This is a genomic window from uncultured Bacteroides sp. (genome assembly GCF_902472605.1).
Classification (GTDB): Bacteria; Bacteroidota; Bacteroidia; order Bacteroidales; family Bacteroidaceae; genus Phocaeicola.
The window spans coordinates 1-57,671 of sequence record NZ_CABROP010000012.1 but is presented as its reverse complement, the minus strand read 5'-3'; the positions used below and the strand labels follow the sequence as shown (position 1 = coordinate 57,671).

Here is a 57,671-nt window from a genome sequence, read left to right as displayed (position 1 = left end):
GATAAGACCCAGTTTCCGGCGGATGAACCGTTGTATCAGCGGTTTTTCAATGTCGTACCGGCTGTGGATAGCCTTGAAGAAGGCTTCCAGAAATTCTTCAAATTGTCCTTTGTCGAAGGCTTTCACGGCCGCCACGTACTGGATATCAGCCTGTGCCTGTTTCATGGCCCGTTCAAAGGTCCGGTTGTCGTTGAAACGCTGGGCAAAGCTGACAATCTCCGGACGGACAAACACATCGGCAAGTGAGATGCGTCGCTTCAGCTGGATACCTTCGAGTGAGGTGCAGCGGCTCAGGGCTACGTAGGCCTGTCCTCCTGCAAAGACTCCTCCTGTAAAGTCGATGATGACCCGGTTAAAGGTGAGACCTTGGCTCTTGTGTACGGTGATGGCCCACGCCAACCGGATGGGATACTGCGTGAAAGTGCCCAGTTCTTCTTCCTCTATCTTTTTCTCTGTTTCATTGTAACGGTAGCGGATGTTGCTCCAGCTTTCCTTGTGTACGTCGAACTCACTGCCGTCTTCCGTCACCACGTAGATGGTGCCGTCGGCTGAGAGTCCCGAGACAGTGCCGATGGTACCGTTCACCCAGCGTTTTTCCTGGTCGTTCTTGATGAAAATCACCTGTGCGCCCGGTTTGATGACCAGTTCCATGAGGGTGGGGAGGCTGCTTTCAGGAAATTCCCCGTGTATTTCTCCCTGAAGTGTAACCGGTTCACCCGGCAGTTCCTCCAGTTTCTTTTCGTTGATGTAGTCTACGTTATCCCGTCGCGTGGCCAGGGTGATGTAGAGGTCGTTCTCTTCCGGACAGGGAGGTGTCGGGAGGTAACGGGTGTTCAGCAGTTGCAGGTCGGCCGCTCCGGCAGTATTGGTCCGGATATGGTCGAGCACACTCACAAATACCTTGTCGGTCTGCCGGTACACCTTGGTCAGTTCGATGGACACCAGTTCCATTTCCTGAAACACTTTGGCCGAGAAGAAATACGGGTTCGGATAGAAACGGTTCAGAATCTCCCGTTCGTCACTTTTCACTACCGGCTCCAGCTGGAACACGTCACCCACGAGCAGCAGCTGTTTTCCTCCAAACGGCTCACGCAGGTTGTGCGAGTAGGTACGCAGCACCTTGTCGATGAAGTCGATGATGTCGGCCCGTACCATGGAAATCTCGTCGATGATGATGAGTTCGATGTTTTGAATCAGTTTCCGGTGGTCGGCAGAATATTTCAGGAAATCTTTCAGCTTTCGTCCCTGAAACTTTGGGTCGTCCGGCAAAAGCGGATGAAACGGAAGTTTGAAGAAGCTGTGCAGGGTGCTTCCGCCCGCATTGATCGCCGCAATACCCGTAGGAGCCAGTACCACATATTTCTTTTTGGTATGCTGGCAGACGTATTTCAGGAAAGTAGACTTACCCGTACCCGCTTTTCCGGTCAGGAAGACTGACTGGCGGGTGTATTGGATAAGTTTCAGGGCATTCTGAAATTCGGGGTTGTCGGTATCTATCAGGGTCGGAGTCATGTGACGTTGTTTTTAAAAGCAAAGATACAGACAAAAGGGCAATAAAAAAAGCGGTTGGAAACCCAACCGCTTTTTCGTCAGAATATTTACGAGAAGCCTTTCGGCATTTATCAGATTCATTCTTTAAATGCTGAACTTGTCAGCGTCGCTTGTTTATTTGCGTCTTTCGTCATTCAGCATTACATACCCCCAGATCATTGGATCTGCATTGGCAATTTTGTGGAAAATGTTTTTTACCTTTTTCATAATTGTTACCCTTTCTTTTTTAGTTAGTTTAATTAAATCTTCTGGCGGACTTCCCAGCCGGCCTTGTTGTACTTGTTACCTAATTTATAATTACCTATGAAAACTTTTTTCTGGGCTTCTTTCTTATTGCCCTTATCTTTTTACACCACAAAGATACGGCTTTCTTTCTTATGAAATATGTTTTATAGCATATTTTTTAAGTAAAGGCCCGATTTGTTGATGTAAATCAAATCCGAGGGTGGAAGGATTGCTTTTCGGTTACATTCTTCTCCTTCTCTCCCGAAAAACTTGTAACTTTGCTTCCGTTTTTGGAAGATTTATGACAGTAAGAATCAACAATCAATACGAAGAACGCCTGGGGACGGAACGGATGCTTCCCCTTATTTTCAAAATGGCGTTGCCGGCAGTGGCCGCACAGTTTGTCAATCTCCTATATAATATAGTAGACCGTATTTACATTGGACACATCCCTGAAATCGGAACGAATGCGCTGGCGGGAGTGGGAGTGACCACCTCTCTTGTCATCCTGATTTCCTCTTTCTCGGCCATTGTGGGGGCCGGAGGAGCCCCGCTGGCTGCCATGGCGTTGGGACAGGGCGACCGGGTGCGTGCGGGAAAGATTTTAGGCAACGGTTTCATGTTGCTGATTCTGTTTACCGTCCTCACTTCGCTGGTGTCTTATCTGTGTATGGAACCCATCCTGAAGTTTGCAGGGGCTTCTGCTGTCACATTGCCTTACGCGGAAGATTATCTTTCGGTGTATTTGCTGGGTACGCTGTTTGTGGAAGTCTCCACCGGACTCAATACCTTCATCAATTCACAGGGACGCCCCAGCATCGCCATGTATTCCGTGCTGATTGGCGCCTTGCTGAACATCGTGCTCGACCCGATTTTTATCTTTTGGTTCGATATGGGCGTGAAGGGAGCGGCACTGGCCACCATTCTCTCACAGGCCTGCAGTGCCTGCTGGGTGCTAGGTTTCCTGTGTTCCGACCGGGCTTCCTTACGTTTGGAAAAGCGCTATTTGAAATTCGACCGCCGTATTGTGGGCGGTATGCTGGCTTTGGGCGTGTCTCCTTTTATCATGGCCAGTACGGAAAGTCTAGTAGGCTTTGTACTGAACGGCAGTCTGGAGAAATTTGGCGATATCTATGTGGGGGCTTTGGCCATCCTGCAAAGTGCCATGCAACTGGTCAGTGTACCGCTCACCGGTTTTGCCCAAGGTTTTGTGCCGGTGGCCAGTTATAACTATGGACATGGCGACCGGCAACGGGTGAAAGACTGTTTCCGGATTGTGCTGACAGTGATGTTCTCCTTCAATTTCGTCCTGATGCTGCTGATGATTTGTTTCCCGTCCGTAGTGGCTTCCGCCTTTACGAGCGACCGGGAACTGATTGCCACCGTGGAACATGTGTTGCCGATTTTCCTCGCCGGAATGACCATCTTCGGTCTGCAACGTGCCTGTCAGAACATGTTTGTCGCCCTCGGTCAGGCCCGGATTTCCATTTTTATCGCCTTGCTCCGTAAGGTCATTTTGCTGGTACCTCTTGCCTTGGTGTTGCCCCGGTTCTTCGGTGTGGAAGGCGTGTTTCTGGCTGAGGCCGTTTCGGACGCTACAGCCGCCATCTGCTGCACGTTGCTCTTCTTCTGGCAGTTCCCGAAGATACTTCGCAAGGCTCCGATTCCCTTGAAAAAATAAATGTGGTGGAATAAACGGGTAAATTCCTTGGAACACAAGTGAATAAAGGATAAAATGTATAAGAAAATTCTCTGTACCACAGTGTGGAATACAAAAACTACAGTGTGGGATACATATTTCACACTGTGAAATACAAATCCCGCAGTGTGAAACAGAGAATATACAGGAGTATTTACAATTATTCTTGCGGGTGTTTGAGATTAACGACGGTTGCTGCACAATTTTTGGGCAGAAATTACCCTTCATACCATAAATCTCCGTAATTTTAACCTCCGGGAATCTGATAGGGATTTTTTTGTATTGTATTCGTATGTGGGGATAAGATTGATTGATGAAAAATATTATTGAGAGTATCAGAAAGCAATGTCCTGTATCCGACTCTACTATCAAGGAGCTGGAGTCTTATTTGACACCTTGTACTTTTCCTAAAAAGTACCAGTTGATTAAAGAAGGAATTTATTGCAAATATGCCTATTTCATAGAAAAGGGCACCATAAGAGCCTATTGGGTGGTGGATGGGGAGGAATATACCACCTCGTTTGGCACAGAAGGTGGCATTGTGTTCAGTATGGATGAACTTTATTACAACCGGAAAAGTGAAGAATATGTAGAAACCTTGGAAGAAGTGCAAGCCTACAGAATCAGTATAACCGACCTTCAACATCTGTTCGAAACGAATCTGGAACTATGCAACTGGGGGAGAATCATCCATCAGAATGAATACAGAAGGCTCCACCGAAGTCATAAAGAGCGGCTGTCGCTTCCGGCTAAGGAACGTTATGAGGAATTCCAAAAACAGTTTCCCGAAATATGCAGGAAGGTGAACTTGAAATACATAGCCTCTTATCTGGGGATTACCCTTTCCACGCTCAGCAGGCTGCGAAGCAAAAAGCCATAATTTGATGTAGGACAAATTTTAATTGGGGGTGATTCCCTATCTTTGCAGGGTCACATTCAATTTATTCCAATATGAATCATCCAATTTCTTCCTCGGCCTTTGCCGATACGAAACCCCATTATGAACTACTCGACGGACTGAGAGGAGTGGCCGCACTGCTGGTGGTGTTTTATCACATTTTTGAAGGATTTTCCTTTGCCGGAGGGGGCACCCTCATCACGGTTATCAACCACGGCTACTTGGCAGTCGACTTTTTCTTTATACTTTCGGGCTTTGTCATCGGCTATGCTTACGACGACCGCTGGAAGAAGAATCTGACCTTGAAGGGCTTCTTCAAGCGAAGACTGATCCGCCTCCATCCGATGATTGTCATGGGAGCGGTCATCGGTTGCCTCACCTTCTTTATCCAGGGAGGAGTGAAGTGGGACGGCACGCAGGTGGCTACTTCTGCGGTGATGTGGGCTCTCTTGCTGGCGATGTTTTTCATACCGGCCTATCCGGGAGCGGGTTATGACGTACGTGGAAACGGGGAGATGTTTTCGTTGAACGGTCCCAGCTGGTCGCTGTTTTTTGAATACATCGGGAACCTTCTTTATGCCCTTTTCATCCATCGGCTGAGCAACAAGGCCCTGACCGTCTTGGTGGTACTGCTTGGATTAGGACTCTCCTGGTTTGCCTTGTCCGACGTGGTGGGCTACGGCATGATTGGCGTGGGTTGGACGCTCGACGGACTGAACTTCTGGGGAGGGATGTTGCGAATGCTCTTTCCGTTCACGCTGGGAATGTTGATATCGCGGAATTTCCGTCCGTTCAAGGTTCGGGGAGCATTCTGGATTTGCAGCGTCATTCTGTTGGTCCTTTTCTGTGTGCCTTATATTGGGGGCCATTCGCCCGTGTGTCTGAACGGGGTGTTCGAGATGGTCTGCATTGTCGTCATATTCCCTTTACTGGTTTGTTTGGGGGCTTCCGGACAGACCACCGACAAGCGGTCGACCCGTATCTGCAAGTTTTTAGGCGATATATCCTATCCGTTGTATGCCATCCACTATCCTTTGATGTACCTGTTCTATGCGTGGTTGATTGAAAACGAACTGTACACGTTGGGAGAAACTTGGCCGATGGCGGCACTGGTTTATTTCGGAAGCATCGTTTTGGCTTATCTGTGCCTGAAACTCTATGATGAGCCTGTAAGGAAGTGGCTGGGCAGGAAGTTTGTAATCACACTTTGAAGGGTTTGCGGAACTTGCATCCGTTTTTCCATTGCGAGCAGCCGTAGGCCGTCTTTCCCTTAATGATGATACCTGTGCCGCATACGGGGCAGGCTTTGCCCAAAATACTGTCGTCGGCAGGAAGGGTGTCCTCTTTAGGAGTATCCGGCGCAGCAGCTTTCTTGCTGGCCCTTGGCTTGCGGGGAGCAGCTTTCTTCTTGGGCTCACCGTCGTTGCTCTTGGGGGCAGCAGCTTTCTTTAACGGGATTTTCGGACTGTCGTCGGTAGTGACGGTGACACGGCGGTTGCTGTTGTCGCGCAACACACTGTATACAATGTCGGTGACCATCTGTTTCAGTTCGGCCAAGAAGGTACCTGCATCGTAGCTCTTCCGCTCGATTTCCCGCAGTTTCTTTTCCCAGATACCGGTCAGTTCGGCCGATTTCAACAGTTCCTCGTGAATCAGCTGAATCAGTTCCACGCCCGTAGGAGTGGCAATCAAATTTTTGCGTTCCTTCCGGATGTAATGTCGCTTGAACAAAGTCTCAATGATGGCGGCACGGGTAGAGGGGCGGCCGATGCCGTTTTCTTTCAAAGCATCCCGCAGTTCGTCGTTATCCACCAACTTTCCGGCGGTTTCCATGGCACGCAGCAGGGTGGCTTCGGTATAAGGACGGGGCGGCTGTGTCCATTTCTCATTGAGCATCGGACTGTGCGGACCGCTTTCTCCCTTGGTGAAGGCAGGCAACACGCTTTCTTCTTCGTTTTCCTTGTTTTCTTCCGACACGTCCTTGGCAAAGATGACCCGCCAGCCAGGTTCCAGAATCTGCTTTCCGGTTACCTTGAATTCTATCTGGTCAGCTTCGCCGATGACGGTGGTCGTCGAGAATTTGCAGTCGGGGTAGAACACCGCGATGAAGCGGCGGGCTATCAGGTCGAACACCCGTTTCTCCATGTCGCTGAGGCCTTGCGGCTGTACGCCCGTAGGGATGATGGCATGGTGGTCGGTCACCTTACTGTTGTCAAATACCTTTTTCGACTTGATGAGCGGTTTCCCGGCCAGTGCGGCTGTGTAGTTGGTATAATCTTTCAGTCCCTCTAAGATTTTCGGACACTTGGGATAGATGTCATCGCTTAGGAAAGTGGTATCTACACGCGGATAGGTGGCTACTTTCTTTTCATACAACGACTGGATGAGCTGCAAGGTCATGTCGGCCGAGTAGCTGAATTTCTTGTTACATTCCACCTGCAGGGAAGTCAGGTCGAACAGGCGGGGAGGAGCTTCCGTTCCTTTCTTGGAGCTGACTTCGGTCACGGTGAAATTAACGTTCCGGATGCGTTCAAGTAACTCCTTTCCTGTCTGTTCATCGGTAATCTGCGGAATACCCCGGTTGGCATCGGTCTGTGTCTTTTTCTTGGGCGAAGGATTCTCTTTTTCCTTCTCGGCTTCTTCTGCCAATTCCTCGTCACTTTTGCGTACGATGGCCGAGAAGACCGTATCCCGGTAGACCGTCTTCAGTTCCCAGTACTGTTTGGGTACGAAATGTTCGATTTCCTGCTGTCGTTTTACAATCAGGGCCAGGGTAGGTGTCTGTACCCGCCCGATAGAAAGTACCTGTTTGTTCTGTCCATATTTCAGAGTATAGAGTCGGGTGGCATTCATGCCCAAGGTCCAGTCGCCGATGGCCCGGCTCAGTCCGGCTTCGTAGAGCGGCTGGAACTCCGATTGGTCTTTCAAGTGTGCAAAGCCGTCACGGATGGCCTCTTCCGTCAGCGAAGAAATCCAGAGTCGTTTGACCGGACATTTGGCTCCAGCTTTCTGCATCACCCACCGCTGGATGAGTTCTCCCTCCTGGCCGGCATCCCCGCAGTTGATAATCATTTCGGCTTCCTGCATCAGCTTTTCGATGATGTGGAACTGCTTCTCAATCCCGCTGTCGTTGATCAGCTTGATGCCGAAGCGAGGTGGAATCATGGGCAGGGTACTCAGACTCCACGTTTTCCATGAAGGAGTATATTCATGCGGTTCTTTCAGGGTACACAAATGACCGAATGTCCAGGTCACCTGGTATCCGTTTCCTTCAATGTATCCTTCTTTTCGGTTCTTGGCTCCCAGCACATCGGCAATGTCGCGTGCCACGCTGGGCTTTTCGGCGATGCAAACTATCATGGTCTTTCTTTCAATATGGGGCAAAATTACGCAAAGTTGCCTGAATAGAAAAATAAAATCTTTATCTTTGAGCGGAAGCGACTGACAGCCTTTCTTTTGGCAAGGTTTTTGTAAGATAGAATGTATAACGATTAAATGAAGAAATTATGTTTATTTGGATTGTATTTATAGGTATTGCGATTCTCAGTTACATGGTGCAGGCCAGTCTGAAGAGTAAGTTTGAGAAATATTCACAGATTCCGCTGACCAATGGGATGACGGGAAGGGAAGTCGCCGAAAAAATGTTGCGTGATAACGGTATCTACGACGTGACCGTGACCAGTACGTCGGGGATGTTGACCGACCATTATAACCCGATGAACAAGACGGTGAACCTGAGTGAAGGGGTTTATGGTAGTGCGAGTGTGGCTGCGGCGGCAGTAGCTGCCCATGAGTGTGGACATGCCGTACAGCATGCGCGGGGATATGCGCCTTTGCGGATGCGTTCGGCCTTGGTGCCAGTGGTACAGTTTTCTTCTTCCATCGTATCGTGGGTATTGCTGGCGGGCATCCTCATGGTAAACTCTTTTCCGCAGTTGTTGTTGATTGGTATCTGTCTGTTTGCCATGACCACTTTGTTCAGTATTATCACACTTCCGGTAGAGATTGATGCCAGCCGTCGGGCGTTGGCTTGGTTGAGCCGGGCAGGCATCACCAATGCCTTTAACCATCAGCAGGCCACGGATGCCTTGAAGTCGGCTGCTTATACCTATGTAGTAGCGGCACTGGGTTCCTTGGCTACGTTGATTTACTACGTGACAATTTATATGAATCGTCGTGAGTAAGCGTGAAATCCTTTCGTTTTGTGTGCGGAAGGTAGAAATTTTATTCGTAATTTTGCCGCGTTAATTTAAAGATTGATTCATTATGGCAACAAAACCAAGTATACCGAAAGGAACAAGAGACTTTTCGCCGGTGGAAATGGCGAAACGTAACTATATATTCAACACGATTCGCGAAGTGTTCTATCTTTATGGCTTTCAGCAGATAGAGACTCCTTCCATGGAAAACCTGTCTACCTTGATGGGTAAGTACGGGGAGGAAGGCGACAAACTGCTTTTCAAAATCCAGAATTCGGGGGATTATTTCTCTGGGCTGACGGATGAAGAACTGTTGAGCCGGAACGCGGCCAAGTTGGCCAGCAAGTTCTGTGAGAAGGGCTTGCGCTATGACCTGACGGTTCCTTTCGCCCGTTACGTGGTGATGCACCGTGATGAGATTACTTTCCCGTTCAAGCGTTTCCAGATTCAGCCGGTATGGCGTGCCGACCGTCCGCAGAAGGGACGTTACCGTGAGTTCTACCAGTGTGATGCCGACGTGGTGGGCAGCAATTCTCTGCTGAACGAGGTGGAACTGGTACAGATGATTGATACGGTGTTCCAGAAATTCGGTATCCGGGTTTCCATCAAAATTAACAACCGCAAGATTCTGACCGGTATTGCAGAAATCATTGGAGAAGCAGATAAAATTGTCGACATTACGGTAGCCATCGACAAGTTGGACAAAATCGGTTTGGACAATGTGAATGCGGAATTGGCTTCAAAGGGTATTCCGCAGGAAGCGATTGACAAGTTGCAGCCGATTATCCTGTTGAGCGGTTCGAACGAAGAGAAACTGGCTACATTGAAGAATGTGTTGGCCGCCAGTGAAACCGGGATGAAAGGTGTGGAGGAAAGCGAATTTATCTTGAAAACGATTGCCGGATTGGGCATCAAGTCGGAAGTGGAACTGGATTTGACGTTGGCCCGCGGATTGAACTATTATACAGGAGCCATCTTTGAAGTGAAGGCCTTGGATGTACAGATTGGTAGTATCAGTGGAGGTGGCCGTTATGACAACCTGACAGGTGTGTTCGGCATGGACGGTATGTCAGGGGTAGGTATCTCTTTCGGTGCCGACCGTATTTACGACGTACTGAACCAGTTGGATTTGTATCCGAAGGAAGCGGTAAATGGTACCCAGTTGTTGTTCGTCAACTTTGGAGAAGCAGAAGCAGCTGCTGTACTTCCGATTTTGGCCAAGGTGCGTGCGGCAGGTATCCGTGCGGAAATCTATCCGGATACTGCCAAGATGAAAAAGCAGATGAGCTATGCCAATGCGAAGATGGTACCGTTTGTAGCCATTGTAGGTGAAAACGAAATGAAAGAAGGAAAAGTAACACTGAAGAATATGACAAGCGGTGAGCAGTCGCTGGTCACTCCGGATGAACTGGTAGCTGCCATTCACGGATAAGTGTGATGCATTTATAGAATAAGGACACAGGTTTCACGGAAGAAGACGGAAGAGGCAAAGGCTTCGGGCTTCGGTTTCGTGGAACCTGTGTTTTTTATCGGTATACTTTGATAATAATTGCAGAAGATATGGAAATCGTATATTTAGTGATGGGAGTAATCGTGGGAGGTTTGCTGGGGTATTTGTTTGCGGCCCGAAAATTGGTGGCTTTACGGTCGCAGTTGCAATGGAGTGAGGCTCACGCCCAGGATTTGCTTCAAGCAGAGAAGGAACGTACAGCGGCTTTGACCGACCAATATAAGAAAGAAACGGAGAGACTGCGCGGTCAGTTGGATGAACTTTCCGGAAAATGGAGTGAAACCGGTCGGGCATTGGCTGCTTCACAGGCGGAACGCCGGAGCTTGGAAGAGCGACTGGCACATCAGAAGGAAGAAGTGGAGCAGTTGCGGAAGCAGTTGAACATGGAATTTGAGAACATGGCTAACCGGATTTTCCAGCAGAAAACGGAGGCGTTCAACCGGCTCAGTTCGGAAACATTGGGTAATCTGTTGAAACCTTTCGGAGAAAACTTGAAAGAGTTCAAGCATCAGGTGGAAGAAGTGTACGACAAGGAATCCAAGCAGCGCTTCTCATTGGAAGACCGTATCAAGGAACTGATGCAGTTGAACAAGCAGATCAGTGACGATGCCAACAACCTGACCCGGGCTTTGAAAGGAGATTCCAAGGTACAGGGAAACTGGGGCGAAATGATTCTGGAAACCATTTTGGAGAATTCCGGTTTGCGGGAAGGGGAAGAATATTTCCGTCAGGAATTCTTGAAAGATGAGCATGGGGAACCGCTCAAGAATGAGCTGGGACAGCGGATGCAGCCTGATGTGCTGGTGGTGTATCCGGACAACCGGCAAGTGATTATCGACTCGAAGGTATCGCTTACGGCTTATGCCAACTATGTGGGGTGTGAGGATGCCGGACAGCGGGAACAGTACCTGAAAGCGCATCTAGCTTCGGTCAAGGCGCACATTGATGAATTGAGCCGGAAGGATTATTCCAGTTACAATGTGTCTACACTGGACTTCGTGATGATGTTCGTGCCCAACGAACCGGCGTACCTGCTGGCATTGCAGGCCGATCCGGATTTGTGGAACTATGCTTATCAGAAGAAAGTGGTGCTGATGAGTCCTACGAACCTGATTGCGGCGCTGAGGCTGGCGCTGGATTTGTGGAAACGGGAGTATCAGGTGAAAAACATTCAGGACATCATCAAGCGAGGTACGGTGCTGTATGAGAAACTGGTGGGATTTACCGAGACTTTCGAGAAAATCGGTGATACGCTGCAGGCAGCTTCCACAGCCTACAAGAATGCCTTGGGACAGCTTTCACAAGGAAAGGGTAACCTGATTCGCCAGGCGGACATGTTGACGGAACTGGGAATTACGTCGAAAAAGAAATTCTCCCCTCGTCTCCGCCAAGAGGCTGACAAGGATGCGGCACCGGCTGCACCTGCCAAAGACCTGTTTTCGGACGCAGCCGAAAAATAAATCAGAAAAACGCTGATGTGTGAAGATAGACCTCTGTGAAAGGGTTGGTCTGGGAAGAAAAGCATGTGTCGGATGGTAAACGATGTCAGGCAGGCAACGCACTTTGTCAGAAATTTCATGTCAGAATGTCAGCTTTTAGTGTTTGGCATACTTTTCGTAAGAAGTTTGGTGCTTTCATGCGGCAACGCATGGAACTATTACTTAGTATAAACGTAAAAAAATATAGAATTATGAACATTAAACCATTAGCAGACAGAGTCCTGATTCTTCCGGCTCCTGCAGAAGAAAAAACAATCGGTGGTATTATTATTCCTGACACAGCAAAAGAAAAACCGTTGCAGGGTGAAGTGGTAGCCGTAGGCCATGGCACAAAAGACGAAGAAATGGTCTTGAAAGTAGGCGATACAGTCTTGTACGGTAAATATTCTGGTACAGAAATCGAATACGAAGGCGTGAAGTATTTGATGATGCGTCAGAGCGACGTGTTGGCTGTTCTGGGATAATTCATTTATTCATTGTTTAATTAAGAAGATTAGAAAGGAAATTTCAATATGGCAAAAGATATTCTCTTCAACATTGACGCTCGCGATCAGTTGAAAAAAGGTGTAGACGAACTGGCTAACGCCGTGAAAGTGACACTGGGTCCGAAAGGACGTAACGTTATCATCGAAAAGAAATTCGGTGCTCCTCATATTACAAAGGATGGTGTAACAGTGGCTAAGGAAGTAGAACTGAGCGATCCTTTCCAGAACACAGGTGCGCAGCTGGTGAAGTCGGTGGCTTCGAAAACTGGAGACGATGCGGGCGATGGTACAACAACTGCTACCGTATTGGCTCAGGCTATCGTAGGCGTAGGCTTGAAAAACGTTACAGCCGGTGCAAACCCGATGGACTTGAAACGTGGTATCGACAAGGCAGTTGCTAAGGTTGTAGAATCAATCAAGTCACAGGCTGAAACCGTAGGCGACAACTATGATAAGATTGAACAGGTTGCCAGCATTTCTGCAAACAACGATCCTGTTATCGGTAAGCTGATTGCTGATGCTATGCGTAAGGTTTCTAAGGATGGTGTCATCACTATCGAAGAGGCTAAGGGTACAGATACTACTATCGGTGTAGTAGAAGGTATGCAGTTCGACCGTGGTTATTTGTCAGCATACTTCGTAACTGATACAGAAAAGATGGAGTGTGTAATGGAACATCCTTACATCTTGATCTACGATAAGAAGATTTCTAACTTGAAAGATTTCTTGCCTATCTTGGAACCGGCTGTACAGAGCGGACGTCCGTTGCTGGTCATCGCAGAAGACGTAGACAGCGAAGCTTTGACTACTTTGGTTGTAAACCGTCTGCGTAGTCAGTTGAAGATTTGTGCAGTGAAAGCTCCGGGCTTCGGCGACCGTCGTAAAGCCATGCTGGAAGATATCGCCGTATTGACCGGTGGTGTGGTTATCAGCGAAGAAAAGGGCTTGAAACTGGAACAGGCTACTTTGGAAATGTTAGGTACTTGCGACAAGGTAACTGTGACAAAAGAAAATACCACTATCGTAAACGGTGCCGGTCAGAAAGAATTGATTCAGGAACGTGTCAACCAGATCAAGGCTGAAATCAAGAACTCTACTTCTGACTACGACAAAGAAAAACTGCAGGAACGTCTGGCTAAGTTGTCAGGTGGTGTAGCTGTACTTTACGTAGGTGCTGCCAGCGAAGTAGAAATGAAAGAAAAGAAAGACCGTGTAGATGATGCCTTGTGTGCAACTCGTGCCGCTATCGAAGAAGGTATCGTACCGGGTGGTGGTGTCACTTACATCCGTGCCATCGATGCATTGGAAGGTATGAAGGGTGACAATGCCGATGAAACAACTGGTATTGAAATCATCAAACGTGCCATCGAAGAGCCGCTTCGTCAGATTGTAGCAAACGCTGGTAAGGAAGGTGCCGTAGTGGTTCAGAAAGTACGTGAAGGTAAGGGTGACTTCGGTTACAATGCCCGTACAGATGTATACGAACACTTGCACGCAGCAGGTGTAGTTGATCCTGCCAAAGTAACTCGTGTAGCTTTGGAAAATGCCGCTTCAATTGCCGGTATGTTCCTGACTACTGAATGTGTCATCGTAGAAAAGAAAGAGGAAAAAGCTGAAATGCCGATGGGCGCTCCAGGAATGGGCGGCATGGGAGGTATGATGTAATTCTCTCCTTTTAAGACATAAAAGTAAAATCCCGACCGGATGGTTCCGGCTGGGATTTTTTTGTTAGAGAGAGATTAGTATCCTGGGTTCTGTTTCATACCCGGATTGTTGCTGAGTGTTTCCATAGGAATAGGTAAGTAGTAATTGGTTGGATTGTGGAATCCAGTTTGTTCGATTGGAATATCTAGTAAACGATAATAAGGATAGGCTCCTCCTGTTCCCTGTAGCAGCTGAATATATTCCGCCCAGTCTGTGCCACTTAGTGAGAATGCTTCTTTTAGTTGATTCTTGATTTCAGTAGCTTGCATTTCATTCCCAGTGAGAGAATAAGCGATGGCGGCCATGAGGTATACTTCACGCAAAAGGATGGGATGAATATAGCTTCCTCCCGGATTTCCGAAATTATCTTTGTATCCTCCCCAGAGGACTTCTTGATTGTTTAATTGGTTTGTTGCCTCTGGGTCCAGACTGAATACCTTGCTGTCCAGTATATATTGGCACTGTTGAAGGGCTTCTTGGTAATATCCGGAAATAAGGTAAGTTTTCCCAAGCAAGGCTCTGGTTGCCAAGTCTCTTTTCTCTGTTGAGTTGAGTATTAAATCTGCCAGATAGTAGATTAATTTGTCTTGACTTTCTTGGTTGTCGTTGGGCACAATTTTCCCATAATATCCTAATAGTTGGTTTTGAATCATCCCATAGTCAACGGTCATATCCCAGGATGCTTCCCACCCTTCTGCCGTATTTAATGAGGTAACCAAATCCAAGTATTTTTTACAGCTTTCTAAGGTTTGGTAAGCAAGTTCCCAGAAAGAGCTGGAAGTATATTCCACCGTCTTATAGTCGAAATATGTATCGTATAATAGGTTGTATTCCAAGTTTTTGACTTGTGTCAGGTAAATACCGAGTTCTTCGTTCCATTGGGCTTGTATGTCAGCTACGTTTACATTCTCAATTGGAGTCATGTAGCAGACTTCGGTTACATTGTTTTCTGCAAGGTTTCTGTAATTCAGGTAGTATCTATATGGTTCACTGTTTACCTTGTCATCTATGTTAATTACTCCATCTCCATTCAGGTCGGCGAAGACAAGATTGCCATTGGCGTCAGCTCCTTCAATGAGGAATCCGTCAGATAGATTGGAGTAATCTTCTTTGTGGATAATATAGGTTAATGTATCATTTTGATGTGAGATGATTGCTTTTCCGTCTGCATTGGTCGTGAAAGGCCCCAGTACGCTGCCATTTCCCTCTTGGGCTTCAATGGTTACGCCTTCCAGAGGTTCTCCAGTAGGCAACAGCACAAGAATGGTTGTTTCGTGTATGGTAACGATAGGTCCATCAAGCATGGGAATGATTTCTGGTACGACATACACATAACTGTTTCCTGCTGGAATGGCTTCTCCTTCAATCTGAATGCCGTTGATTTGGACTTTATCTTCCTCTCGTGTCACATAAAGTGTTTCATTGCTGATGCTGGTTAGAGTGCTTCCTTCTGTAAGTTCGTTTTTAGTGTAACGTCCTTTTATAATGTGGTTTTTAATAGAGGCTGTATCCAGTCTTTCGGTACGACTGGCGGCATTAGAGTTCTTTACGGCAAAAATAGTCAGTTGATTTTCCTGAAGGTTGGCCACATTTGTTTTTTCCAGTATTTCTACAAACTGACTTACTTGTGGCGCACTTTCTTTCAGTACTTCTACGATTTTTTTTACTTCTTCTTGTCCTTCTGAGGGAGGAGGTTCCGGATTGGGAGTTTCTTCATTACTACATGCATTCAAAATACATAAAGAGAAGATGCCAAATAAATAGAAAACGAAGGTTTTCATCACACTTTTTTTCATGGTAGCAGATAGATTAGGTTAAACATAAAAAGAGTATATCACACTTATTGCAGAGGAATACTGAGATAACCTTTTGACAGGGCCTTGATGACTAAGTCTGTTGCATTTTTTGCGCCGAACTTTACCATCAGATTCTTGCGGTGCCATTCTACAGTATTTTCTGAAATAAAGAGACATTCGGAAATTTCGTGGGTGCTCATTCCTTTGGCGATGGCTTTCAGCACATCTAGTTCCCGAATGGTGGGGGCAGAATCGACCATGTCAGTTGTATTGCTGACTTTTTCTTTTTCTTTGTATAGCTTTTGAAACTGAGGACAATAATAGTTTTTCCCTTTCAATATGGCTTGGATGGCTTTTTTAATATAGTTTCCAGCGGATGATTTGAATACCACGGCATCGATGTCGGGACTCTTCAATTTGTTGACAATCCAGATTTCTTCGTGCATGGTGCTGACAATAATCTTGGCATCCGGCTCTTTTTGCTTTATTTGGTGAATGAGTATGAACCCATCTATGTCAGGCAAATCCAAATCGATGATGTAAAGTTGGAAAGAATGTTGTGCCATTAACTCTTTCAGTTGGTTACCTGTTTGAGCCGTATGAATGCTTTCTATCCCTATGGTATGGGATAGTAGGCTTTTCAATCCTTCCAGAACAAGGGGATGATCATCGATAATGGCTACATTCAGATTCATGTATGGATTGTTTTTATTTATTAACAAAAGTACGCAACCCTCTTGAGATTCCCCCCACGGTAACCCGTAGTTTTCTAGGTGAACAGTGGAATAATGATTGTCATCTTCTGAGAATCTAATGAAATTGTTCCTTTTAAAGCCATCGCACGTTCCTTCATGGTCTGCAACCCGATACCTTTTCCGGAAGTGGAGATGAAGTATCCGTTGTGGGATATGGTAAGTTCCAAATTGGGAAGCTTCCATTGCAATGAGATATGAATCTTGGTTGGAGAGGCATGTTTGATTGCATTGCTGGTCGCTTCTTGGATGATGCGATAGATGTTCAGGCTGTAGTGTTCGGGAAGCACCGACCAGTCGCATTCTTCAGGCTGGGTGGTAAGAATGATTTGGCAATTGGCTGAAGTCATACGTTCCGCATAATTTTGCAGTACTTGTTTGAGCGTGGTTTCTTGGAAGGTGGGAGGAAGCAGCTCATGGGACACCCGTCGGATGTTTTCCCGACTATTGCGTAGTACTTCCTTCCAGGGTTCGTCAAGTGAAGCAGCATTCATCTCTAAAGCATACAGGTCGTTGCACACACCGTCGTGTAGCTCTTTTGCCAGCCGGTTGCGTTCTTCTTCCAGTTCTTTTAGGTACGTACGTGTGGCATTGCGTTCTGTTTCACGTTGTAAGTTCTCAAATTCACTGCGTTGTGTCTCCGCCTCTCTCTTCTGGCGTTCGATGCGTAGCCTCTGTTTTTGTATGAAGTAGAGTGAGATAAAGGCCATGACTGCCAACAGAATGAGTAAGGCGGTGATTTTCAGTTGTAGATTCTGTTTTTCTTTCTGTCGTTTTTCTTGTAGCTGTTGGTATTCCAGCTCTTTCTTCTGGGTCTCATATTTTACAGAGAGCTCCTCCAGCTGACGGCTTTTATCTTGTACGAACAGGGAGTCGCTGAGGGCTTTGGCTAGTCCTAATATGTGATAAGCCTGTCGGTAGTCGGCCAGTTCCTTGTAAACAAGGTGAAGATTGTTGTAGATGTCGTATTCCAGAAACGGATAATTTTCGATACCTGGAAGATGCAGTATTTTTTTGGCGGTCTGTGCGGCCTGCTTCCATTCTTTTTGGGCTTGTTGCACATAAAAGAGTACCTGATAATAATTGACGAGGGCCATTGTCGAGTGGACTTTGGAAGCAAGCCGATTGGTTTGTTGGACGAGTGGCTGAATCTCTTGGGTGGATGCTCCTTCTCGAAACAGGGTCAGCAGGTAGTAGGTGCGTGCACTGAGTTCGGTTTCCGGTTGCTGGAGCTGTTGTGAAAGCTTAATGGCTTTGGACAGATAAGTTTTTGCTGTCTTGTATTCCTTTTGTGTGATAAAAATAGAAGCACATACATTGTATATTTGAGTACGGAAATCAGCGTCCTGACATTGGTCTGCTTGGGTAACTGCTTTATGTGCATATTTCAGAGCTTGTTCGGGATTTTTCATATCTAAGTGAATAGTGGCCAGATTGTTGTAGAGTGTGACAAGAGCCTGTCGGTTTTCTTCCGAATTTTCAGGCAGGCAGACAGCAAGTTGCAGGGCTTTGTCATAGGCTGCTATCGCTTCTGGAATTTTTCCGGAAGAACGCAAATATACTCCTTGTGAGGTGTAGCAGGAAACTATGCTGCAGGTATCCTTGTTGGTCAGAGCCTGCTGAATGGCTTGGCCAATAGCCCATAAGGCAGAATCAGGCTTCCCTGCTTGGTAAAATGCATCAGCTGTTTCTGTGAGTTTTTCTATCTTTGAGGGGGAGGCTGAAAGTAGGAAGCAGGATAAACCAAATAGGAAGGTAAAAATACAGGTTCTCATAGGCTATGACGATTAAGGGGAATATTGCAATGTAACAAAAAAATTTGGATTATTCTAAGTTTTTCTCTATTTTCCGCAGATAGAAACTTGGACTTAAAACTAAATCGTATGACAAAAGAAGAATTGATGCGAAAAGCAATAGAGCTGTCTGTAAAGAATGTGGCAGAAGGAGGAGGTCCTTTCGGGGCTGTGATTGCCCGGAATGGGGAGATTGTGGCCACGGGAGTCAATCGGGTAACTCCGGATTGTGACCCGACAGCTCATGCGGAGGTGAGTGCCATTCGGGCAGCAGCCAAGAAGTTAGGTTCGTTCGATTTGAGCGGATGTGAAATCTATACTTCGTGCGAACCTTGTCCCATGTGCCTGGGAGCCATCTATTGGGCACATCTGGACCGGATGTATTATGGAAATAACAAGCATGATGCGGCAGCCATTGGTTTCGATGATGCCTTTATTTATGAGGAACTGGAGCTGAAACCGGCAGAAAGACGCTTGCCCTCAGAGGTATTGCTGCCCGAAGAAGCTATTAAGGCCTTTCAGGACTGGGCTGCCAAAACGGATAAGGTGGAATATTGAGATGATTCGACAATGAGGCGGTAGCGTCTTGTCGTTTTTTAGGTTTCCCTTGGCGGAAACGTACGTTTTCCTTCGCAGAAACATACGTTTCCGCCGGGGAAAACGTATGTTTTACGGTAGGGAAACTTAGTCGGGACAAGCGTGTCTTTCCAAAAAGCAAGCAGCGTTTTCAGATTCGTTTTACTGACCGTTATTCCGGCTGGAGTACGGTTGTGAATTCCCGTTCAAAGTTAGGGGTAAACACGCCTTTCCCTAAGTTCTGGCGGATTTCTTCGAGGGACCAGAAACGTCCGCCGGCCAGTTCTTCGCTGGGAGAGATAGGACCGTCGTACACGGTCTTGTGAGAAAATACCAGCTCTTTTTCTCGGGCGGATTCGAATACGTAGTGAGCCAGCAGTTGGGGCGTGAAGTCGGTAATGCCGAGTTCTTCGCGGACTTCCCGCTTCAAGGCCATCTCTACACTTTCTCCTAAGTCGATATGTCCTCCCACGGAAGTATCCCATTTGCCGGGCTGGATGTCTTTCCAGTCCGGTCGTTTCTGCAGATAGAGCTCCCCTTTGCTGTTGAATACATGCAGGTGGACCACCGGGTGCAGGAGCTTGCTGCCGTTGTGACATTCTCCTCGGGTGGCTGCCCCTATAAGGTTGCCTTCCTCGTCTACGAGAGGAAACATTTCTTCGCTATTATCTTTCATCGGTTGAAGCTTTTAAAATCAGGGTATCAGTAAGGACGAGTCACCGTAGCTCAGGAAGCGGAAATCGTGAGCCAAGGCATAATCATAAATCGGTCGCCAGTTGCCTTTCACAAAGGCTGAAACCAACAACAGCAGGGTGCTTTGCGGCTGGTGGAAATTGGTCACCATTTTCTTGACAATGTGGTATTCGTAACCCGGAGCGATGATAATCTGGGTACTGGTGTGCAGGGCTTCCAGTCCGTGACGGTCCATGTAGTCGAGGAGGTGTTGCAGGGCCTCCATCGTGCTCAGTGTCGGATGAGTGTCGTAGGGTTGCCATTGCTGTACGTGCAGCTCTTCCTGGCTGGCATCCGGATGCTGTGATACCGTTACGCCGATGTAGTAAAGACTTTCGAGGGTACGGACAGAAGTGGTGCCTACCGCTACCGCCTCGCCTCCGTGTGCCAGCAGTTTCTCGATGGTACTCCGGTTGACTGAGATGTATTCCGTATGCATTTCGTGTCCTTCAATCTCTTCACTCTTTACCGGCTTGAACGTACCGGCTCCCACGTGCAAGGTGACTTCTTCCAGGTCGACTCCTTTTTCTTTCAGGGCGTTCAATACGCGCTCGGTGAAGTGCAGGCCGGCGGTCGGGGCCGCTACGGAACCTTTTATCTTGGAATAAACCGTCTGATAGGTTACCTTGTCACTTTCCTGCGTCTCTCTGTTCAAGTAGGGAGGAATGGGCAGTTCGCCGAAGAATTCCAAGATGTCGGCAAAAGTCACTTCGGGGTTGTCCCAGGTGAAATCAATCCAGTGGCTGGTGCCGTGGCAGGCGCCACGGGTGGCCGTCAGGGTCAGGGTCTTGCCTTTGACTGTCATTTCCTTGTGCAGCGGGCCTTCCTTCCATTTCTTCAGGTTGCCAATCATGCAGAGCCAGGCCGCATGCTGGGTTTGCTGGAAGTTGAGGGCATAATCGTTGGGCTCGATGGGCTCCAGACAGAATATTTCAATCAGGGCACCGGTTTCCTTGCGGAAATGCAGACGGGCCTGAATCACTTTCGTATTGTTGAAAATCATGAGGGTACCGGGTTCCAGGTAATCCGGAAGGGAAGTGAAATGGGTTTCACTGATTTGTCCGTGCTGATATACCAGCAGCTTGGACTGGTCGCGGACCGGCAGCGGAAATTTCGCGATGCGGTCATCCGGTAGCGGATAGTTGTAATCGCTGATTTTTATATGCTTGGTATCTTCCATGTCTTTTTATTTTTTTGCAAAAGTACAATAATTAGCAGAATCCTCCTAACAGAATAATTTTTTCGTGGACTTCGTTTCATGGCTCTTTGAATAATTTCCATATTCCGATGAAAGTCGTTACATTTGTCAGAGTTATAAAATTGGAGAAAGTTATGAAAATAGGAGATAAAGTACGTTTCCTGAGCGAAGTGGGCGGAGGAATTGTCCGTGGCTTTCAGGGAAAAGATGTGGCATTGGTAGAAGGAGAAGATGGGTTTGAAATTCCCATGCTGATTAAGGAATGTGTGGTGATTCAGACAGATGACTATAATATTCCGTTGAAGTCGACCAAGAAGCCTTCGGCTCCGGAGGTGGAAGAGGAAGAAGAAGTGGAAGAAGAAAAACCGATTACGTATCGGGCTCCTGAGATTCGTGGGAACGATGTGCTGAACGTGTTCCTGGCCTACGTGCCGCAGGATGTGAAGGCTATTTCTTCTACAGCCTTTGATGCTTACCTGGTGAACGACAGCAATTATTTCGTGGATTACCTGTACCTTTCGGCAGAAGGCAACAGCTGGACGTTGCGCAGCCGGGGAACGGTGAAACCGAACATGAAGTTGCATCTGGAAGAGTTTGAAAAAAGTGACCTGAACGAAATGGAGCGTGTGGCGGTACAGTTGATGGTGTATAAAGACGACCGTACCTTCCTGTTCAAGCCGGCGGTGAGTCAGGAATTGCGCATCGATACGGTGAAGTTCTACAAGCTACATACGTTCCAGCCTTCCGATTTCTTTGAAGAACCGGCCTTGATTTATGAGGTTGTGAAAGACGATGAGGCCGTGAAGCAGGTCTTCGTATCGGCCGATGACATCAAGAATGCGTTGTTGCAGAAGGACGTGCAGGACGTACCGGCCAAGGTGCAGAAAAAGCAGCATGTGGTGAAAAATGAGATTGTGGAGGTGGACTTGCACATCCATGAATTATTGGACGATACCACCGGTATGGGTAATGCGGAAATGTTGAACTATCAGTTGGATGTGTTCCGCAAGACGCTGGAAGAGTATAAGCAGAAGAAAGGCCAGCGGATTGTGTTTATCCATGGCAAGGGAGACGGCGTGCTGCGCCGGGCCATCCTGGATGAACTGAAGCGGAAGTACAAGACTTACCAATGGCAGGATGCTTCTTTCCGGGAATACGGATTTGGGGCTACGATGGTGACAATACGTTAAGAGATATGGGAACTTTGAAAGAATTGCTGTCGGCCGACCGTTTTGCGGCGGAGGCAGGAGTGGAATTGTTGGAAATCAGTCCGGGATATGCCAAGGCGCGGATGAAAGTGACCGAGAAGCATTTGAATGCCGGAGGGGTTTGCCAGGGAGGTGCGTTGTTCACACTGGCTGACCTGGCTTTCGCCGCGGTGGCAAACAGCCGGGGGCGGCTGACTTTGTCGCTGAATGCGAACATCACGTTCTTACGTGCGGTGAGCCAAGGTTATGTGTATGCGGAGGCTACTGAGACGTACAATCATGCCCGGGTGCCTTTTATTGAGGTACACTTGGTGGATGAACAGCAGCAGCTGATTGCCGTACTGACCAGTTCGGGTTACCGGAAAAGTGAGGAGTTGGAGGTAGACGAGCTGGAATAAAGTGAAAAGAAATTGTCGGGAGTATTCCCGCTCCTGAATGATGAAAAATCCCCCTTGCTTTCAGGAATTTGAAGCACCCCTAAAAAGTGGAATACAAAACTTTTGGGATTACTTCAATTCAGAAGCAAGGGGGATTTTTTACTCGTTTGTCAGATTTGTGCAAAAGCTTGCGTCAAGTCGGCAATCAAATCATCGATATGTTCGGTACCTATTGATAAACGGATGGTAGCTTGTGAGATGCCTTGTGCGGCCAACTCCTCGTCATTGAGCTGGGAGTGAGTGGTGCTGGCCGGGTGGATGACCAGTGATTTCACATCGGCTACATTGGCCAGCAAGGAGAAAATCTTCAGGTGGTCGATGAAGCGGTGCGCTTCGGCGCGTCCTCCTTTGATTTCAAAGGTAAAGATAGAGCCAGCTCCTTTCGGGAAATACTTCTGGTAGAGTGCCGGAGAGGTGTGTGAGGGCAACGATGGATGGTTGACTTTTGTCACTTTGGGGTGATGCTGCAGGAAGTCTACTACCTTCAAGGCATTTTCTACATGACGTTCCACTCTCAGTGAAAGCGTTTCCAGCCCCTGCAGGAGAAGGAAGGCATTGAACGGACTGAGGGCGGCTCCGGTATCGCGGAGCAGGATGGCCCGGATGCGGGTCACGTAGGCAGCAGCTCCGGCTACCTCGGCAAAGCAGAGGCCGTGGTAACATGGGTCGGGATCGGTCAGTTGAGGGAACTTTCCGGAAGCCTTCCAGTCGAATTTTCCGGAGTCCACAATGATACCTCCCAGAGAAGTGCCGTGCCCGCCGATGAATTTGGTAGCCGAGTGAATTACGATGTCGGCTCCGTGCTCAATGGGGCGCAACAGGTAGGGGGTGGCAAAGGTGTTGTCTATCAAGAGGGGAATCTGATGCCGGTGGGCGATTTCCGCAATACGTTCAATGTCCACCAGTGTACTGTTGGGATTTCCTAAACTTTCAATGAATAACGCTTTGGTGTTCGGCTGGATAGCCCGTTCGAAGTTCTCCGGGTCTTCCGGGTCTACGAAGGTGGTATGTACACCCCGGGTGGGGAAGGTATGTGCCAGCAGGTTGTAGGTGCCTCCATAAATGGTGCAGGCGGATACGATATGGTCACCTTGTTGGGTGATATTTTCAAACGCGTAACTGATGGCGGCGGCTCCTGAGGCAACGGCCAAGGCTGCGACTCCGCCTTCCAGTGCGGCCACCCGCTGTTCCAGTACACCTTGTGTGGGATTGGTCAGGCGTCCGTAAATGTTTCCACCCTCTTCCAGACTGAAACGGGCGGCTGCATGAGCCGAATCTTGGAATACATACGAAGTGGTCTGATAAATAGGTACAGCCCGTGCATCGGTAGCCGGATCTGGCGTTTCTTGTCCTACGTGTAGTTGGAGTGTTTCGAAGTGTAGCTTAGTCTTTTCCATTGCTGTGAGTTTTTAGAGGTTTTAAATACAATGCAAAAGTAGTTCTGATGGACATATCCTCCAATATATACGGGAAATATGGAAAATTCATCTATCAAGTGCTGTTGTAAAAGAAAAAACAATTAGTTTTGTATGTATAAAATGAACTTTGATAGAATAAAATTCTTATGACCGAAAGATTGGATAAAGTAGATTTGCAGATTCTCCGCACATTGCAGGAGAATGCCCGGTTGACTACCAAGGAACTGGCGGCACAAGTCAGTCTGTCGTCCACGCCCGTATTCGAGCGTTTGAAAAGACTGGAGCGGGAAGGATACATCAAGAAATACATTGCTGTGCTCGATGCCGACAAGTTAAATCAGGGGTTTGTGGTGTTCTGCAACGTGAAGTTGCGTCGGATGAACAAGGACATCGCCATGGAGTTTACCCGTATCATCCAGCAGATACCGGAGGTGACGGAGTGTTACAACATTTCAGGAAGCTATGATTACCTGTTGAAAATCCATGCCCCAAACATGAAGTACTATCAGGAGTTTATCATTAATGTATTAGGAACGGTCGACAGTCTGGGTTCGTTGGAAAGCATGTTTGTGATGGATGAAGTGAAGCACGACTACGGACTTCATATTTAAGCTTCTGTATGGTTTACTGCTCTTTTATTCTATAATCGGAGTTCTGAATAGAATATTATTCTATTTTGAGGCGTGTTTTATGGGCTAAACAATCCCTTTTTTCTAAATATTCTTTGAATGTTGGTGGATAAATCAATTGCTTGTATCTTTGTCGCAATCAATTAACAAATGCACGATGAAAGTAATAGATTTAATCAAGAATAGTAAGGAACCGATATTTTCCTTTGAGATTTTGCCACCTTTGAAAGGAAACAGCATACAAAAAGTATATCACGTCATCGACAAGTTGCGTGAGTTTGACCCCAAGTACATCAACATCACGGCTCACCACAGTGAGATTGTGTATCTGCCGCAACCCGATGGTAACCTGAAGAAGACCACGGTCCGGAAACGTCCGGGTACAGTGGCCATCGCAGCAGCCATTCAGAACAAGTACGGCATTCAGGCGGTGCCTCATATTATCTGTAAGGGATTTACCAAGGAAGAAACGGAATATGCTTTGCTCGACTTGAACTTTTTAGGCATTACCAATCTGTTGTTGCTGAGAGGCGACTCCAAACCGTTGGACATTGCAGCGAAGGACTTGTATCTATACAACGAACATGCTACCGACTTGCAGCAGCAGGTGAATCGTTTTAATCAGGGTATTTCGCTGGACGGTTCGAAAATTGAAGGCATTGAGACTCCTTTCTCTTATGGCATGGCCTGCTATCCGGAGAAGCATGAAGAAGCGCCCAACATGGAATCAGACTTGTTTTACTTGAAAGAGAAAGTACGCAACGGGGCCGATTACGTGGTGACACAGATGTTCTTTGACAACGAGAAATACTATGCTTTTGTCGACCGTTGCCGGCAGGAAGGCATTGAGGTACCTATCATTCCGGGTATCAAGCCGGTCGTATTCAAGAACCAGTTGAATGTGTTGCCTAAAGTGTTCCGCACCGATATACCGGAAGCCTTTGCTTCAGAACTCCGCAAATGTGAGAATGACGATGAAGTGAAGGCGGTAGGAGTGGAATGGTGCAAGGCCCAGTGCAAAGACTTGCTGGCACATGGGGTCCCCGGCCTGCATTTCTATACCTTTATGGCTTCCGACAGTGTATATAAAGTAGCCAAAGAGATTTATTGATCTCTTTGACCTTTGTTGAGGGCAATCCTTCTTAACCGGATGCGCAGATTGGATAATTCTGCATCAGTATGCGGGGAAGAAGGATTGTGTGGTTTTAATACAAGGCTATGATCTTTTCCGTTCAAGGCATCTGGAAGCACCACATCCTGACGGTAGACCTTTTGCTCTTCGGCTGGGCGCAACAGGTAGGTTGCCTGAGTTTCGAATCGGTTGTAAGAGCGAAGAATGACCACATTCTTTCCTTTTTCAAGAGGAAGAAGTACTTTTTCAGTACGGAACTTCGTACGGTATGGATTCAAGTGTTTGGCAATCAATTTTCCGTTTACGTAGATTTCCATACCGTTTCCAGCTCCTACTTCTGCCAGCACATATTGTGAACGGGGGGCTTCGATTTCTCGCAGAATATAGTAGCTCGCAAACTGAGGACAATCGAGTGTACCTTCTTCTTTTGTTTGTTTCCAGGCTTTACCGGTAAGGGGAGAGTGCTGCAGGTTGGCAGATAAGGAGTCTTTGGCATGGAAAATTCCGTTTCCAGGTCCGCATACATAGGTTTCTCCCCATGTGGGGCTTGAGAGTGAATTTATTTTTTGTTCTTTACCTTTGTTTAAAGTGACGTGATAAGTCTTTCCGTCAAGGGTCAAATCAATTTCACGTCCTGCTTCCTGGGAGGTATAAACCACTTCCAACTGCTTTAAAAGCAGTTGTTCAAAGTTCCAGCTATAACCGATGACACTCCGGTAGTTGGTGTAATAGTCAAAGCAGGAATAGCTGTATTGTGGAGTCGCATTCTGCGCAGTCAGTATTATGCTTCTGACCGTATTCCCGGGCAACGGTTCAATTTTCTTGTCGAAATCAAGTGTCAGTACATGAATCTGTTTGTCCTTATAGGCTGAGGCCGGTATGGTGAGCACCACTTCATCTCCATATTGCAGGTAAGTAGCCATTTTCCCGTCTCCTTTTTGCAAGACATATCCCGGCATCTGGAAGGTAATTTTTCCTTCTTTCGGATAAGTGCCTGAAAGGAACAGATATAAGTGGTTGTCTTTGCGGGTCACTGCTCCCCAGTCAAATTCTTGCTGGAATGGAGATGCTTCTGTTTGATATACAGCGTAACCATAACGAGAAAGCCAGTTGCCCATTTGTTCCAGTACTTTTTTTTCAAAATCAACCACTTCGCCGTTTCCTTTAGGGCCGATGTTGAGCAAATAGTTTCCTCCTCTGGAAACTACGTTAATCAAACTGAGAATTTTCTCCCGTACTTTGTCTTCCACCTTGCCGCGTTCCTGCCAGGAGCGGTAGCCCCAAGTCTCATTGAACATGGAAGCGGCGCTTTGCCAAGGAGCATGCAGTGTTTTTTCCGGATAGTCATTGTCGGCCATTACACAAAAATCGTACTGGTCGTTTCCCAGTCGTCCGCTGACCATGCAGTCGGGTTGGTACTGGTGAACCATTTCGTAAAGTTCTTTACTTTGTGCAGGAGTGTTGGAACCCATGTCGAACCAAAGCTCTGAGATAGTTCCGTAGCGAGTCAGCAGCTCCTTCAACTGTTGCTTGGTATAATTGTGGTGAGCTTCCGTAATGAAATCCGCATTATGTGGTGACATGGGCGAAGCATACGGATAGTGCCAGTCGATGAGTGAAAAGTATAGTCCGAACCGTAACCCTTGTCGGCGGGCTGCTTCTGCCAATTCTTTGACGAAATCCCGTTTGCAAGGGCTGGCATCGTATGAATTGAACGGAGTGGTGGCGGTTTTGAACAGGCAGAATCCATCGTGGTGCTTGCTGGTAAAGATAATGGAGTGCATACCTGCCTTCTTGGCCAGCAAGGCGATAGAGTCTGCATTGAACGCAGTGGGATTAAACTCACTGGCTAATTTTTCGTATTCCTCTTGAGGTATTTGTGCAAAAGCCCGAATCTGTTCACTGTATCCATCTTGAATTTGTTTATGGTTCCAAACTCCTCCCAGTTGTGAATAAAGTCCAAAATGGATGAACATGGAAAACTTATCTCCGTGCCATTGCTGGAAAGCTTGTGGAGAAACTTGGCCTTTCACTCCCAGACCGATTACACACACTAATAAGGTGATAAATAGCTTTTTCATGGGCTTTGCTGAATTCGTTTAAGCAAAGATAAGGAGTTCTTTGTTTTTATAGTGCTTTTTTATGTAATTTTGCAGCCGATTTAAAAACCATTAAAAACAAGTTAAATTCAAATGAAAAAATTATTTCTTTTCGTTCTTCTCCTGTCTGCCTTTGTGGGAGGAGCCGTGGCGCAGAACATTCAGTTACACTACGACTTGGGACGTGCCTTGTACAAATCACTCGACGAACGTCCTTGGGTAACCACTACGGTCGAAATGTTCAAGGCCGACAATTGGGGAAGCACGTATTTCTTTGTCGATATGGATTACACGGATAAGGGAGTGGCTTCAGCCTATTGGGAAATCAGTCGAGAACTGAAATTCTGGAAAGCTCCTTTTTCTGCACACGTAGAATATAATGGTGGTTTAAATTATATCAATAATGCGTTCTTGGGAGGTGCCACTTATTCTTGGAACAACAGTGACTTCTCAAAGACTTTTGGTATTCAGGTGCTCTATAAATACATCCAGAAGAATGCGAAGCCCCACAATTTCCAGTTGACGGGTACGTGGACGCTGAATTTCTGGCAGGAAAAATTTACGTTTAGCGGATTTGCCGACTTTTGGCGAGAGAAACATACCGATGTAAATGGTCAGAATCACAATTTTGTTTTCATCAGTGAGCCGCAGTTTTGGATTAACCTGAACAAATTCAAGCACGTGAACGACAATCTGAACCTGAGTGTGGGTTCGGAATGGGAGTTGAGTACCAATTTTGCTACTCGAGACGGTTTCTATTTCATTCCGACACTGGCCATGAAATGGAGTTTCTGATAAGGAAATAGACTTAAAGCAATTATACAATGAAAATGCTGGAAAAATTATTTGGTTTTAATCCCCGGGAAACCCGTGTACGCACGGAAATCCTGGCAGGTATTACCACCTTTTTGACCATGGCCTATATTCTGGCGGTCAATCCGAATATCCTGTCGGCTACGGGGATGGACAAAGGAGCCTTGTTTACGACGACGGTCGTGGCTTCTGCTTTTGCCACCTTGTTGATGGCCTTGTATGCGAAACTTCCTTTCGGACTGGCTCCGGGGATGGGATTGAACGCGTTTTTTGCCTATACGGTATGTCTGACGCTGGGATATTCCTGGCAGTTTGCTCTGACGGCTGTGCTGCTGGAAGGTATTATCTTTATTCTCTTGACGATTACCAATCTGCGTGAAAAGATTGTGGATGCACTTCCGCTCACGCTTCGAAATGCCATTGGGGCAGGTATCGGTCTGTTTATCGCTTTCATCGGTTTGCAGAATGCCGGTATTATTGTAAACAACGATGCGACTTTGCTTTCACTGGGAGATATCACTTCAGGCTCTGCCTTACTGGGAATTATCGGCCTGCTGGTCACTTCTATCCTGCTGATTAAAAGAGTACGTGGTGCCTTGCTGATTGGTATCCTGCTGACTACCGTGATTGGCATTCCGATGGGGCAGACTCATCTGGATGGCGTATTCAGTACACCTCCTTCCATAGCTCCGATTTTCTGTCAGTTCCAGTGGGAACATATCTTCACCAAGGAAATGGTCATTGTCGTTTTCACTTTCCTGTTTGTGGATATGTTTGATACCATTGGTACTTTGGTGGGTGTAACCACAAAGGCAGGTATGGTGACAAAAGACGGAAAGATTCCTCATTTGAAGCAGGCTTTCTTGGTAGATGCGGTAGGTACGACAGCTGGAGCCGTATTGGGAACTAGTACCATTACAACTTTCGTGGAGAGTGCTTCCGGAGTGGGAGAAGGCGGACGTAGCGGACTGACTTCGTTTGTGACAGCTGTTTGCTTCCTGTTGTCTTTGTTTTTGGCTCCTTTCTTCCTGGCTGTTCCGGGAGCTGCTACGGCTCCGGTACTGATTTTGGTGGGACTGATGATGATGTCTTCCGTCAAGAAGGTAGATTTTCTGGATTATTCCGAGGCCATTCCGGCTTTCATCTGTATCATCTTCATGCCGTTGGCTTATAGTATCTCCGATGGTATTGTGCTTGGAATGATCAGTTATGTCTTGATTAACTTGTTGTGCGGACATACCAAGAAACTGACGCCGGCCATGTACATCTTGTCGGTCATCTTTGTCTTTAAGTTCTTCTTGTAAGCTTAATCTATCCTGATAGATAACGGAAATACCGATGTAACAAGTATCGGTATTTCCGTTTTTTTATGTACAAAATGTAATTGAATGTTGGTCATAAAAGGGATTTTTCTACCTTTGTTAAATGTAAATGTATTATATAATTAAACTTTTAAAATCTAAGGCATGAATGAATCTTTTTTAGAAGCACGACAAGTCACTAAACGCTATGCCAACCATACGGCATTGGAGGAGGTAAGCATTCAGGTTCCTAAGGGGCAAGTCTTTGGTTTGCTGGGGCCCAATGGGGCAGGGAAAACCACGCTGATTCGTATTATTAACCGTATTACGGCACCCGATGCGGGGGAAGTATGGTTTGATGGGCATCTTTCCCAGCCGCAGGATATTTATTCTATCGGTTATCTTCCGGAAGAACGGGGACTTTACAAGAAAATGAAAGTAGGGGAACAGGCTGTGTATCTGGCCCAACTGAAAGGATTGAGCCGTCAGGAAGCAAAAAAACGTCTGACCGACTGGTTCGATCGGTTTGACATTATGCCTTGGTGGAACAAGAAGCTGGAAGAACTTTCCAAAGGGATGCAGCAGAAGGTACAGTTTGTCATCACGGTACTCCACCGTCCTCCTTTGTTGATTTTCGATGAACCTTTTTCCGGTTTCGACCCGGTAAATGCCGAATTGTTGAAACGCGAAATCCTGAAACTGAAAGAAGAAGGGCATACGATTATTTTTTCTACTCATAATATGGCGTCCGTAGAAGAAATCTGTGACCATATTGCTTTGATTAATCATTCCCAGGTGGTGTTGCAGGGAGCTGTGCAAGACATACGTTCTCAGTATAAGAGCAATCAATATGAACTGACGGTACGGTCGGGCAATCCTTTGCCGGAATCGGATGCTTTTGAGGTGGTTGATAGTCAAGTCGTCGATGCGCAAACGGTCAGCTACAAATTGCGTAAGCTGACTTCCATCTCCAATTCGGAAATGTTGTCACTGATTGGCGCCCAAACCGAAATCATTCAGTTCTCAGAATGTATTCCTTCCATGAACGATATTTTTATCCGTACGGTAGAAGGTAAAATCTAATTAAATCTATTTCGCTATGAACAAGACTTGGATTATTATTCAACGTGAATTTATAAATCGAGTGAGCAAGAAATCATTCATTTTGCTCACCATCCTGATGCCGTTTGTGTTTGCGGCACTTATTTTTGTTCCTTTATGGTTGTCTACCGTTAAGGGTGGTGACCAGAAACAGGTAGCGGTCATTGATGCCACCATGAAATACCTGCCTCAGTTCAAGGACGATGAATCCTGGCATTTTGTCGGTGTGCCTCAAATGGAGGCTTCTTTCCGCACAGATTCCAGTGCGTTTGAGGCTGTGGTGGAAATCAAGGCCGACCTGGCGGCTCATCCGGAAGCCGTGACCATTTATTCACGGAAAGAAGTGCCGAACAGCCTTTCTCGACTGGTAGGAGAGACACTTGATGAACAGGTACGCCAGGATAAACTGCTTCACTATGATATTCCACAGTTACCTTCCATCATGCAGGATATGAACCGTAAGCTGAATATCCGTACGGTGAAATGGAGTGACGACGGTACGGAAAGCGAATCGAATGCGGGAGCAGCCATGGCCGCCGGCATGGTATTGACTTTCCTTATTTATATGTTTGTAATGTCATACGGAGGTATGGTGATGCAAAGTGTGATGGAGGAAAAGACCAACCGCATTGTGGAAGTCATTGTGTCTTCTGTACGTCCTTTCCAGCTGATGATTGGAAAGATTGTGGGTATCGGGCTGGTAGGTGTGGCCCAGCTGGCCATTTGGATTCTGTTGATTGTGGTGTTGTTGGGCATTGCGGGTAGCTTGTCCGGCAGTTCCCCGGAGTTGATGGGAGAGGCTTCCGGGTTACTGGCTACACTTCACGGATTGAATTTAGCCAAAATGGGAGGCTTCTTTGTCTTGAACTTCATCGGGGGGTATCTGGTATATGCGTCTATCTTTGCGGCCATCGGGGCGGCCATCAACGGGCAGGAAGATTCCCAGCAGTTTATGACTCCGATTATTCTGTTGCTGATTTTTGCGCTGTATGCGGGTATCTATAGTTCCGATAATCCTGACGGACCGCTGGCTATCTGGTGCTCTATGATTCCGTTTACTTCTCCTATTGTCATGATGGTGCGTTTGCCTTTCGATGTACCGGTATGGGAAACCGTGCTGTCGGTGGTGATTTTGTATGCCGCTGCTTTCGGTATGATTTGGATAGCGGGAAAGATTTACCGGGTAGGTATTCTGATGTACGGCAAGAAACCTTCTTTCAAGGAAATGATTCGTTGGATTACGTATAAATGACTTTTCAGTACTTCCAGGGCAGTACCGTAGTACTTTCAAGGCAGTACTGCAGTACTTTCAGTGAAGTACTTTAGTACTGTTTAGGAAGTACTGATATTGCCTAAAGGGCTGTAAAGAGTTTCTTTTACATCAAGTTGAAAAAACAATGGAGGAAGTATAAAAAAAGCAGAGGCATCTCAAAATCTGAGACGCCTCTGCTTTTTTATAGAAATCCTTCTTTTATTCCTCTTCTGCTTCCAGCAATAGTTCCATTACCTGACAGGCCGATTTGGCAACGGAAGTACCCGGGCCAAAGATAGCCATTACGCCGGCTTTATACAGGAAGTCATAATCCTGTGCCGGGATGACACCTCCGGCAAAGACCAGAATGTCTTCACGTCCCAGACGCTTTAATTCGGCAATGATTTGCGGAATCAAGGTCTTGTGTCCGGCAGCCAGTGACGATACACCTACTGCATGTACGTCGTTTTCCACGGCTTCGCGGGCTGCTTCTTCCGGTGTCTGGAACAACGGTCCCATATCCACGTCGAAGCCACAGTCGGCAAATCCGGTTGCTACTACTTTGGCACCACGGTCGTGTCCGTCCTGTCCCATTTTGGCAATCATGACACGTGGACGGCGGCCTTCTTTCTTGGCAAATTCTTCGGTCAGTTCGCAAGCCCGTGCGAAATCTGCGTCTTTTTTACTTTCTGATGAATACACTCCTGATATGGTTCTGATAATTGCTTTATAACGTCCTACGACTTTTTCGCAGGCATCGGATATTTCTCCCAGGGTGGCCCGTACGCGCGCAGCTTCAACAGCCAGTTCCAGCAGGTTGCCCTTGCCGGTGCGTACGCATTCGGTGATAGCCTCCAGTGCCTTGTCCACCTCGGCCTGATTACGCCCTTCTTTCAGGCGACGCAGGTTTTCAATCTGTTCCTGACGTACGGCGGTGTTGTCCACTTCCAGAATGTCAATCGGGTCTTCCTTTTCCAAACGGTATTTGTTGGTTCCCACAATGGTCTGCTCGCCGGAGTCGATACGAGCCTGTGTGCGGGCAGCCGCTTCTTCGATACGCATCTTCGGAATACCTGTTTCGATGGCCTTGGCCATACCACCCAGTTTCTCAATTTCCTGAATGTGTTCCCATGCCTTGTGAGCCAGCTCGTTGGTCAGAGCTTCCACGTAGTATGAACCGCCCCACGGGTCTACGTTCTTGCAAATCTGTGTTTCTTCCTGAATGTAAATCTGCGTGTTTCGGGCGATACGGGCCGAGAAGTCCGTCGGCAAGGCGATGGCTTCATCCAGCGCGTTGGTATGCAGTGATTGCGTGTGTCCCAGTGCGGCAGCCATGGCCTCGATACAAGTACGTCCCACGTTGTTGAACGGGTCCTGTTCGGTCAGTGACCATCCGGAAGTCTGAGAGTGTGTACGCAGAGCCAGTGATTTCGGGTTCTTCGGATGGAACTGTTTTACAATCTTGGCCCACAGCATACGGGCGGCACGCATCTTGGCGATTTCCATGAAATGGTTCATACCGATGGCCCAGAAGAACGACAGACGGGGAGCAAAGGCATCGATGTCAATGCCGGCAGCTACTCCCGCACGAAGGTATTCCAATCCATCGGCCAAAGTATAAGCCAGTTCGATGTCGGCTGTAGCACCTGCTTCCTGCATGTGGTATCCCGAGATAGAGATGGAGTTGAATTTCGGCATCTTCTGAGATGTGTATTCAAAGATGTCGGAAATAATCTTCATGGAGAAGGCAGGCGGATAAATATAGGTGTTGCGCACCATGAATTCCTTCAGAATATCGTTCTGGATGGTTCCGGCCATTTCTTCCAGTTTGGCACCCTGTTCCAGTCCTGCATTGATGTAGAACGCCATGATGGGAAGTACCGCCCCGTTCATGGTCATGGATACAGACATCTTGTTCAAGGGAATACCATCGAAAAGCACTTTCATGTTTTCCAATGAGCAGATAGACACACCGGCCTTACCTACATCGCCCACTACGCGCGGATGGTCCGGGTCGTAGCCTCGGTGAGTCGGAAGGTCGAAGGCGACCGACAGACCTTTCTGTCCGGAAGCCAGGTTACGACGGTAAAAGGCGTTGGATTCTTCTGCGGTAGAGAATCCGGCATACTGACGGATGGTCCACGGACGGAAGGTGTACATCATGGAGTATGGGCCACGAAGATAAGGAGGAATACCTGCTGCATAGTTCAGGTGTTCCATGCCCTCCAGGTCTTCCTTGGTATATACAGGCTTCACCTGAATCTGTTCAGGTGTTTTCCAGTTGGCGGTGATGCCATTCTCTTTCTGCCATTCCATACCGTTCTGCGGATGGAAACCGGCAAATATATCGATTTGTGTAAAATTCTGTCTCATAGTGTGCAATTCAAGATAAGAGTTTGCGGTTGTATTCGCGTAAAGTTTCCAGCACGTTGCAGCGTACATGGATGAAGTTCTCAATGCCGGCAGCTTTCAGTTCTTCCATGCAGGCCGGAGCACCTGCCACGATAAACATGGCACGTCCGTTGAGGGCCTTGAAGGCTGGAATGGCATATTCGGCATATTCATCGTCACTGGAGCAGAGCACCACGATGTCGGCTTGCGCCTTCATGGCTGCTTCGATACCTTCTTCAATGCTGGCAAATCCTAAGTTGTCGATGACCTGATACCCCGCACAAGCCAGGAAGTTGCAGGAGAACTGGGCACGGGCCTGACGCATGGCCAGGTTACCGATGGTCAGCATGAATGCCTTCGGACGTTTGCCGGAAGTTTCTGTTTCCAGGCGGAGAGCCTCGAACTCGCTGGCTGCACGTGCCGTCTGCAATTTAACCAGGGCTGTTTCCTCTTCTTCATGACCGCCGCATCCGCATTTCGTACATCCGTCCAGTGGGCGTTTGTCGCCGGCCAGTTCGTTGAAGTTCGGATATTGGTTGGTACCTAACAGAATCTCTTTCCGTTTGGATACCGCTTCGTGACGAGCCTTGTTACTCTGGTTCACGGCCTCCTGTACGCTGCCCGCTTTGACCGCTTGCAGCATGCCTCCCGCTTCTTCCACAGCCAGGAAAAGTTTCCAAGCCTCTTTCGCGATGGAGACAGTCAGGTTTTCAATATAATAAGAACCGGCAGCTGGGTCGACGATGCGGTTCAGATGAGATTCTTCTTTCAACAGCAGTTGCTGGTTGCGGGCGATACGTTCAGAGAAATCGTTCGGTGTTTCATAGGTCTTGTCAAACGGCGAAACGGTGATGGAGTTCACACCGGCGATGGCCGCACTCATGGCTTCCGTCTGCGTGCGGAGCAGGTTGACATGCGCATCGAACAGAGTGAGGTTGAAGTTGGAAGTTTCGGCATGGGCTACCATCTTGCAGGCGCAGTAGCAGGTACCGTCTGCTCCTGTATTTTTGCAGTCCGTGCGCGGACATTTCGGTTGGTATTGTTTCACGATGTCAGCCCACAACATGCGTGCCGCACGGAATTTGGCAATTTCCATGAAATAGTTGGAGGTGATGCCGAAATTGAATTTGATTTTCTTGGCAGCCAGTGCGGCGGGTACACCGGCTTCCACCAGCTGGTTGAGGTATTCATTTCCCCAAGCCAAGGCATATCCTAATTCCTGGTAAATATAGGCTCCAGCATTGTTCAGCTGTACCGAGTTGACGGCGATGCAACGGAAATGCGGATATCCGGCCAGTGTTTCCACCAGTTCCTTTCCGGTGGCGATGACCGCACTCACATCTTTTCCTTTCTGCATCATTTTACTGATGGGGTCGAAGTTCAGCGAGCCTTTCAGCTTCTCAGGTGCATAGCCTTTTTTCTGGAAATACGCTACCAGCAGTTGTGCCAGTTGCAGGGTATGGCGTTGGCAGGTAGAGAAGTTCAGTTCGATACACTCGCAGCAGATATCCTTCAGCAGAGTGTCGAGGTATTCAGCACTGAGTTCTTTGGCCTTAATCTGGAATCCGAGTGAATCGACTCCTTTATTCAATATGTCAAGGGCTTTTGCATTGGCTTCGGCAGCATCCTCCACCACAATGTCCTGACGGATAAACCACGTGTTGTCGTCTTTCTTTATACCTCTTATATATGGGTATTGTCCGGGAAGTCCTTCAGTGGTTTTTAGTCCTTCCAAATCTTCTTGACGGTAGAACGGCTTCACTTTGAAACCTTCGTTGGTTTTCCATACCAACTTTTTCTCAAAATCGGCTCCTTTCAGGTCGACCATGATTTTGTCCATCCATTCTTGGGTAGACACGGGCGGAAAATCTGAAAAGAGTTTTTCTTTACTATCTGCCATAGTGAATTAGTGTTTTTGTTGATATTCAGATTTAAAATTATAGTGTAGGTGAGTAACCTGCATGGGCAAATATACAAATTTTCCGGTTGTTTATCTTACATTCTTTCTTTTTTTACAGTCTTGAAAGCCTAAAAACGTGAAACTACCAGCATGATAGTTTTGGTACATGTTAAAGAAAAAAGTGTACATAAGATACTTATTCGGATTCTCTGTCAGGAAAAAAGAAAGAAAAGTTTGCCCTATTGTTTTTAATTGGTTACATTTGCCTTCCGAATAAAAAATTTAATAACTATGAATTGGCTACAAGATTTGTTTACAAATCCCAACTCTATAGCGCATATCGTGGCACTTTATGCTTTTGTGATTGCGGCGGGGGTGTTGTTGGGAAAAATTAAATTCTTCGGCATTTCGCTGGGAGTTACATTCGTCTTGTTTGTCGGAATCTTGGCAGGACACTTCGGGTTTACCGGAAATCCGGCTATTCTTTCTTTCGTACAAGACTTCGGACTGATTCTCTTTGTCTTCTGTATCGGACTTCAGGTCGGCCCTTCTTTCTTTTCTTCGTTTAAACGAGGGGGTATCACGCTTAATTTGCTGGCGGTGGGAATTGTGGTGCTGAACATTGCCGTGGCACTGATTCTGTATTTTGCCTTGCAGGGAAGGGTTGATATTCCGATGATGGTGGGTATCCTTTGTGGAGCGGTGACCAATACCCCGGGACTTGGTGCGGCCAACGAAGCATTGCAGCAGTTGCATTACCAAGGCCCTGAAATCGCTATGGGATATGCTTGTGCTTACCCGCTGGGCGTGATGGGTATCATCCTTTCCATGATTCTTATCCGTTATATCTGCCGGGTAGACGTGAAGCAGGACAGTGATGAAATCCAGAAAGAAGAGGAGGCAAATCCACACATGAAACCTTATACCATTTCCCTGAAGGTTCAGAATGAGGCTCTGAGTGGCAAAACCTTGTCGCAGGTGCAAAACTTCCTGGCACGTGACTTTGTCTGTACACGTATCATTCAGGACGGACACATGATTACGCCAAATGCCAATACAGTGCTTCGCTTGGGCGACCGTATGTTCGTGGTGTGTGCCGAAGATGATTCCGAGGCTATTATGGCTTTCATCGGTCCGAAGATTGAACAGGACTGGGATGTGACGAACCAGCAGGACAAACCGATGGTTTCCCGTCGTATTTTGGTGACGCAGCCGAACATCAACGGAAAGACTTTGGGAGAGCTTCACTTCAGCAGCATGTATGGGGTGAACGTGACCCGTGCCAACCGTTCGGGTATGGACTTGTTTGCGGCCCGTCAGCTTCGTTTGCAGGTGGGCGACCGTGTGATGGTGGTTGGTCCGCAGGATGCCATTGAACGGGTAGCTAACTTGTTGGGTAACCAGTTGCGCCGTCTGGACCATCCGAACATCGTGACTATCTTTGTGGGTATCCTCTGTGGTATCTTGTTCGGTAGTCTGCCGATTGCTATTCCGGGCATGCCGACTCCGGTGAAACTGGGTCTGGCCGGTGGTCCGCTGATTATTTCCATCCTGATTGGCCGTTTCGGTCATAAGGTAAAACTGGTCACCTATACTACAATGAGTGCTAACCTGATGCTACGTGAAGTGGGATTGGTACTCTTCCTGGCCAGTGTGGGAATCAAGGCAGGTGAGAACTTTGTGCAGATGGTCGTGGAAGGCGATGGCGTACTTTACGTCGGAATCGGTTTTCTGATTACCTTTATTCCATTGATTATTACGGGTATTATAGCTCGCTGGCATCATCGGGTGAACTATTTCACGCTAATGGGTTTGATTGCCGGTAGTAATACTGACCCTCCAGCCTTGGCTTATGCCAACCAGATTGCGGGAAACGACGCACCGGCCGTAGGTTATTCTACAGTATATCCGTTGGCTATGTTCTTGCGTATTCTGACCGCACAGTTGCTTGTTTTGCTGATGGCGGGATAATATAGTAGAATTAAAATAGAAAGAACGCCCTGAATCTGAAAAGGTTCGGGGCGTTCTTTTTGTAAATGCCAGTACATAAAGCGTTATTCTCCGTTTTGTTTTCTATGTTTCCCGATGGGAAAACGTACGTTTCCTACGGCGGAAACCTACGTTTCGCGGAAGGAAAACATACGTTTCCGCCATGGAAAACATAAAAAAGAGCAAAGCGTTTGCATAATAACTCTTTGGAAATAGTGGATTTACCTCGAATACTCACCGGGTGGGAAGTGGCTTGTTGACAAAATGTGGCCGGGCGAATGCACGGTGACTTTGTGTGGAAGTCCGGCTGCGGCTTTGTGCCTGCGTGCTTCGTGACTGGTCGAATGTGACAAACTCCTCGTAGTCAGGAGTACGGTTTTCTCCTCTTTCCATGACCATGTCGTAAATTGCTTTTCGTGACGGAGCGTTGAAGCCGCAGGTGTTGCTGTTCATCATGCTGTCTTCGGTGGGGCGATATGCTCCATACATATACGTACAGGCTCCTTCATAGATACCTATTTTTTCATCTTCGTAGCGGCTGTCGTTCAGGAAAGAGGTCCATAGTACAGCGCTTTCATCCTGGGTGAAATCTACATTTTGGGCCCATCCGTAACTTTGCAGTGTCTGCACTTGCTGGATTTCGGTAGAAGAAATTTTCCCATCGTAACTGTATTCGTCTTCCAACTTGGCAAATCCGTGTCCTACCGCTTCGTGCACAAGTACTTCTCGGAACATGTCGTTTTCCAGGTCCTCAATGATGGGGCAGTAGGATATGGCCAGTTCGCTCATCTGGTCGGAAGTGCTATATCCGAAATAAGTGGTCCCTGCATAAGCGGATGAATTGAGTATCACCACTGCCAGCGTTTCGGACAGGTCGAGCCCTTCTACACATTTCGCATATTCCATGACGGTTTCATCGTTGCCGAATACGAGGGTGCTTGAACCACCTTCCATTTGGCATCCGAAAGTAGTGCTGAGGCCATCAAATTTTGTGCTGCTGGAAACGGCTGTGACGGAATAGACATTGAAATAGTTGCGCAGGGATTTCAAAGGTTCTTCTGTGAACAGATTTTCCATGGCCTTGTTCATGACCTTGTCGTAGGTGCCGTCTGCTATTTCCGTATCCAAGAAACCGTCTCCCATGAGTACGATGGGAAGCCCTTTTCCTTCACTGGCCTGTTGGAGAGTCTGTACAGTTTTATCGGCTGAATAGTCGGTAGAGGTCGTGGCCCCTTTGCCATCTTGTATGATGGTGATGCTGTTTATCGGAAGGTCTTTGTAAGTATTCTGCGTATTCTTGTAGAAATTAATGTGAGCGATTCGTGGAGTTTCATTTGGGTTGGCTTGTGCAGTGATATTGAGTATATACTCTTGAACTGAGCGACTTTCCTCTTCTTCTTGTACGAGCCAGGAACTTGTTTTGTAGATTGACAATTCATCCGTACTTATGTTGGTGGTAAAATGGATTTGGAGCGGGGTTTCTTCTGCTCCCACATAGTAAATGGTCTGTTCGGGTTCTACATAGTCGGCCGCAGATTGGGTGACGGTGAGCGACTGGGTTAATCCGTCGGAGACAAGTTGAAGAATTGCGCTTCTGGATGTTTTTTCTTGGTTTGTACTATAGGCAGTCAGGGTTACTTCACAAGTACCAGCTTCTCCAGACGCGGGAGTCACACCCAGCCATTGGCTGTTTGTGGAAGCTTGCCACTCGCGGGTGCTGGTAAAACGAATTACAGTTTGAGAGTTTGCTGTGGCAGGCAAGGTAATCTCGTCCGTATCCGCTTGGAAAGAAAAATTAGGCTCTATTTCTTGTTCGGTACAACTGATGGCCAGAATGATGAAAACGAAAGATAATAGATACTGTTTCATGAAACATTGATATTTAAAGGGACGTATCGAATTTATGTCGTTACATGATGTTGGACAAATAAAATCTACAAAGTCGGATAAAAAATCTACGAATGTGGAGGAATGGGGTAGGAAGGCTTGCAGATTCAGGATTTTCTTAATACCTTGCAGAGAAAATAAACGGAAATTCCGGAGGTGAAATGAAGAGGTGGACACTGTGTCAAATAATCATAGGCGTGGTTGTACTATGCGGGGGATGGATGCTGCCGGTACAGACGTATGCTGTGGCGTCCGGAGAGTTTGCCGCATGGACAGGCGTCCGGGTGAATTGGCAGGTGGACAAGCGTCTGAAATTCAGGGGAACCTTTCAGGCAAGAACCCAACATGGGTTGAAAGAGATGGAACGGGAACGGCTGAATGTAGGGTTGAATTACCGGGTGCTTCCGCTGATGCAGTTGAAGGGATATTATGAACTGCAGTACCGTGACCGCGGAAAGGCGGGATGGAAAACAGGGCATCGCTATCAGGTAGGTTTTGTCGTATCCGGTCCTACAGGAGATTTCAAACTGGGCTGGAGGGAGTTGTTCCAGCATACATTTATCGGAGGTGGAAAAGAAGCCCAGCTCCGTTCCCGGTTGCAGGCCGTGTATGAGCCGGCAGACTGGCGTTTGCATCCTTACTTTTCGATAGAATCCTTTCAGCCGGTAGGTGGGGAGGCGTTCTTTTCGTTGCCTCGTGTGCGTTATCGCCCTGGAGTACAATGGATTTTGTCGCGGAGGACGATGCTGGACGTGTATTACTGTCGTCAGTATGATGTGAAGCGATGTCTGAATGTGTTAGGTATCAATTTGGAAATCACGTTATAAAGAAAGTATAAGATGAATTTTTTAGAATTAGTAAAGCTGCGTCATTCTGTGCGGAACTATGAATCGCGTGCGGTAGCGAAAGAAAAACTGGACTATGTGATGGAGTGTGTGCGCATGGCTCCTTCAGCCGTGAACTTCCAGCCGTGGAAGTTTGCAGTGGTGACGGACGAACCTCGTTTGTCACAGCTGAAAAAAGCCTATCCGAGAGAATGGATGGCCAATGTGCCTTGCCTCATTGTGGCCTGTGTGAATCATGAAGAATCATGGCACCGGAAGTCGGACGGGAAAGACCATGCCGACATTGATATTGCCATCGCCGTGGAACATCTTTGCCTGGCTGCTACGGAACAGGGTTTGGGTACCTGCTGGGTTTGTAATTTTGACGTTCCTCTATGCCGGGAAGTACTTCAGTTGCCCGCCCATATAGAGCCTGCGGTGTTGATTCCGGTGGGGTATTCAGCTGAACAGGAAATGTCAACTAAAAAACGCAAATCGCTGGAAGAAATTTTATTTTGATAGTGATTTAGCGGATTCGTAAACAAATTATCAAATATTTAACGAGTTTTAGCTACAATATTTGTTTGAAATTTCTACTTTTGGGACGCTCTTTGGGAGGTATTTCCTGGAGAGCGCCTTTTTATATACATTCAAATTAATTAAAAGATGGAAAACTTTGAACTGGGATTATTGCTGATGGTGGTTGGAATGGTCACTGTCTTTGTAATTCTGCTCATCGTTATCTGGTTGAGTAAACTTTTGATTTCCGTCGTCAACAAGGTAGCTCCAGAGGAGGCTCCCAAAAAGAAAAACACTTCATCGGGAGCATCTACAGATGCAGGGGCCATGGATGCCATCAAGGCAGCCGTTGATATTCTGACAGCCGGAAAAGGCCAGGTGATAAAGGTAGAAAAATTGCAGTAGTCCATTAGAAAAACACGCATGTAAAATCATGGAACAGAAAGAAGTCAAATTTAGTTTGGTTTTCCGCGATATGTGGCAGAGTGCCGGGAAATACGTACCGCGTGTAGACCAGTTGGTAAAGGTAGCCCCAGCCATTATTGAAATGGGGTGTTTTGCCCGTGTAGAGACAAACGGGGGAGGTTTTGAACAAGTTAACCTGTTGTTCGGGGAGAATCCGAACAAGGCAGTCCGCGAGTGGACGAAGCCTTTTCACGAAGCCGGCATTCAGACGCACATGCTCGACCGTGCGTTGAACGGTTTGCGAATGAGTCCGGTACCCGCCGATGTACGAAAATTGTTCTATAAAGTCAAGAAAGCACAAGGTACAGATATTACCCGTACATTCTGCGGACTGAATGATGTGCGCAACATTATTCCTTCTATCGGTTATGCGCACGATGCCGGCATGATTTCTCAGTGCTGTCTTTGCATCACTTATTCTCCGATTCATACTGTAGAATATTACCTGGATATGGCCAAGAAGCTGATTGATGCAGGATGCGATGAAATCTGTATCAAGGATATGGCAGGTATTGGCCGTCCGGTATTCTTGGGCAAGCTGGTAGCCGGTATCAAGAAGATTAAAGATATCACGATTCAGTATCACTCACATGCGGGACCGGGTTTCAACATGGCTTCTATCCTGGAAGTTTGTAAGGCAGGTTGCGATTACGTGGACGTAGGCATGGATCCGTTGTCTTGGGGTACAGGACATGCAGATGTCATCAGTGTACAGGCCATGCTGAAAGATGCGGGCTTCAAAGTGCCTGAAATCAATATGCAGGCTTACATGAAGGTTCGTTCATTGATTCAGGAATTCATGGACGACTTTTTGGGCTTGTACATCAGTCCGAGAAACCGTCTGATGAACTCTCTGTTGATTGGACCGGGACTGCCGGGCGGTATGATGGGTAGCTTGATGGCCGACTTGGATACGAACTTGGAATCTATTAACAAATATAAGGCAAAACGAAACCTGCCGTTCATGACTCAGGATGAGCTGCTGATCAAGCTGTTCGACGAAGTAGCTTACGTATGGCCGCGTGTCGGTTATCCGTGTCTGGTAACTCCGTTCAGTCAGTATGTAAAGAACCTGGCCATGATGAACGTCATCCAGATGGAAAAAGGCAAGGAACGCTGGGGTATGATTGCCGACGATATCTGGGACATGATTTTGGGCAAGGCCGGACAATTGCCGGGCAAGCTGGCTCCTGAAATCGTAGAAAAGGCAGAGCGTGAAGGACGTAAGTTCTTTACAGGTAATCCGCAGGACAACTATCCGGACCAGTTGGAGAAATATCGCCAGATGATGTGGGAAAAGAAATGGGATACCGGACAGGACGACGAAGAACTCTTCGAATATGCCATGCATCCAGCTCAGTATGAAGCCTACAAGAGTGGAAAGGCTAAGGCTGACTTCCTGGAAGACGTGAAGAAACGTCGTGAAGCCAAGGAAGAAGTCCACATGGCCAACGACCAGACCAAGGTATTGACGGTAGACGTTAACGGACAGGCTTATCGGGTAACCGTTGCCTTCGGTGATGTCAATCCGGCGAAACTGGCAGGGCAGGCAGGTGCTGAAGCCGCTCCGGCAGCTCAGGTGCCGGCTGGTGAAGGAAAAGAAGTTCTTTCTCCGCTGGAAGGTAAATTCTTCCTGACCAAAGGTGCCCAGGAAACTCCGCTGAAAGTGGGCGACAAGGTGAACAAGGGAGATGTGATTTGCTACGTGGAGGCAATGAAGACTTACAATGCCATCCGGGCAGAATTTAGTGGAACGATTACCGCTATTTGTGTAAATTCCGGTGATTCCGTATCAGAAGATGACGTATTAATGAAGATTTTGTGATGGAAGATATATTAGAAAGATTATATGATATGACCGCTTTCAGCAACATTGCTGCTGACCCGCGGTTTCTCATCATGTATGCCATCGCTTTCGTCCTGCTCTATCTGGGTATCAAGAAACAGTATGAACCGCTGTTGCTGGTGCCTATCGCTTTCGGTGTGTTGCTGGCCAACTTCCCGGGAGGCGACATGGGAGTCGTGCAGGCCGACGAGAACGGAATGGTCATGGTGAACGGTGTGATGAAGAACATCTGGGAAATGCCGCTGCATGAAATTGCGCACGACCTGGGACTGATGAACTTCATTTATTATATGTTGATTAAGACAGGATTCCTGCCGCCGATTATTTTCATGGGTGTAGGTGCGCTGACCGACTTTGGTCCGATGTTGCGTAATCTTCGTCTTTCTATCTTCGGCGCGGCTGCCCAGCTGGGTATTTTTGCCGTACTGCTGGTTTCTATCCTGATGGGTTTCACTCCGAGAGAAGCTGCTTCTCTGGGTATCATCGGTGGTGCCGACGGTCCGACAGCTATCTTTACCACTATTAAGCTGGCTCCTCATTTGCTGGGTCCGATTGCCATTGCGGCTTATTCCTACATGGCTCTGGTCCCGGTTATCGTGCCGCTGGTGGTACGTATCTGGTGTACGAAGAAGGAATTGTCCATCAATATGAAGGAACAGGAAAAGAAATATCCTTCAAAGACAGAAATCAAGAACCTGCGTGTACTGAAAATCATTTTCCCGATTGCATGTACTACGATTGTGGCTTTGTTCGTGCCGAGTGCAGTGCCTTTGATTGGTATGCTGATGTTCGGTAACCTGGTGAAGGAAATCGGTAGCAACACTTCCCGTTTGTTCGATGCCGCTTCCAACAGCATCATGAATGCGGCTACTATCTTCCTGGGTATTTCTGTAGGAGCAACCATGACAACCGATGCCTTCCTGAACTGGACAACCATCGGTATCGTGATTGGTGGTTTCCTGGCTTTCGCTTTGTCTATCTCTGGTGGTATCTTGTTTGTGAAGGTGGTCAACCTCTTCACCAAGAAGAAAATCAATCCGCTGATTGGTGCTACCGGATTGAGTGCTGTGCCGATGGCCAGCCGTGTAGCCAATGAAATTGCCTTGAAATATGACCCGAAGAACCACGTGCTGCAATATTGCATGGCAAGTAATATTTCCGGTGTAATCGGTTCTGCCGTAGCAGCCGGTGTGCTGATTTCCTTCCTCGGATAATCTGGGTGGAACTTCAGTAAAATAAAAAAGGATTGCAAAGTGAAAGAGTCGCTTTGCAATCCTTTTTTGTTATGGATATCCTGAAGAGGAGGGTTCAATCTGCTTTTTTCTGCAAATGGTTGTGGATGACGGTGAGGAAGTCTTTGCCGTATCTTTCTTTCTTGAACTCACCGATGCCGCTGATTTCACCGAACTCTTCTATGCTTTGGGGTTTCTTGAACGCCAGCAGATGCAAGGTCTTGTCTGATAAGACGATGTAGGCAGGAATAGCCAGCTGGTCAGCCAGGTCTTTCCGGAGCAAACGGAGCTTTTCAAACAGTTCTGCATCTTCTTCTTCAAAGACGGTAGAGGAGAACATGGGTACGGGAGCCGCCGCTTTGTGACCTTTTGCCGAGGTTTTCTTGCTGTGCGATTCCTCCCGTTTGATGACCACCAGTGGGGCACGTTCTTTTCCGAAGAGGACCTTTTTCCCAGAGGGGGTAATTTTCAGGTGATTGTTTTCGTTGTAGGCAATTTCAAAATATCCGAGGTTCAGCATCTGGAGCAGGTAATCTTGCCAGTCCTTTCCAGGTACATCGCGACCTACGCCATACGTCTTCAGTTTGTCGTAGCCTTTTTCAAGGACTTCGGAAGAGGCGTAACCTTTCAGAATGTCAATGAGCGTACGGGTACCGATTTGTTGGTCGGTACGGGCTATGGCACTCAGGGCTTTTTGTACGATGATGGTACCGTCAAAGCGTTCCGGCGGATTTTTGCACACATCGCAGTTGCCACAATCGTGGTCCATGGTCTCTCCAAAGTAGTTCAGCAGGATTCTGCGGCGGCAGATGTCGGATTCCGCATACTGCTGCATGCGGTTCAGTTTTTCCAGGTTGATGCTTTGCTGATGGCTTTCGGCGGCAAAGCGCGACAAGAGGATGATGTCGCTGAAGGAATAGAACAGCAAGGTCTCGCTGGGAAGTCCGTCGCGTCCTGCCCGTCCGATTTCCTGGTAAAAGTTCTCAATGCTTTTGGGAAGATTGTAGTGGATGACCCATCTGACATTCGACTTGTCAATTCCCATGCCGAAAGCAATGGTGGCGCAGATAATCTGTATGCGGTCGTTGATGAAATCATCCTGCATCATTTCCCGCTGTTCGTTCGATAATCCTGCATGGTAGACTCCTACATCGAATCCTTCGTTTTCAAGGAGGCTGGCTACCTTTTCTGTCCCGTTGCGGCTCATGCAGTAGATGATGCCGCTTTCGTTCCGGTGGCGTCGCAAGAATTTGACAATGGTTTTTATTTTTTCTTTCTGCGGATAGCCTCGTTTCACCTCCAGACTCAGGTTCGGACGGTCAAAGGAAGAAATGAAGATTTCCGGATTGCGCATTTCCAGTTGCTGTATGATGTCTTCACGGGTAATCTTGTCGGCCGTGGCAGTCAAGGCCACTACCGGCACGTGGGGGAAGAAACGTCGGATGTTCTTCAATTGGGTATATTCCGGACGGAAGTCATGTCCCCAGTGAGAAATACAATGCGCCTCGTCGATGGCGAACAGGGAGATGTTGATGTCGCGCAGCAGATAGTTCATTTCAGACATCAGTCTTTCGGGCGATATATAAAGCAGTTTGACTCTTCCTTGTACGCATTCAAAGTAAAGTTGGGCGTTGGTCGCGTCGTCGTTGGTACTGTTTAACGCACGGGCTACGATACCGTTGGCTTGTAAGGATTCCACCTGGTCTTTCATGAGAGATATCAGTGGAGAAACCACAATGGCGGTTCCTTCCATCAGGAGTGCCGGAAGTTGGTAACACATGGATTTTCCGCCTCCGGTGGGCATAAGTACCAGTGTGTCTTTCTTTTGCAGTATAGTGGAAATGATTTGTTCTTGAAGCGGACGGAAAGAAGTATACCCAAAATAAGATTTGAGCGTTTTCAGCATTTTTTCTCTCATGATTCTAAATTTAGATACAAAGATAGGTAAAAAATTAGAGACTTGCCGCTTTCTCTTATTTTTGTCCGGAGGTGAAGTTTTTTGGTAAACTTTTCGGGGGGATTGTTGTGAGATTGAAAAACTTCTGCGATTTTTGTATAATTATGTACGAACGAACAATGCTTGTTAAAATAAATCAGGAATGAGTACAAAAGAAAAATTCGATTATATCGTAGAACAATTTGCCGATCTGCAATTGTTGCGCTATTGTGTGGCCGGTTTTGAGCACCTGTCTTTAAGGCAGAAAGAACTGGTGTATTATTTGTCACAAGCCGCATTGGAGGGAAGAGACATCCTGTTTGATCAGAACGGAAAGTATAATCTGCAAATCCGGAAATTGCTGGAAGTGGTTTATACCACTTATTCGGGCGACAAGAATGATAAAGAGTTCCAAGGACTGGAAGTCTATTTGGAACGGGTTTGGTTTTCCAGTGGCATATACCATCATTATGCCTGTGATAAGTTTGTGCCGGGTTTTTCGCCGGAATTCTTACGGAAATGGATTGACAAAGTGGATGTGTCACAGCTTCCATTGAGGGCTGGACAATCGGTGGAGGACATGTGTCAGGAGTTGTTCCCGGTGATATTTGATCCGAAAGTCATGCCTAAACGGGTGAATCAGGCGGATGGGGAAGACCTGGTGGTGACTTCAGCAGCCAACTATTATGAAGGGGTGACGCAGCAGGAAGCTGAACAGTTTTATGCACAGCAGAAGTCGCAGGGAGATTTGCATCCGGTGATGTATGGAATGAACAGCCGTCTGGTGAAGAAAGAGGGTGTCTTGCAGGAAGAAGTATGGAAACTGGATGGAATGTATGGGGAAGCCATTGAAAAGATTATTGCCTGGCTGGAAAAAGCGGAAAAGGTGGCAGAGAACGATTCACAGCGCGAGGTGATTCGACTGTTGGTGGATTTCTATCGTACCGGCGACCTGAAAGTGTTTGATGCGTACTCAATTGCTTGGCTGAAAGATACGGACTCGAAGGTGGATTTCGTCAACGGATTTATTGAAAACTACGGCGATCCGCTGGGTATGAAGGCCAGCTGGGAGTCTATCGTCAATTTCAAGGATGAGGAAGCTACCCGGCGTACAGAAATCATCAGCCAGCATGCTCAATGGTTTGAAGATCATTCTCCGGTGTCTCCTTCTTTCAAGAAAGAGGTGGTAAAGGGAGTTTCAGCTAAGGTGATTACGGCTGCAATGCTGGGCGGCGATTTGTATCCGAGTTCGGCCATTGGCATCAATCTGCCTAATTCCAACTGGATTCGTAGTGTGCATGGTTCTAAGTCGGTGACGATTGGAAACCTTACGGATGCTTATAATAAGGCTGCCAAAGGCAATGGTTTCCGCGATGAGTTTGTGTACAGTCAGGCGGAAAAGGACTTGCTCGAGAAATATGCCGACATTACTGGTGACCTTCATACCGACCTGCACGAATGTGTAGGGCATGGCTCCGGCAAATTGTTGCCGGGAGTAGATCCGGATGCCTTGAAAGCGTATGGTTCTACCATTGAAGAAGCCCGTGCCGATTTGTTCGGTTTGTATTATCTGCCTGACAAAAAGCTGGTGGAACTGGGGCTGACTCCTGATGAAGAAGCCTATAAAGCGGAATATTATGCGTATATGATGAACGGATTGCTTACCCAAATGGTGCGCATTGAACCGGGATGCGATCTGGAAGAGGCACACATGCGTAACCGTCAGTTGATTGCCCGTTGGGCCCTTGAAAACGGCAAGTCGATGAATGTGGTGGAACTGGTGCAAAAAGAAGGAAAGACGTATGTGAAAATCAATGATTATACTCAGTTGCGCAAATTGTTCGGCAGGTTGCTGAGCGAGATTCAGCGTATCAAGAGTGAAGGCGATTACGAAGTAGCTCGTACGTTGGTAGAAAAATATGCCGTGAAACTGGATGTGTCGCTTCACGAAGAAGTGCTGGCTCGTTACCGTGCCCTGCATCTGGCTCCTTACAAGGGATTTGTCAATCCGGTATATCGTCCGGAATACGATGCGGAAGGCCGGATTGTAGACGTGAAAGTAGATTATACAGAAGGTTATAAGGAGCAGATGCTTCGTTATGGCCGCGATTATTCTAATTTGAAAATTTGAAGATGACAGAAGCAGAAATACATGAAACGATAAGAGAAATCAAGTCAAAGTTCCGCTTGTTTATGAATGGAGTGATTTCTCAAAGTATGCGGGAGAAAGGATTTGATTATAAATTGAATTTTGGCATTGAATATCCCCGCATTAAAGAAATTGCAGCGGAGTATGAGCCCAATCATGAACTGGCTCAGGCATTGTGGAAGGAGAATATCCGTGAGTGTAAAATAATGGCAGGTTTGCTCCAGCCTGTAGAAACCTTTTATCGGGAGATTGCCGAGATATGGATAGAAGACATGCACTATCCGGAACTGGCTGAGTATACTGTAATGAATCTTTTCCAACGTTTGCCATACGCTTCAGAGGTTGTTTTCCCATGGATGGCCGACGAACGTGAATATTTTCAGCTTTGCGGGTATCTGTTGATGGCCCGTCTGCTGATGAAAGGATGGACATTGAACGAGCGGGCAGAGGAGGAATTTCTGGACCAGGCTTTTACCGTATTGGAAGGAGATTCAGATATGCGCAATGTGGCGGGAAAGGCGGTTTGTAAATTTGCCTTGCAGTCGAAAGCAAACGCACGTAAGGTACTCCGTATGTTGGGAAATCTTATAAAATCATCAAAGCCTGAGGTCCGTATGGTGGCTGAAGAATTAAAAAATGAGATAGAATATAGCCTGTAATCTTTCTAAATTACTCAAAAAAATATAACTTTGACCGCTGAACGATTATTGGGATGGAAGAGAATATAAAAGATACAGTCAAGCAAATCCTTACCGAGTATTTGCAGAAGAACGGACATCGGAAGACGCCAGAACGCTATGCCATACTGGAAACGATTTATTCCATCAAAGGACATTTTGATGTGGATGAGTTGTATAGTTATATGGCGGAAAAGGAAAAGTTCCGGGTGAGTCGTGCTACCCTGTATAATACCATCATTTTACTCATAGATGCTGGTCTGGTCATCAAGCACCAGTTTGGCAATACTTCCCAGTATGAACGCTCGTATAACAATGAAACCCATCATCACATGATTTGTACCAGCTGTGGAAAGGTGTCGGAGTTTGAAGACGAGAACCTGAAGCAGGCTATTGCGCAGACAAAACTGAAGGGATTTTATGCTTCGCATTACTCTTTATACATCTATGGCTTGTGCAATAAGTGCATGGCGGCGAAACGGAAGAAGAAATAATACCAAAGAATATATAAAACAAAAAGAATCATGAAAGTAGATGTTTTGCTAGGTTTACAGTGGGGCGACGAAGGAAAAGGCAAAGTAGTCGATGTGTTGACTCCCCGTTACGATGTGGTTGCCCGTTTTCAGGGAGGCCCGAACGCCGGACATACTCTTGAATTTGAAGGTCAGAAATATGTACTCCGTTCCATTCCTTCTGGAATTTTTCAGGGAGATAAAGTAAATATCATTGGTAATGGAGTAGTGCTTGACCCGGCCTTGTTTAAGGCGGAAGCGGAAGCATTGGAAGCAAGCGGTCACCCTTTGAAGGAACGTTTGCATATTTCCAAGAAGGCCCATCTGATTTTGCCTACTCACCGTATCCTGGATGCTGCATACGAAGCTGCCAAAGGTGCTTCTAAAGTGGGAACTACCGGAAAGGGTATTGGCCCGACTTATACAGATAAGGTGAGCCGTAACGGACTGCGTGTGGGAGATATCCTGCATAACTTCGAGGCTAAATATGCAGCTGCCAAAGCACGTCATGAAGCAATCCTGAAGAGCCTGAATTATGAATATGATATAACGGAACTTGAAAAACAGTGGATGGAAGGCATTGAATACCTTCGTCAGTTCCATTTGGTGGATAGTGAGCATGAAATCAATCGTCTGCTGAATGAAGGCAAGTCTGTACTTTGTGAAGGTGCTCAGGGTACCATGTTGGATGTAGACTTCGGTTCTTATCCGTTTGTCACTTCTTCCAATACCATCTGTGCCGGTGCTTGTACGGGTTTGGGATTAGGTCCTAACAAAATCGGTGAAGTGTATGGTATCATGAAAGCTTATTGTACACGTGTCGGTTCAGGTCCGTTCCCTACTGAACTTTTTGATGAAACCGGAAAGAAGATTCGTGACTTGGGACATGAATATGGAGCTGTAACGGGTCGTGAACGTCGTTGCGGATGGGTTGACTTGGTGGCATTGCGTTATGCTATTATGATCAATGGGGTTACTCAGTTGATTTTGATGAAGAGTGATGTTTTGGACGATTTCGATACCATCAAGGCTTGTGTGGCATACAAAGTCAATGGAGAGGAAATTGATTACTTCCCGTTCGATATTACAGAAGGAGTTGAACCTGTGTATGCAGAACTTCCGGGCTGGAAGACGGATATGACCAAGATGACCAGTGAAGATGAATTCCCCGAAGAATTCAATGCTTATATCACTTTCCTGGAAGAACAGTTGGGTACTCCGATAAAGATTGTGTCTGTAGGTCCTGACCGTGAACAGACAATTGAACGCTACGTGGATTGATTTATTTATCTGAATAAATTGGGAAAGCCATCCTTTTGAGGATGGCTTTTTTTGTTTCTTTTAATGAAACTGATTATCGCTTAATTCTTTTGTTGTTACTATCTTTTTGATAGATATAATTATCTATATGTCGTTTTTTGATTTTGTTTTTATTTCACGGATTTTTCTGTTATCTTTTGTTTATTCCATTTCTTTTTCTTACTGTTTATCCATCTGATTGCTGTATTAAAGGTGGATTGATATTCGTTTTTATTGTGTCTTTTTGGTGATTTTTATTATTTTTCTGTGATATTTTGTTGTTTATTAGATTAAATATATATCTTTGTGGTGTTGTTAATAGGTTTTAATATGTATTTATAATGTATTTTATTAACTAAACGAGGTTTATTCATGTTTAATCAAAGGAGGGATTTATGAAAAGGAAACTTACATTGATGCTGACCTTTCTGTTTGTATGGATGGGAGTAGCATGGTCACAAGGATTAACGGTGAAAGGTGTGGTGACTTCAGAAGAAGATGGGCTTCCTATTGTAGGAGCATCAGTGCTGGTGAAAGGTACTACCCAAGGAACCATCACCGATGTGGATGGTAATTTTGAGATTTCAGGTGTGAAGGCTGGAAGCAAGACCTTGATTGTTTCATTTGTGGGAATGAAAAGTCAGGAGGTAGCGATAAAGCCCAACATGAAGATTGTATTGCAGTCGGATACGGAAACCTTGGATGAGGTAGTGGTTACTGCAATGGGTATTTCAAGAGAGAAGAAAGCATTAGGATACGCCTTGCAAGAAGTAAAATCGGATGAAATTACTCAAGCCGCACCGTTGAATGTGGCTAATGCACTTTCAGGTAAGATTGCCGGAATACAGATTACTTCACAAGGTGGACAGGTTGGAGCCTCTCAAAATATTGTGATTCGTGGTAATTCTTCATTTGGAAACAATGCGCCTTTGATTGTGGTGGATGGGGTACCTGTGCAGAATGATAACGGAACAGGTTCATCTGTCAATTTGGGTTCAGGTTTGAACGATATTAATCCGGAAGATATTGAATCCATATCAGTATTGAAAGGTGGTTCGGCAGCCCTTTATGGTATGCGTGCTGGAAACGGTGTTATCCTTATCACAACCAAGTCGGGTAAAAAAGACAAAGGCGTACAAATCTCGTATGACGGAAGTTTTACGGTTGACCAGATTTACAACTTGCCAAAACTTCAGAACAAATACGGGCAAGGATATTACGGAAGTGAGTTTGACTGGAAAGAAGGAGGTTACAGCGATACTATGTCATACGCAGATTTTGCTGTACAGCATGGATTCTCCTACTACGACGGTATGGGAAATGGGGTGAATGATAATGCTGACGAGTCTTGGGGACCACGTTTGGATATCGGTCTGATGATTCCACAATTTAATAGCCCGGTTGTGAATGGTGTGCGCCAAGCTACTCCGTGGGTATCTCATCCGGACAATATCAAAGATTTCTTTGAAACGGGTTACTCACAGAGCCACATGATTTCATTGACTACTTCCAATGAAAGATCATCCACTCGTGCTTCGTTGGGATACCGCGATCAGAAAGGTACTACACCCAACACAGACCAAAAACGTTACTCTATTGCCATAAACTCGAAGATGAGTGTAAACAAGTATCTTGACTTCGATTTGTCTGCAAACTTTGTCCGCACCAAGAGTGACAATCTTCCTGGAACCGGATACAGCGGTTCAAACGTACTGCAGTCTTTGCTGCAATGGCATGGACGTCAGATTGACATAGAGGATTTGAAGGCAAATTATGACCAGAAGGACGAGATGGGTAATTATACTCATTACAATTGGCAGCAGGCTTATGCCACGAACCCGTACTGGGTGCTGAACCATAACTTGAACAAATACACCCGTGACCGTTTCTATGGCAAGTCTTCTATTTTTATCAAGCCTACTGACTGGTTGAAGTTTGAAGGACGTCTTGGTTTTGATCACTTCGATTCAAATCAGTTGTCTAATATAGAATGGAGTGTGGATTATCCGGATGGATATTTCCGTAACTACGATCGTCGTACCACGGAAATCAATGCCGATTTCATCGCTTACTTCACCAAACAATTCGGTGACCTCAATGTGAATGCGTTAGCTGGAGCTAACTATCGTGATTATGCGTACGAAATTAATACAATAGGAGCTGACCAGTTGACCGTTCCCGGACTTTATACCGTAGCGAACGCAAAAGGAACAGCTTATACTGCACAGAACCATGAAACACGGCGTTCGAACTCTGTGTACGCCAATCTTTCATTGGGGTGGAAAAATCAGCTTTATGCAGATATCAGTGTACGTAACGACTGGGATTCTACCATTAAGGATGCGTTCTTCTATCCGTCATTTAGCGGTAGCTGGATTTTGACAGAAACACTTCCGATGCTGACCAGAGGGGGTATTCTCAATTTCCTGAAGCTTCGTGGTGGATGGGCTAAAATCGGTAATGCCACAGATCCATATGTATCTAACTCATATTATTCAGTAGTGTCTGCACCGTTTAACGGTACTACGCTTTACTACAATCCTACGACTTATCCTGCACGCGATCTGCGTCCTGAAATGATAAAGACATGGGAAGTCGGTCTTGAGGCAAGCTTGTTGGATAACCGTATTCACTTTGATGGAGCTTATTACCAGAAAGTTACTACCGATCAGATTGTGCAAGCTAATGTCGCAACTTCCACCGGTTATAGTTCTATGTATATCAATGCGGGTAAGGTAAGCAACAAAGGTGTTGAACTTCAGTTGTCAGCCGATATTTTCCGTAATCCAAAAGGATTCAGCTGGACTACCACATTAAACTGGGCAAAGGATAAAAGCCGTATCGACGAACTTTATACTGATCCTGTTACCGGACAGAAACTGGACGCTTATGAAATCGGAAGCAGCTGGAGCTGTACCAGCTATGCAATACCAGGTGAAAGCTGGGGAACACTTGTGGGAACAGGATATGTATATAATGACGATGGTTCCATTCGGGTAGAAAACGGAATGCCGGTATATGAAAGTGCACAAAAAATCGGAAATGTAAGTCCGGACTGGTTGGCTGGCTGGAGCAACGAATTTACCTACAAAGACTGGAGCTTCGGGTTCTTGCTTGACTTCCGCAAAGGGGGAGATGTTTACTCTATCTCACAGGCTTTTGGTACACAGACCGGTATATATGATTTTACTGCAGCGGGAGATATTCGTGAAAACGGTGTTATTGCAGGTAAGAATGTGTTGACCGACAAAGTGTTCAAGACAGCCGACGGTAAAATCAATGATGTGGCAGTGAATGCGGAAGACTTCTTCTATAACTTCTATACCATTTGTGAAATGTCAGTCTTTGATGGTTCTTACTTGAAGTTGCGTGAAGCACATCTTACTTATACCTTCCCTAAACAGTTGTTGAAGAATACATTCATCAAATCAGCGAAGATTTCACTGGTTGGAACAAACTTGGCACTGTTATGGGTACATAGTTCGAACCTCACTCACCTTGATCCGGAATCTACAACGGGTTCAAGCAATGGAGACGTAGGTTTTGAATCAAACTCTTACCCTCCTTCACGAAGCATTGGTTTAAAGTTAGGAGTGACATTCTGATAAAATTAATTTAAAAGGAACTGACTATATGAAAAGATATATTAAGAAAATCACCATGGCATTCATGGCTGGAGTTTTAATTTGGGGTGCTACCGGATGTACGAACTCGTTCGAGGAAATCAACCAAGACCCGGACAATGCAACCAATGTTCCAAATGGGAACCTTCTTGCTTATGTTATTTACTACACTTCCTATCGATTCAATGACCGCTGGTTTGCGATGGATGAGCCTATGACTTTCTGCGGTTATGCGGCAAAGATGAGTTACATCGATGAATCGCGTTACAGCTATCGTACAAATATACAAGATAGTAACTGGGAGTATGTATATCGTATCCTGAATAATGTGATGGATTTGCAGGGACGTGCCACGCCCGGTTCGAATCTTTTGAATGTGGCCAAAGTGATGGAAGTAACTGTCATGCAGGTCGCTACCGACAGATGGCGTGACGTTCCTTACAGCGATGCCGTAAAAATGAGTGAAGGTATTCTGACTCCTAAATACGATAAGCAGGAAGACATTTATCCGGCCTTGCTTGCGAAGTTGAAAGAAGCTGCCGATAGTTTTGCCAGCAACGAGGGAACTGATGATATCAGTGACGGTGACTTATTGTTTGGTGGGGATGTCACTAAATGGCAGAAGTATTGCAACTCACTGCGTCTTCGTTTGGCTATTCGCATATCTGAGGTTAGTCCTGAGCTGGCACAATCAACTGTGGAGGAAGTGTTGGGTGATCCTTCACGCTATCCGATTATGGACTCTAATGATGACAATGCATTCTTCTGGTGGCAGGGTTCCGATTCCAACTTTTTCGAACCGATAGCCGACCAGTATCGTACACGTAAAACGGAATATTGTGCGTCCGACGTGATGGTCGACAATTTGTTGGCGGCCGACGATCCCCGTATTGGCATTTATTTCACTCCTACGCCGGCAAGTCAAACGGAGGGTGATGATGATTATACCGATGGAACTCCTGTGTATAGAGGATATACTATCGGAGCTTCCTCAAATGCGGTTTCTAAATTATACTCGGTATGGAATTATAAATACGGGCAGGACTTAGGAGGATTTTCTCCTTGGATGCGTGTAGCCGAAGTGTATTTCCATATTGCTGAGGCTGCCATGCTGAACTATGATACTGGTAGTTACGCTACTGCGGCTGCCAACTATGAAAAAGCCGTGCGTTTTTCTATGGTTGAAAATGAAGTAAGTGATGCAGACGCAACCGAGTACCTGGAAAATGGAGGTAAATTTGACAACACGTTAAAGAAAATATGGTACGAAGAATGGGTCGCTATGTTTAAGCAGGCGATGGAAGGTTGGTCGTTGTACCGTCGTACGGGAGTTCCTGAAAACAACTATATTGCTCCGGGACGTCCTGCTCAGTACGCGAACCATAATGTGCCCCCATTGCGTTCGCCGTATCCTTCAACCGAACTAAATTTGAACGCGGCCAATAATGCACCTTATAATGCTGAAGTCGTGGATAACTTATGGGGTAAACCTATGTGGTGGGACACCAGAGAGGGTGTATATTAATCTACTCTTAAAGTTGACATTGGACTGAAGGGGGGATTATTTAAATAGACCCTGATGTATATGTCTCTCTTTTAATTTGCATTTTGAAGGGGTTTCTCAGTGATGAGAGGCCTCTTTTTTATTTTATGCAATTTGTTAATCACTTTGAATATGATTCCTTGAAGGTTAATATGTGTTGTAAAACATGGTTTTTCAGCTGTTTCTTTTGTGGTTTCAACCGGAATGTTTACTTTTGCACTGTGTTTTTCATAGTATTAGATTTAAGGTTAACAAAGGTTGGAGTTCAGCGGAACTCCTTTTTTTATGTCCGTAGGTGAGGTTTCCTTTTTTTCTGTTTGCTGAGCCGTTCTTTTATTTGTTCGTTTTTCTGTAAGTTTTCCTTCAAGCCGTTTCTTCTGTTTTTTCGTAAGCTTCTTCTTGTTCCTCCTTGTAAGCGTCCCGTTTGTTTTTCAAGCGCTTCGTTTTTTCCTCTTCAGGCGTGTCGTATTGAAGAAATGTCGGTGAGATAATCCTTTGTTGTATTTAGGTTTTCTATGTTTCCGTCCGGGGAGACGTATGTTTCCCTGCCGGGAAACGTACGTTTCCCACGGCGGAAACCTACGTTTCACGAGAGGAAAACATAGAAAATGTCGGGAGTCTCTGGAAAAAATGTGCCTGCGGTGTGAGTTTTATACATGCGCGTACACACGCCCGCGCGAAATACATAATGTAGTACCGTTTCCGTCCGTTTTTGAAAGCATCAAAAAACTTTCACCTGCAACCGCCTTGTTAACAGCGATTTACAAAAAATCTTCAAAAAATCCGCAAAAAAGTATTGCGTAAAAGTTGCAGAACCGGAAAAAGTGCGTACCTTTGCAACCGCTTTCGAGAGGGAGAGCCGCTGAGAATGA

At 46.6% G+C, this 57,671-nt stretch carries 42 protein-coding genes (1 of these 42 running past the window's edge); 29 read left to right on the top strand and 13 right to left on the bottom strand.

The genetic code is table 11. The annotated features are described in order from the left end of the window. On the bottom strand, positions 1-1,512 hold the 5' portion of the coding sequence (locus RDP42_RS04510) for a tetratricopeptide repeat protein (RefSeq protein WP_308762709.1). Its footprint begins 489 nt before the window's first position; only the first 1,512 of its 2,001 coding nucleotides appear in the window; it begins with the start codon at positions 1,510-1,512; its stop codon lies beyond the left edge, outside the window. 577 nt (positions 1,513-2,089) lie between these two features. Between RDP42_RS04510 and RDP42_RS04505 the strand changes: the two genes are divergently transcribed. The 3 genes from RDP42_RS04505 to RDP42_RS04495 all read left to right on the top strand — a co-directional run bounded on the left by RDP42_RS04505 (position 2,090) and on the right by RDP42_RS04495 (position 5,584). Then, positions 2,090-3,457, top strand: coding sequence for an MATE family efflux transporter (locus tag RDP42_RS04505; RefSeq protein WP_308762716.1), 1,368 nt, complete (start codon positions 2,090-2,092; stop codon positions 3,455-3,457). A gap of 331 nt (positions 3,458-3,788) precedes the next feature. Continuing rightward, a complete protein-coding gene (locus RDP42_RS04500; protein WP_072541757.1) occupies positions 3,789-4,355 on the top strand; it encodes a Crp/Fnr family transcriptional regulator in 567 nt (188 codons plus the stop codon). A 71-nt stretch (positions 4,356-4,426) separates the two neighbouring features. Further along, a complete protein-coding gene (locus tag RDP42_RS04495) occupies positions 4,427-5,584 on the top strand; it encodes an acyltransferase (RefSeq protein WP_308762708.1) in 1,158 nt (385 codons plus the stop codon). Here the strand turns inward: RDP42_RS04495 and RDP42_RS04490 are convergent. Next, positions 5,574-7,733 (bottom strand): DNA topoisomerase 3, encoded by a 2,160-nt coding sequence (locus tag RDP42_RS04490; RefSeq protein WP_308762707.1) that lies wholly within the window; start codon positions 7,731-7,733, stop codon positions 5,574-5,576. The genes RDP42_RS04495 and RDP42_RS04490 overlap by 11 nt on opposite strands. Before the next feature lie 146 nt (positions 7,734-7,879). Here RDP42_RS04490 and RDP42_RS04485 point away from each other — a divergent pair, with 146 nt between their 5' ends. The 5 genes from RDP42_RS04485 to groL all read left to right on the top strand — a co-directional run bounded on the left by RDP42_RS04485 (position 7,880) and on the right by groL (position 13,731). After that, positions 7,880-8,557, top strand: coding sequence for a zinc metallopeptidase (locus tag RDP42_RS04485; protein WP_022354482.1), 678 nt, complete (start codon positions 7,880-7,882; stop codon positions 8,555-8,557). Positions 8,558-8,639: 82 nt separating this feature from the next. Beyond that, the gene (gene hisS / locus RDP42_RS04480) at positions 8,640-10,004 is read left to right on the top strand and encodes a histidine--tRNA ligase (protein WP_308762706.1); all 1,365 of its coding nucleotides are present in this window, start codon (positions 8,640-8,642) and stop codon (positions 10,002-10,004) included. A gap of 128 nt (positions 10,005-10,132) precedes the next feature. Continuing rightward, on the top strand, positions 10,133-11,542 hold the full coding sequence (gene rmuC / locus RDP42_RS04475) for a DNA recombination protein RmuC (RefSeq protein WP_308762705.1): 1,410 nt from the start codon (positions 10,133-10,135) through the stop codon (positions 11,540-11,542). A gap of 230 nt (positions 11,543-11,772) precedes the next feature. Continuing rightward, positions 11,773-12,045, top strand: coding sequence for a co-chaperone GroES (locus RDP42_RS04470; protein WP_007562047.1), 273 nt, complete (start codon positions 11,773-11,775; stop codon positions 12,043-12,045). Positions 12,046-12,093: 48 nt separating this feature from the next. Further along, positions 12,094-13,731, top strand: a complete 1,638-nt coding sequence (gene groL / locus RDP42_RS04465; protein ID WP_308762704.1) for a chaperonin GroEL — start codon at positions 12,094-12,096, stop codon at positions 13,729-13,731. Positions 13,732-13,805: 74 nt separating this feature from the next. Here groL and RDP42_RS04460 read toward each other — a convergent pair whose 3' ends face one another. From RDP42_RS04460 to RDP42_RS04450, 3 genes are all read right to left on the bottom strand, one after another. Continuing rightward, positions 13,806-15,566: a fasciclin domain-containing protein gene (locus RDP42_RS04460; RefSeq protein WP_308762703.1), complete on the bottom strand. Its 1,761-nt coding sequence runs from the start codon at positions 15,564-15,566 to the stop codon at positions 13,806-13,808. A 44-nt stretch (positions 15,567-15,610) separates the two neighbouring features. Continuing rightward, positions 15,611-16,261, bottom strand: coding sequence for a response regulator transcription factor (locus tag RDP42_RS04455; protein WP_308762702.1), 651 nt, complete (start codon positions 16,259-16,261; stop codon positions 15,611-15,613). 74 nt (positions 16,262-16,335) lie between these two features. Continuing rightward, positions 16,336-18,093 carry a tetratricopeptide repeat protein gene (locus tag RDP42_RS04450; RefSeq protein ID WP_308762701.1) on the bottom strand — a complete coding sequence of 586 codons (1,758 nt, stop codon included), beginning with the start codon at positions 18,091-18,093 and terminating at the stop codon, positions 16,336-16,338. Between the two features lie 108 nt (positions 18,094-18,201). Between RDP42_RS04450 and RDP42_RS04445 the strand changes: the two genes are divergently transcribed. Then, positions 18,202-18,669, top strand: a complete 468-nt coding sequence (locus tag RDP42_RS04445; RefSeq protein WP_308762700.1) for a nucleoside deaminase — start codon at positions 18,202-18,204, stop codon at positions 18,667-18,669. Positions 18,670-18,859: 190 nt separating this feature from the next. Here the strand turns inward: RDP42_RS04445 and RDP42_RS04440 are convergent, their stop codons facing one another. Both RDP42_RS04440 and RDP42_RS04435 read right to left on the bottom strand, forming a co-directional pair. Next, positions 18,860-19,363 (bottom strand): NUDIX domain-containing protein, encoded by a 504-nt coding sequence (locus RDP42_RS04440; protein WP_308762699.1) that lies wholly within the window; start codon positions 19,361-19,363, stop codon positions 18,860-18,862. An 18-nt stretch (positions 19,364-19,381) separates the two neighbouring features. Then, a complete protein-coding gene (locus RDP42_RS04435; protein ID WP_308762698.1) occupies positions 19,382-20,599 on the bottom strand; it encodes an S-adenosylmethionine:tRNA ribosyltransferase-isomerase in 1,218 nt (405 codons plus the stop codon). Positions 20,600-20,751: 152 nt separating this feature from the next. Here RDP42_RS04435 and RDP42_RS04430 point away from each other — a divergent pair, with 152 nt between their 5' ends. Both RDP42_RS04430 and RDP42_RS04425 read left to right on the top strand, forming a co-directional pair. Beyond that, the gene (locus tag RDP42_RS04430; protein ID WP_308762697.1) at positions 20,752-21,807 is read left to right on the top strand and encodes a DUF2027 domain-containing protein; all 1,056 of its coding nucleotides are present in this window, start codon (positions 20,752-20,754) and stop codon (positions 21,805-21,807) included. A 5-nt stretch (positions 21,808-21,812) separates the two neighbouring features. Then, positions 21,813-22,223 carry a PaaI family thioesterase gene (locus RDP42_RS04425; protein WP_148330183.1) on the top strand — a complete coding sequence of 137 codons (411 nt, stop codon included), beginning with the start codon at positions 21,813-21,815 and terminating at the stop codon, positions 22,221-22,223. Between the two features lie 149 nt (positions 22,224-22,372). Here the strand turns inward: RDP42_RS04425 and RDP42_RS04420 are convergent, their stop codons facing one another. Continuing rightward, a complete protein-coding gene (locus RDP42_RS04420; protein WP_308762696.1) occupies positions 22,373-23,659 on the bottom strand; it encodes an O-acetylhomoserine aminocarboxypropyltransferase/cysteine synthase in 1,287 nt (428 codons plus the stop codon). Positions 23,660-23,826: 167 nt separating this feature from the next. Between RDP42_RS04420 and RDP42_RS04415 the strand changes: the two genes are divergently transcribed. Continuing rightward, complete coding sequence (locus RDP42_RS04415) at positions 23,827-24,291, top strand: Lrp/AsnC family transcriptional regulator (RefSeq protein WP_239465278.1); 465 nt, start codon at positions 23,827-23,829, stop codon at positions 24,289-24,291. 175 nt (positions 24,292-24,466) lie between these two features. Continuing rightward, entirely contained in the window at positions 24,467-25,420 is a 954-nt protein-coding gene (gene metF / locus RDP42_RS04410; RefSeq protein WP_303913409.1) for a methylenetetrahydrofolate reductase [NAD(P)H], read from the top strand. Here the strand turns inward: metF and RDP42_RS04405 are convergent. Then, positions 25,414-27,522: an alpha-L-fucosidase gene (locus RDP42_RS04405; RefSeq protein WP_308762695.1), complete on the bottom strand. Its 2,109-nt coding sequence runs from the start codon at positions 27,520-27,522 to the stop codon at positions 25,414-25,416. The genes metF and RDP42_RS04405 overlap by 7 nt on opposite strands. A gap of 111 nt (positions 27,523-27,633) precedes the next feature. Between RDP42_RS04405 and RDP42_RS04400 the strand changes: the two genes are divergently transcribed. The 4 genes from RDP42_RS04400 to RDP42_RS04385 all read left to right on the top strand — a co-directional run bounded on the left by RDP42_RS04400 (position 27,634) and on the right by RDP42_RS04385 (position 32,007). Beyond that, on the top strand, positions 27,634-28,335 hold the full coding sequence (locus RDP42_RS04400) for a DUF5020 family protein (protein WP_308762694.1): 702 nt from the start codon (positions 27,634-27,636) through the stop codon (positions 28,333-28,335). A gap of 35 nt (positions 28,336-28,370) precedes the next feature. Further along, a complete protein-coding gene (locus RDP42_RS04395; RefSeq protein WP_303913459.1) occupies positions 28,371-29,657 on the top strand; it encodes an NCS2 family permease in 1,287 nt (428 codons plus the stop codon). Positions 29,658-29,819: 162 nt separating this feature from the next. Next, on the top strand, positions 29,820-30,737 hold the full coding sequence (locus tag RDP42_RS04390; protein WP_308762693.1) for an ABC transporter ATP-binding protein: 918 nt from the start codon (positions 29,820-29,822) through the stop codon (positions 30,735-30,737). Positions 30,738-30,753: 16 nt separating this feature from the next. Then, positions 30,754-32,007: an ABC transporter permease gene (locus RDP42_RS04385; protein WP_204476941.1), complete on the top strand. Its 1,254-nt coding sequence runs from the start codon at positions 30,754-30,756 to the stop codon at positions 32,005-32,007. A gap of 219 nt (positions 32,008-32,226) precedes the next feature. Here RDP42_RS04385 and scpA read toward each other — a convergent pair whose 3' ends face one another. Together scpA and mutA are read right to left on the bottom strand one after the other, a co-directional pair. Beyond that, positions 32,227-34,380: a methylmalonyl-CoA mutase gene (scpA, locus tag RDP42_RS04380; protein ID WP_303913422.1), complete on the bottom strand. Its 2,154-nt coding sequence runs from the start codon at positions 34,378-34,380 to the stop codon at positions 32,227-32,229. Between the two features lie 10 nt (positions 34,381-34,390). Continuing rightward, positions 34,391-36,298, bottom strand: a complete 1,908-nt coding sequence (gene mutA / locus RDP42_RS04375) for a methylmalonyl-CoA mutase small subunit (protein ID WP_308762692.1) — start codon at positions 36,296-36,298, stop codon at positions 34,391-34,393. 291 nt (positions 36,299-36,589) lie between these two features. Here mutA and RDP42_RS04370 point away from each other — a divergent pair, with 291 nt between their 5' ends. After that, complete coding sequence (locus RDP42_RS04370; RefSeq protein ID WP_308762691.1) at positions 36,590-38,269, top strand: putative transporter; 1,680 nt, start codon at positions 36,590-36,592, stop codon at positions 38,267-38,269. Between the two features lie 252 nt (positions 38,270-38,521). Here RDP42_RS04370 and RDP42_RS04365 read toward each other — a convergent pair whose 3' ends face one another. Then, positions 38,522-40,156, bottom strand: coding sequence for a M64 family metallopeptidase (locus tag RDP42_RS04365; RefSeq protein WP_308762690.1), 1,635 nt, complete (start codon positions 40,154-40,156; stop codon positions 38,522-38,524). A gap of 179 nt (positions 40,157-40,335) precedes the next feature. On the opposite strand from RDP42_RS04365, the gene RDP42_RS04360 reads away from it, so the two are divergent. The 5 genes from RDP42_RS04360 to RDP42_RS04340 all read left to right on the top strand — a co-directional run bounded on the left by RDP42_RS04360 (position 40,336) and on the right by RDP42_RS04340 (position 45,042). Continuing rightward, on the top strand, positions 40,336-41,001 hold the full coding sequence (locus RDP42_RS04360) for a DUF2490 domain-containing protein (protein WP_308762689.1): 666 nt from the start codon (positions 40,336-40,338) through the stop codon (positions 40,999-41,001). A gap of 12 nt (positions 41,002-41,013) precedes the next feature. After that, positions 41,014-41,517, top strand: a complete 504-nt coding sequence (locus RDP42_RS04355; RefSeq protein WP_308762688.1) for a nitroreductase family protein — start codon at positions 41,014-41,016, stop codon at positions 41,515-41,517. Positions 41,518-41,664: 147 nt separating this feature from the next. Continuing rightward, positions 41,665-41,922, top strand: a complete 258-nt coding sequence (locus tag RDP42_RS04350) for an OadG family protein (protein ID WP_303913438.1) — start codon at positions 41,665-41,667, stop codon at positions 41,920-41,922. A gap of 28 nt (positions 41,923-41,950) precedes the next feature. Further along, positions 41,951-43,807: a biotin/lipoyl-containing protein gene (locus tag RDP42_RS04345; protein WP_308762687.1), complete on the top strand. Its 1,857-nt coding sequence runs from the start codon at positions 41,951-41,953 to the stop codon at positions 43,805-43,807. Then, positions 43,807-45,042, top strand: coding sequence for a sodium ion-translocating decarboxylase subunit beta (locus tag RDP42_RS04340; RefSeq protein WP_303913442.1), 1,236 nt, complete (start codon positions 43,807-43,809; stop codon positions 45,040-45,042). Before RDP42_RS04345 ends, RDP42_RS04340 begins: the two co-directional genes overlap by 1 nt. 94 nt (positions 45,043-45,136) lie before the next feature. Here RDP42_RS04340 and recQ read toward each other — a convergent pair whose 3' ends face one another. Continuing rightward, on the bottom strand, positions 45,137-46,966 hold the full coding sequence (gene recQ, locus RDP42_RS04335; protein WP_308762715.1) for a DNA helicase RecQ: 1,830 nt from the start codon (positions 46,964-46,966) through the stop codon (positions 45,137-45,139). 193 nt (positions 46,967-47,159) lie between these two features. Between recQ and RDP42_RS04330 the strand changes: the two genes are divergently transcribed. The 6 genes from RDP42_RS04330 (at position 47,160) to RDP42_RS04305 (ending at position 56,781) form a co-directional block, all read left to right on the top strand. Then, on the top strand, positions 47,160-49,127 hold the full coding sequence (locus tag RDP42_RS04330) for a dihydrofolate reductase (protein ID WP_308762686.1): 1,968 nt from the start codon (positions 47,160-47,162) through the stop codon (positions 49,125-49,127). 2 nt (positions 49,128-49,129) lie between these two features. Beyond that, positions 49,130-49,804 (top strand): DNA alkylation repair protein, encoded by a 675-nt coding sequence (locus RDP42_RS04325; protein WP_308762685.1) that lies wholly within the window; start codon positions 49,130-49,132, stop codon positions 49,802-49,804. Positions 49,805-49,857: 53 nt separating this feature from the next. Then, positions 49,858-50,316 (top strand): Fur family transcriptional regulator, encoded by a 459-nt coding sequence (locus RDP42_RS04320; protein ID WP_072541789.1) that lies wholly within the window; start codon positions 49,858-49,860, stop codon positions 50,314-50,316. A gap of 30 nt (positions 50,317-50,346) precedes the next feature. Continuing rightward, positions 50,347-51,615, top strand: coding sequence for an adenylosuccinate synthase (locus RDP42_RS04315; RefSeq protein WP_308762684.1), 1,269 nt, complete (start codon positions 50,347-50,349; stop codon positions 51,613-51,615). Between the two features lie 413 nt (positions 51,616-52,028). Then, on the top strand, positions 52,029-55,238 hold the full coding sequence (locus RDP42_RS04310) for a SusC/RagA family TonB-linked outer membrane protein (protein WP_308762683.1): 3,210 nt from the start codon (positions 52,029-52,031) through the stop codon (positions 55,236-55,238). Between the two features lie 28 nt (positions 55,239-55,266). Further along, positions 55,267-56,781: a SusD/RagB family nutrient-binding outer membrane lipoprotein gene (locus RDP42_RS04305; RefSeq protein WP_308762682.1), complete on the top strand. Its 1,515-nt coding sequence runs from the start codon at positions 55,267-55,269 to the stop codon at positions 56,779-56,781. Positions 56,782-57,671 lie beyond the last annotated feature (890 nt).

Coding starts and splice junctions, on each gene's coding strand:
- RDP42_RS04455 (WP_308762702.1), bottom strand. CDS start 16,261: ATGAATCTGAATGTAGCCATTATCGATGATCATCCCCTTGTTCTGGAA.
- RDP42_RS04345 (WP_308762687.1), top strand. CDS start 41,951: ATGGAACAGAAAGAAGTCAAATTTAGTTTGGTTTTCCGCGATATGTGG.
- RDP42_RS04330 (WP_308762686.1), top strand. CDS start 47,160: ATGAGTACAAAAGAAAAATTCGATTATATCGTAGAACAATTTGCCGAT.
- RDP42_RS04395 (WP_303913459.1), top strand. CDS start 28,371: ATGCTGGAAAAATTATTTGGTTTTAATCCCCGGGAAACCCGTGTACGC.
- mutA (WP_308762692.1), bottom strand. CDS start 36,298: ATGGCAGATAGTAAAGAAAAACTCTTTTCAGATTTTCCGCCCGTGTCT.
- RDP42_RS04350 (WP_303913438.1), top strand. CDS start 41,665: ATGGAAAACTTTGAACTGGGATTATTGCTGATGGTGGTTGGAATGGTC.
- RDP42_RS04315 (WP_308762684.1), top strand. CDS start 50,347: ATGAAAGTAGATGTTTTGCTAGGTTTACAGTGGGGCGACGAAGGAAAA.
- RDP42_RS04495 (WP_308762708.1), top strand. CDS start 4,427: ATGAATCATCCAATTTCTTCCTCGGCCTTTGCCGATACGAAACCCCAT.
- RDP42_RS04420 (WP_308762696.1), bottom strand. CDS start 23,659: ATGGAAAAGACTAAGCTACACTTCGAAACACTCCAACTACACGTAGGA.
- RDP42_RS04370 (WP_308762691.1), top strand. CDS start 36,590: ATGAATTGGCTACAAGATTTGTTTACAAATCCCAACTCTATAGCGCAT.
- RDP42_RS04405 (WP_308762695.1), bottom strand. CDS start 27,522: ATGAAAAAGCTATTTATCACCTTATTAGTGTGTGTAATCGGTCTGGGA.
- RDP42_RS04310 (WP_308762683.1), top strand. CDS start 52,029: ATGAAAAGGAAACTTACATTGATGCTGACCTTTCTGTTTGTATGGATG.
- RDP42_RS04305 (WP_308762682.1), top strand. CDS start 55,267: ATGAAAAGATATATTAAGAAAATCACCATGGCATTCATGGCTGGAGTT.
- scpA (WP_303913422.1), bottom strand. CDS start 34,380: ATGAGACAGAATTTTACACAAATCGATATATTTGCCGGTTTCCATCCG.
- RDP42_RS04460 (WP_308762703.1), bottom strand. CDS start 15,566: ATGAAAAAAAGTGTGATGAAAACCTTCGTTTTCTATTTATTTGGCATC.
- RDP42_RS04320 (WP_072541789.1), top strand. CDS start 49,858: ATGGAAGAGAATATAAAAGATACAGTCAAGCAAATCCTTACCGAGTAT.
- RDP42_RS04450 (WP_308762701.1), bottom strand. CDS start 18,093: ATGAGAACCTGTATTTTTACCTTCCTATTTGGTTTATCCTGCTTCCTA.
- RDP42_RS04415 (WP_239465278.1), top strand. CDS start 23,827: ATGACCGAAAGATTGGATAAAGTAGATTTGCAGATTCTCCGCACATTG.
- RDP42_RS04360 (WP_308762689.1), top strand. CDS start 40,336: ATGAAGAGGTGGACACTGTGTCAAATAATCATAGGCGTGGTTGTACTA.
- RDP42_RS04390 (WP_308762693.1), top strand. CDS start 29,820: ATGAATGAATCTTTTTTAGAAGCACGACAAGTCACTAAACGCTATGCC.
- RDP42_RS04445 (WP_308762700.1), top strand. CDS start 18,202: ATGACAAAAGAAGAATTGATGCGAAAAGCAATAGAGCTGTCTGTAAAG.
- RDP42_RS04435 (WP_308762698.1), bottom strand. CDS start 20,599: ATGGAAGATACCAAGCATATAAAAATCAGCGATTACAACTATCCGCTA.
- groL (WP_308762704.1), top strand. CDS start 12,094: ATGGCAAAAGATATTCTCTTCAACATTGACGCTCGCGATCAGTTGAAA.
- recQ (WP_308762715.1), bottom strand. CDS start 46,966: ATGCTGAAAACGCTCAAATCTTATTTTGGGTATACTTCTTTCCGTCCG.
- RDP42_RS04365 (WP_308762690.1), bottom strand. CDS start 40,156: ATGAAACAGTATCTATTATCTTTCGTTTTCATCATTCTGGCCATCAGT.
- RDP42_RS04500 (WP_072541757.1), top strand. CDS start 3,789: ATGAAAAATATTATTGAGAGTATCAGAAAGCAATGTCCTGTATCCGAC.
- RDP42_RS04440 (WP_308762699.1), bottom strand. CDS start 19,363: ATGAAAGATAATAGCGAAGAAATGTTTCCTCTCGTAGACGAGGAAGGC.
- rmuC (WP_308762705.1), top strand. CDS start 10,133: ATGGAAATCGTATATTTAGTGATGGGAGTAATCGTGGGAGGTTTGCTG.
- RDP42_RS04400 (WP_308762694.1), top strand. CDS start 27,634: ATGAAAAAATTATTTCTTTTCGTTCTTCTCCTGTCTGCCTTTGTGGGA.
- RDP42_RS04385 (WP_204476941.1), top strand. CDS start 30,754: ATGAACAAGACTTGGATTATTATTCAACGTGAATTTATAAATCGAGTG.
- RDP42_RS04470 (WP_007562047.1), top strand. CDS start 11,773: ATGAACATTAAACCATTAGCAGACAGAGTCCTGATTCTTCCGGCTCCT.
- RDP42_RS04355 (WP_308762688.1), top strand. CDS start 41,014: ATGAATTTTTTAGAATTAGTAAAGCTGCGTCATTCTGTGCGGAACTAT.
- RDP42_RS04490 (WP_308762707.1), bottom strand. CDS start 7,733: ATGATAGTTTGCATCGCCGAAAAGCCCAGCGTGGCACGCGACATTGCC.
- RDP42_RS04430 (WP_308762697.1), top strand. CDS start 20,752: ATGAAAATAGGAGATAAAGTACGTTTCCTGAGCGAAGTGGGCGGAGGA.
- RDP42_RS04325 (WP_308762685.1), top strand. CDS start 49,130: ATGACAGAAGCAGAAATACATGAAACGATAAGAGAAATCAAGTCAAAG.
- RDP42_RS04425 (WP_148330183.1), top strand. CDS start 21,813: ATGGGAACTTTGAAAGAATTGCTGTCGGCCGACCGTTTTGCGGCGGAG.
- hisS (WP_308762706.1), top strand. CDS start 8,640: ATGGCAACAAAACCAAGTATACCGAAAGGAACAAGAGACTTTTCGCCG.
- RDP42_RS04340 (WP_303913442.1), top strand. CDS start 43,807: ATGGAAGATATATTAGAAAGATTATATGATATGACCGCTTTCAGCAAC.
- RDP42_RS04485 (WP_022354482.1), top strand. CDS start 7,880: ATGTTTATTTGGATTGTATTTATAGGTATTGCGATTCTCAGTTACATG.
- metF (WP_303913409.1), top strand. CDS start 24,467: ATGAAAGTAATAGATTTAATCAAGAATAGTAAGGAACCGATATTTTCC.